Annotated in this window: 49 protein-coding genes and 1 pseudogene (1 of these 50 running past the window's edge); 8 read left to right on the top strand and 42 right to left on the bottom strand. The window is 35.8% G+C overall.

All coding sequences use genetic code 11. The annotated features are described in order from the left end of the window. Together BLS14_RS31645 and BLS14_RS31640 are read left to right on the top strand one after the other, a co-directional pair. Positions 1-82, top strand: the end of a protein-coding gene (locus BLS14_RS31645) for a hypothetical protein (RefSeq protein ID WP_090955810.1). It extends 173 nt beyond the left edge of the window; only the last 82 of its 255 coding nucleotides appear in the window; its start codon lies beyond the left edge, outside the window; the stop codon is at positions 80-82. 133 nt (positions 83-215) lie between these two features. Next, on the top strand, positions 216-773 hold the full coding sequence (locus BLS14_RS31640; RefSeq protein ID WP_090955808.1) for a hypothetical protein: 558 nt from the start codon (positions 216-218) through the stop codon (positions 771-773). 314 nt (positions 774-1,087) lie between these two features. Here BLS14_RS31640 and BLS14_RS31635 read toward each other — a convergent pair whose 3' ends face one another. The 26 genes from BLS14_RS31635 to BLS14_RS31515 form a co-directional block, all read right to left on the bottom strand. Then, positions 1,088-1,819 carry a DUF2290 domain-containing protein gene (locus tag BLS14_RS31635; protein WP_090955806.1) on the bottom strand — a complete coding sequence of 244 codons (732 nt, stop codon included), beginning with the start codon at positions 1,817-1,819 and terminating at the stop codon, positions 1,088-1,090. Next, positions 1,812-3,959, bottom strand: a complete 2,148-nt coding sequence (locus BLS14_RS31630; protein ID WP_090955804.1) for a DEAD/DEAH box helicase — start codon at positions 3,957-3,959, stop codon at positions 1,812-1,814. Before BLS14_RS31630 ends, BLS14_RS31635 begins: the two co-directional genes overlap by 8 nt. Positions 3,960-4,745: 786 nt before the next feature. Next, a complete protein-coding gene (locus BLS14_RS31625; RefSeq protein ID WP_090955801.1) occupies positions 4,746-5,165 on the bottom strand; it encodes a hypothetical protein in 420 nt (139 codons plus the stop codon). 317 nt (positions 5,166-5,482) lie between these two features. After that, positions 5,483-6,214, bottom strand: coding sequence for a restriction endonuclease (locus tag BLS14_RS31620; protein ID WP_090955799.1), 732 nt, complete (start codon positions 6,212-6,214; stop codon positions 5,483-5,485). Positions 6,215-6,277: 63 nt separating this feature from the next. Then, positions 6,278-7,510 carry a hypothetical protein gene (locus BLS14_RS31615; RefSeq protein WP_090955797.1) on the bottom strand — a complete coding sequence of 411 codons (1,233 nt, stop codon included), beginning with the start codon at positions 7,508-7,510 and terminating at the stop codon, positions 6,278-6,280. A gap of 511 nt (positions 7,511-8,021) precedes the next feature. Then, positions 8,022-10,829 (bottom strand): amidohydrolase family protein, encoded by a 2,808-nt coding sequence (locus BLS14_RS31610; protein ID WP_090955795.1) that lies wholly within the window; start codon positions 10,827-10,829, stop codon positions 8,022-8,024. Between the two features lie 3 nt (positions 10,830-10,832). Next, on the bottom strand, positions 10,833-13,784 hold the full coding sequence (locus BLS14_RS31605) for a hypothetical protein (protein WP_090955793.1): 2,952 nt from the start codon (positions 13,782-13,784) through the stop codon (positions 10,833-10,835). Between the two features lie 37 nt (positions 13,785-13,821). Beyond that, entirely contained in the window at positions 13,822-14,673 is an 852-nt protein-coding gene (locus BLS14_RS31600; RefSeq protein ID WP_090955791.1) for an SIR2 family protein, read from the bottom strand. Between the two features lie 2 nt (positions 14,674-14,675). After that, positions 14,676-15,245, bottom strand: a complete 570-nt coding sequence (locus tag BLS14_RS31595) for a non-canonical purine NTP pyrophosphatase (protein ID WP_090955789.1) — start codon at positions 15,243-15,245, stop codon at positions 14,676-14,678. 562 nt (positions 15,246-15,807) lie between these two features. Beyond that, entirely contained in the window at positions 15,808-18,174 is a 2,367-nt protein-coding gene (locus BLS14_RS31590; protein WP_176854907.1) for an S-layer homology domain-containing protein, read from the bottom strand. A gap of 1,181 nt (positions 18,175-19,355) precedes the next feature. Next, complete coding sequence (locus tag BLS14_RS31585) at positions 19,356-19,643, bottom strand: transposase (protein WP_176854905.1); 288 nt, start codon at positions 19,641-19,643, stop codon at positions 19,356-19,358. Between the two features lie 693 nt (positions 19,644-20,336). Next, positions 20,337-20,729 carry a hypothetical protein gene (locus tag BLS14_RS31580; protein ID WP_090955785.1) on the bottom strand — a complete coding sequence of 131 codons (393 nt, stop codon included), beginning with the start codon at positions 20,727-20,729 and terminating at the stop codon, positions 20,337-20,339. Positions 20,730-20,898: 169 nt separating this feature from the next. After that, entirely contained in the window at positions 20,899-21,852 is a 954-nt protein-coding gene (locus BLS14_RS31575; protein ID WP_143021614.1) for a hypothetical protein, read from the bottom strand. Between the two features lie 275 nt (positions 21,853-22,127). Further along, positions 22,128-23,183, bottom strand: coding sequence for a hypothetical protein (locus BLS14_RS31570; RefSeq protein WP_090955781.1), 1,056 nt, complete (start codon positions 23,181-23,183; stop codon positions 22,128-22,130). Between the two features lie 114 nt (positions 23,184-23,297). Further along, positions 23,298-23,705 carry a hypothetical protein gene (locus tag BLS14_RS32900; RefSeq protein WP_090955779.1) on the bottom strand — a complete coding sequence of 136 codons (408 nt, stop codon included), beginning with the start codon at positions 23,703-23,705 and terminating at the stop codon, positions 23,298-23,300. A 590-nt stretch (positions 23,706-24,295) separates the two neighbouring features. Further along, positions 24,296-24,379: a sigma factor-like helix-turn-helix DNA-binding protein gene (locus tag BLS14_RS32395; RefSeq protein WP_256336783.1), complete on the bottom strand. Its 84-nt coding sequence runs from the start codon at positions 24,377-24,379 to the stop codon at positions 24,296-24,298. An 860-nt stretch (positions 24,380-25,239) separates the two neighbouring features. Further along, positions 25,240-26,352: a hypothetical protein gene (locus tag BLS14_RS31560; protein ID WP_143021613.1), complete on the bottom strand. Its 1,113-nt coding sequence runs from the start codon at positions 26,350-26,352 to the stop codon at positions 25,240-25,242. Further along, positions 26,297-26,629, bottom strand: coding sequence for a hypothetical protein (locus BLS14_RS31555; protein ID WP_090955775.1), 333 nt, complete (start codon positions 26,627-26,629; stop codon positions 26,297-26,299). The genes BLS14_RS31560 and BLS14_RS31555 overlap by 56 nt, the downstream gene beginning before the upstream one ends. A gap of 1,079 nt (positions 26,630-27,708) precedes the next feature. Then, positions 27,709-28,824 (bottom strand): hypothetical protein, encoded by a 1,116-nt coding sequence (locus tag BLS14_RS31550; RefSeq protein WP_090955773.1) that lies wholly within the window; start codon positions 28,822-28,824, stop codon positions 27,709-27,711. A gap of 1,201 nt (positions 28,825-30,025) precedes the next feature. Beyond that, positions 30,026-32,863, bottom strand: coding sequence for a tetratricopeptide repeat protein (locus BLS14_RS31545; RefSeq protein WP_090955771.1), 2,838 nt, complete (start codon positions 32,861-32,863; stop codon positions 30,026-30,028). A gap of 469 nt (positions 32,864-33,332) precedes the next feature. Next, positions 33,333-33,773, bottom strand: a complete 441-nt coding sequence (locus tag BLS14_RS31540) for a DUF6884 domain-containing protein (protein ID WP_090955769.1) — start codon at positions 33,771-33,773, stop codon at positions 33,333-33,335. Then, positions 33,763-34,395 carry a hypothetical protein gene (locus tag BLS14_RS31535; protein WP_090955767.1) on the bottom strand — a complete coding sequence of 211 codons (633 nt, stop codon included), beginning with the start codon at positions 34,393-34,395 and terminating at the stop codon, positions 33,763-33,765. Before BLS14_RS31535 ends, BLS14_RS31540 begins: the two co-directional genes overlap by 11 nt. After that, the gene (locus BLS14_RS31530; RefSeq protein WP_090955766.1) at positions 34,392-34,865 is read right to left on the bottom strand and encodes a GIY-YIG nuclease family protein; all 474 of its coding nucleotides are present in this window, start codon (positions 34,863-34,865) and stop codon (positions 34,392-34,394) included. Before BLS14_RS31530 ends, BLS14_RS31535 begins: the two co-directional genes overlap by 4 nt. Before the next feature lie 247 nt (positions 34,866-35,112). Continuing rightward, the gene (locus BLS14_RS31525) at positions 35,113-35,349 is read right to left on the bottom strand and encodes a hypothetical protein (protein WP_090955764.1); all 237 of its coding nucleotides are present in this window, start codon (positions 35,347-35,349) and stop codon (positions 35,113-35,115) included. A gap of 391 nt (positions 35,350-35,740) precedes the next feature. Further along, a complete protein-coding gene (locus BLS14_RS31520; RefSeq protein ID WP_090955762.1) occupies positions 35,741-36,352 on the bottom strand; it encodes a restriction endonuclease in 612 nt (203 codons plus the stop codon). 286 nt (positions 36,353-36,638) lie between these two features. After that, positions 36,639-36,983: a hypothetical protein gene (locus BLS14_RS31515; protein ID WP_090955760.1), complete on the bottom strand. Its 345-nt coding sequence runs from the start codon at positions 36,981-36,983 to the stop codon at positions 36,639-36,641. Positions 36,984-37,094: 111 nt separating this feature from the next. Here BLS14_RS31515 and BLS14_RS31510 point away from each other — a divergent pair, with 111 nt between their 5' ends. Further along, positions 37,095-37,916, top strand: coding sequence for a hypothetical protein (locus BLS14_RS31510; protein WP_090955758.1), 822 nt, complete (start codon positions 37,095-37,097; stop codon positions 37,914-37,916). Positions 37,917-38,809: 893 nt separating this feature from the next. Here BLS14_RS31510 and BLS14_RS31505 read toward each other — a convergent pair. From BLS14_RS31505 to BLS14_RS31490, 4 genes and pseudogenes are all read right to left on the bottom strand, one after another. Beyond that, positions 38,810-39,130: pseudogene (locus BLS14_RS31505) on the bottom strand (DUF1643 domain-containing protein); the annotation flags it as partial. Between the two features lie 4 nt (positions 39,131-39,134). After that, positions 39,135-39,302: a DUF1643 domain-containing protein gene (locus BLS14_RS33670; protein ID WP_371121730.1), complete on the bottom strand. Its 168-nt coding sequence runs from the start codon at positions 39,300-39,302 to the stop codon at positions 39,135-39,137. A 612-nt stretch (positions 39,303-39,914) separates the two neighbouring features. Continuing rightward, positions 39,915-40,493: an ankyrin repeat domain-containing protein gene (locus BLS14_RS31495; protein ID WP_176854903.1), complete on the bottom strand. Its 579-nt coding sequence runs from the start codon at positions 40,491-40,493 to the stop codon at positions 39,915-39,917. A 571-nt stretch (positions 40,494-41,064) separates the two neighbouring features. Beyond that, entirely contained in the window at positions 41,065-41,757 is a 693-nt protein-coding gene (locus BLS14_RS31490; RefSeq protein ID WP_090955750.1) for a hypothetical protein, read from the bottom strand. Positions 41,758-42,267: 510 nt separating this feature from the next. On the opposite strand from BLS14_RS31490, the gene BLS14_RS33665 reads away from it, so the two are divergent. The 4 genes from BLS14_RS33665 (at position 42,268) to BLS14_RS31475 (ending at position 45,423) form a co-directional block, all read left to right on the top strand. Then, a complete protein-coding gene (locus BLS14_RS33665) occupies positions 42,268-42,399 on the top strand; it encodes a hypothetical protein (protein WP_371121728.1) in 132 nt (43 codons plus the stop codon). 134 nt (positions 42,400-42,533) lie between these two features. Continuing rightward, the gene (locus tag BLS14_RS33445) at positions 42,534-42,665 is read left to right on the top strand and encodes an NUDIX domain-containing protein (protein ID WP_371121716.1); all 132 of its coding nucleotides are present in this window, start codon (positions 42,534-42,536) and stop codon (positions 42,663-42,665) included. 1,444 nt (positions 42,666-44,109) lie between these two features. Beyond that, positions 44,110-44,784, top strand: coding sequence for a phosphodiester glycosidase family protein (locus BLS14_RS31480; RefSeq protein WP_090955748.1), 675 nt, complete (start codon positions 44,110-44,112; stop codon positions 44,782-44,784). A gap of 129 nt (positions 44,785-44,913) precedes the next feature. Then, a complete protein-coding gene (locus tag BLS14_RS31475; RefSeq protein ID WP_090955745.1) occupies positions 44,914-45,423 on the top strand; it encodes a hypothetical protein in 510 nt (169 codons plus the stop codon). A gap of 599 nt (positions 45,424-46,022) precedes the next feature. Here BLS14_RS31475 and BLS14_RS31470 read toward each other — a convergent pair. The 9 genes from BLS14_RS31470 to BLS14_RS31430 all read right to left on the bottom strand — a co-directional run bounded on the left by BLS14_RS31470 (position 46,023) and on the right by BLS14_RS31430 (position 54,274). Then, positions 46,023-46,262, bottom strand: coding sequence for a helix-turn-helix domain-containing protein (locus BLS14_RS31470; protein WP_090955743.1), 240 nt, complete (start codon positions 46,260-46,262; stop codon positions 46,023-46,025). Then, positions 46,214-46,546: a sigma factor-like helix-turn-helix DNA-binding protein gene (locus BLS14_RS31465; protein ID WP_090955741.1), complete on the bottom strand. Its 333-nt coding sequence runs from the start codon at positions 46,544-46,546 to the stop codon at positions 46,214-46,216. Before BLS14_RS31465 ends, BLS14_RS31470 begins: the two co-directional genes overlap by 49 nt. Before the next feature lie 368 nt (positions 46,547-46,914). Then, complete coding sequence (locus tag BLS14_RS31460) at positions 46,915-47,898, bottom strand: hypothetical protein (protein ID WP_090955739.1); 984 nt, start codon at positions 47,896-47,898, stop codon at positions 46,915-46,917. A gap of 139 nt (positions 47,899-48,037) precedes the next feature. After that, positions 48,038-51,814 carry a DUF4073 domain-containing protein gene (locus tag BLS14_RS31455; RefSeq protein WP_090955737.1) on the bottom strand — a complete coding sequence of 1,259 codons (3,777 nt, stop codon included), beginning with the start codon at positions 51,812-51,814 and terminating at the stop codon, positions 48,038-48,040. Between the two features lie 244 nt (positions 51,815-52,058). Further along, positions 52,059-52,529: an AbrB/MazE/SpoVT family DNA-binding domain-containing protein gene (locus tag BLS14_RS31450; protein ID WP_090955735.1), complete on the bottom strand. Its 471-nt coding sequence runs from the start codon at positions 52,527-52,529 to the stop codon at positions 52,059-52,061. A 477-nt stretch (positions 52,530-53,006) separates the two neighbouring features. Next, on the bottom strand, positions 53,007-53,336 hold the full coding sequence (locus BLS14_RS31445; protein ID WP_090955734.1) for a YolD-like family protein: 330 nt from the start codon (positions 53,334-53,336) through the stop codon (positions 53,007-53,009). Between the two features lie 13 nt (positions 53,337-53,349). After that, on the bottom strand, positions 53,350-53,643 hold the full coding sequence (locus tag BLS14_RS31440; RefSeq protein WP_176854901.1) for a hypothetical protein: 294 nt from the start codon (positions 53,641-53,643) through the stop codon (positions 53,350-53,352). Continuing rightward, entirely contained in the window at positions 53,637-53,849 is a 213-nt protein-coding gene (locus tag BLS14_RS31435; protein WP_090955732.1) for a hypothetical protein, read from the bottom strand. Before BLS14_RS31435 ends, BLS14_RS31440 begins: the two co-directional genes overlap by 7 nt. Before the next feature lie 128 nt (positions 53,850-53,977). Continuing rightward, entirely contained in the window at positions 53,978-54,274 is a 297-nt protein-coding gene (locus tag BLS14_RS31430; RefSeq protein ID WP_090955729.1) for a DUF3139 domain-containing protein, read from the bottom strand. Between the two features lie 625 nt (positions 54,275-54,899). Between BLS14_RS31430 and BLS14_RS31425 the strand changes: the two genes are divergently transcribed. Continuing rightward, entirely contained in the window at positions 54,900-55,718 is an 819-nt protein-coding gene (locus tag BLS14_RS31425) for a hypothetical protein (protein WP_090955727.1), read from the top strand. A 35-nt stretch (positions 55,719-55,753) separates the two neighbouring features. On the opposite strand, the gene BLS14_RS31420 is transcribed toward BLS14_RS31425, so the two are convergent. The 3 genes from BLS14_RS31420 to BLS14_RS32895 all read right to left on the bottom strand — a co-directional run. Beyond that, on the bottom strand, positions 55,754-56,230 hold the full coding sequence (locus BLS14_RS31420; protein ID WP_090955723.1) for a L,D-transpeptidase family protein: 477 nt from the start codon (positions 56,228-56,230) through the stop codon (positions 55,754-55,756). A gap of 367 nt (positions 56,231-56,597) precedes the next feature. Beyond that, the gene (locus tag BLS14_RS31415; RefSeq protein ID WP_090955721.1) at positions 56,598-57,053 is read right to left on the bottom strand and encodes a hypothetical protein; all 456 of its coding nucleotides are present in this window, start codon (positions 57,051-57,053) and stop codon (positions 56,598-56,600) included. Positions 57,054-57,377: 324 nt separating this feature from the next. After that, positions 57,378-57,671, bottom strand: a 294-nt coding sequence (locus tag BLS14_RS32895; RefSeq protein ID WP_176854899.1) for a hypothetical protein, incomplete at its 5' end; no start/stop codon positions are given.

The raw sequence follows: 57,671 nt of genomic DNA, 5'->3' as shown, positions 1-57,671 counted from the left end.
TACTCCCGTTATGAAAGAACTAACTAAGGTGGGGCAATATTTTGCCCATCATATACCGAATTGGGTTAGACCGTTAAACTAACGGGAAACGTTAGTTGAGGAATAGCAAGGAGCAGTTTGCTCCTTTTTAATTAAGATAACTGGAGGTTAATGGAGCAGTTAGATAGAATAAAAGCTTTGGAAAATAGTTTTAGATCGGAGATGAGGTTGATACTGTGACACTATTTTATTATATTGCTGCAAGCTATGAGCTTCCGACAGGCTCATTTGGAAAGAAAAAAACAGTTATGACTATTAATGAATATGTTACGAATGTAAACCCTGCCGCTAAGGATCAACTCAATATGCAAATACTACTGGAGAAATACCCAAAGGGCGATAAACTTATGGAGGTTTACGATACGGAAGAGGATGCAGCAGGATTATATATAACCGGTCCCATAACCATGCAATCCTCACATCCTTTCCGTCATCCATTTGTTTACCAAGTGAACCCCGAAGGTGGTGACTTCGAGATTAATGACGAGATTAAATATTCTCACCCGATTTTATTTCAGACAAGCAAAAAGTGCTTAGTAGAGCTTTTCAAATATATACGCAGCAATCTGAGAATAGGTGAAGACTTAGAGTTGTATTGCTGCTGGGCTCACGGACAGGAAAGATTTTTGGATGCTCCAAAAAAAGAACTCGACCTCGTGATTGAACTAGCCACATTTCAATTGGGGAATGAGTTCGAGTGGAAAGAACGTCAGTATATAAGCGTTAAGAAGTGAGGTTATGAGCCAAATATATGACTTCGGTTTTCCGTGCTTATAGACATATGTACAAAATCCTGATTTTGTGTAAATGTATTAATTACTTACATGCCAAATTCCCACTGTTCCTGTTGCCTTCCTCATTTTATCGTTCGGTGTTTAACCTTGCTTCTATGGTTCCTTAAGCCTATGCATCTGTCTTCAACTGTCCTTTTTATTGTCTGACTAATTTTTCTATTATTTTTGTATTTTGTATAACGAAAGGTGGTGTGCTTATAGCACATCACCTGTTTTTTTTTTGAGCTAGAATCCTTAAAGTGATTTAACTCTTATTATTTAATAGCAAAACTAAAGCTTGTATGGATTCTCCCACCAAGTTCTTCATCTTGAACTTTCTTGGTCTTTAACCAATTTCGAGATTCATTCAGCATGTTACTTGTAATAAAATTACCATCCTTATAAATTTGGAAGTTAAGATCTGGATAAAAGTTTTCTATTACGAAAAAAAAGAATTTATACAAGCAAAAAATATCATTAAATTCAGTCCGAGTATTTTTATGTTGAAAATGTAGATGGGATGTTGGATGAAACACCTTTTTATTGCCCGTGTAATTGGCATCATAATCAATTCTAACTGGGCTTCTAAAAGTAAAATCACTATGCCTATACGTCTCTTCAATAGGTGTATAATCCAACATATATTCTATTTCTAATCTATCATTATCATAAATCTCCAGATATTCATGTGAAAATGGACAAGGAAACCACAATAAATTATAACTAGCCAACTTATTCCCCTCGAATTCATAATTAAATCTAGCGATAGAATAATCATTAAAAAGTACATGATATGATCTCTCTCTAAAGAGTGCCAAGTATTGACTACAGCTATTGAAGAATTTTTGACTCAAAGGACTGCGTTCATCTGTTGTATCAACTAGATTTTTAACAGAAAAACTTGTTTCCGCACAATTTGGTTTAATAGAATCAAGTATAAGGGTCCCTTTGTACATATCTATTAGCGTTGTGAATTGCGACTGTAAATTTAAAATTGCATCATTCATCTTCTATCTTCTCTTGTTTTAGAATGTCCCTTAAATCATTAAGCTGTGGAATACTATCTGTATTTAATTCTCCTTTTCTTATCATATCAATTAAATATTCTGCAAATTTTTCAGCATTATTAATTTGTTTTTTCTTTTCTTGATTTGCATCTTGGTTTAATAAGTTAAGTTCCTTAATTTCTTCCTCAGAGGGAATTTCAATTTCTAAACTATAGTCTTTAATAACACATTTTTGTACCTCTTGCTTAATTTCAGCCATGCCACTTCCAGTTCCAGTTATTCTAACCCACGCTCTTGAACGTGTAACAGCAGTAAATAAAGTATTTCTAACGCTAATAAGATCGACTTTTTTTGCTCCATACTCCCCATCAACTAGATAAACCATTGGACGTTCATTTCCTTTTGCACGATGAATATGAGTGCACGTAACACTTCCCTTCTCTGTAAAAACATCTCGACTGACATTTTTACCTGGCATTATACTTTTGATACCTGCCATTGATAAATACTTTTCTAATACATCATAATTTTCATAGGATTTTAAAGGTTCTGGTAAGATAACTAAAATATCGTCTGGATCTAACTCATCTTCTTCGATATTTTTTTTAATTTGTTGCGCCACCCATTTATACTCTGCGCTCTTTGTTTCAAATGCATCGTGAACAAACACAGCGTCACTATCTGTCATTAGATTTGCAAAATATTTTGGCGTAGCTGATTCTTTCCTCTGTAGTTTTACAAAAGAATTAAAACTCAATTCTCCACCAGTTTCTTCATAACCTATATCTCTCCAAACATCTAAATCGTCAAAAAATTGTACTAGTGGCTGTGTGCTATTTCTGTAAATACCAAAACCTAATGCGTGGGCGATTGTTAGTGCCCATTTTGTATTCCTATAGCAAATTGGTAGAATAATATCGGTTTGAGGCTGAGAAAGATCACTACTATTCTCAATTTGTACTAAAGGATTATTATTTTCATCTACACCGAACATTTCTATTAATGATGGCATTGAGCTTTCATTCAAAGTTTGAAGTTCATCATATGCATATACTATTCTTTTTTCCGGTGTTCTAAATAGTTTATAGACAAGTCTAAAAAATGATGAAGGCATATCCTGTGCTTCATCAATTAATACGTAATCATAAAGAGGTAAATTATCAACATTTTTCATTTGAAAGGAAGTCAGTAATTCTTGGCAAATCCCACCAAATGCATTTTTATTTCCGAAAGCACTTTGTGCTCTTTTAAATGTATAAATTTCTGCTTTGATCTTTTCAGCTGCTGTAGAGTAAATTCCTGGCTCACTTAAAGTTCCCCACGAATGCAAAATGTGGACTTTATCAAAATCGACCTTACCATCACTAAATTGTTGATAAAATTCACTTATTAGCTGTTTGAACTGTTGATAAAGTGATCTTGAATAAAAAGTAACAGCTATGTCTGCTTCAGGCTTTAAAAAGTGTATATATGCTGCTTTCAAAGCTAACACTACAGTTTTTCCTGAGCCTGCTAAGCCTCTTATTCTTTGTGGTTTGTTAGGCATTTCATAAGCTGCTGTTCTCTGCCATCTATCCATATTTGCCACTTCTAGTTCGATAGCTTTAATTATTGAACCTTTCGAATCTGGGTTCTTCAGAAAATTTCTAACCTTTTTGGGTTTAGCAGAAACTACTTTGTCTAGGGATTCATTCAGAGCCTCAAAGTATCTTTCTTCGAAGACAGTAAGTCCATCATAATAATCTTTAAAGTTAGCCTCTGTAACATAATCAACTGGTTCACCACTAGGAGGTATGTCTGTTTCAGATAGCACGTAATTTACTCTCGAGATGGTTACTGCTAAATCAGTTCTTCTTCTTAATCTACTGTTTTTTTCCAGCATAGATCTTAAAAGAAGGTAAATTCTATCTATTTCGTTAATATCACTTTCTGTATCTCCTGATGAAAAATTGATTGCTAATAAACCTTTTTCTTTTGTTACAATTAATACATCTATTATAATTTTTGAGTTATCCAGTTCTGACAATGCAAAGCCATAATATAATGTTCCATTGTATTTTTGATTTAAGTAGTCAATATTCTTTTGAAAAGATGCAATTGCTACAGAATTACTCTTTTCTCCATTTACTATATGAAGCATGCTATTCCTCCTAATCTTTACTTGTTTATATTATATAACATTATTTATAAGAAAAATCGTTAACGATATAAGTATAAACCCCTTTATTTTTTTTATTCAATGCTTCTACCCATATCAGACTGTTTCTCAGAATAATTAATTACTTATAGTACCTAATGGACGAAATGCATTAGGTACCGCTCACGATTAAGAAATTAACCAATTAATTATATCATAGTCATGCTTTATTTTTAGAACATTTTATAAATCGAATGAAATATATTACCAATTAAACAACAAGCGATCAGGAATCGTATTTGTAAGTTCGATGAACAATTATTATCTCTAATGAACCCAATATCTTACACTTTCTAACTTGACCCAAAGGAAATGGAGAGAAATTTTCCTCCAAGGAATGATCTAGGCTTATATATATATTGTATTGTTGCTTGAAATAAAATTTCCTATAAACTTTAATTAGGTTTACTGTAATGTACTCTCTAATAGTAACGTTTAGAACGGTTCCAAATGTTGGATATTTTTATCAATAAAGAACAGTGTGAGACAGTCAATTTAACTAACTATTGATTACTCTGAAGATTGAATTTGATTTGTTCGATTTCTTTAGTATTCTTAAGCTCCCACTGCTTCGTTATTTTGGTTTGAAATAATGAACTCATTTTGAGCAGGCTACAATCACTACAGTTGCTCCTCCTAGACTTGCAAAGAAGGTTATATAATATCCATGAGTAATTTCCGCTCTCTATAGACATGTAGTGTTTTTCGGTTAAGGGTTCATTCTTTAAATTAAATAATTCTACTTTCTTTGTGCTGTCTTGCGAACCAACGAATTACTTGGATTGCTACAATTTCCAGACAACTTGCAAACTCCTTAAGTTGTCCACTCGGGCACTCTTTTCCCTTTAATTTATAATTTGTTTTAGCATGGGCTATCAGGTTGCGAGTATCAGAAATTGAAGCAGCTAACTCTTCCAAACAGGAGGCTCTTAATTCTTTACTATCGCTTTTCTTTTTTACCTCACTGAATTTCTTTAAGGACTTGGGAACTGTATCAATTAAATCATTTAAATCACAGCACGTTTCAACCGTTAACTTAATTGCTTGATGATCCTTTTTATTATTACGATGTTCATCATAGAGATGTTCTAATTCTAAAACATAAGTAGCGTCTGGCTGTAGAACTTTTGGGCGATATAACTTCTTCACAACTTTTTACTTAGATATACACCTAATCGGCAATAGGACGATGTTCTTGTCCATTTCGGTAATCGGTAGAAGTTCTTGTCCTTGGCTCGGGACAAGAACTTCTACCGGCAAAACAAAAAAGCCGCTAAAATAGCGACTTTAATGGGACCATATTCTTGTCCTTCGACAAGTAGTAGGCAATTTTCTATGAGATGTCTGGTAGACAACATTCTCCATCTACAGCTGTATGCTTAAACCGAGAAAATTAATTGTTAATCATAATACCCACAGTATAAAGGAATTGGTAACAATGGACGATAGGTAAACCTGACTACTTACTAGTATGCATTGATCCATTTAATAAGTTCGTTAAAGTCAGCAAGGTTCATTAAATAACCTTGTTTTTTCGCAAAATCAACAGCATCTGTAGTGAAAGCAGATGTCGTTACTATTAGGCCAGCATTAACCTTTTCTGAAGTTTGAACGCCATATAGACCTCTTATTACATCAACACTGACTTTGTTTTCAGATCCATATTTTTTGCATTCCACATATATTACAAATGGCTTACCCATTACATTATATTTAACAATAAGATCTTTACCGCCATCACGAGTAGCGGGTGTTAACTTCACCTCATATCCTTTGGATCTAAATATTTCAGCAACAACTTCTTCAAATTCCCGTGAGGTGATATCATAAACATATTGGGGATTGTTTTTTATTTCCAAGATAATTTGATTAACTTTGGGTAGTTCATCTTCAATAGTCTCTTCATCAATAGAATACATCAGACCAACTGCTAATTCTGGAGCTTGGAGGTACCTACCTCCGGATATGTCCGCTTCCTCATAATTAAAGGCTCCCACTGGATACTCCCATCCACTGATGTTTATGCTTATTTCATTGGAGCAACCGGGGCAATCAACATTAGTATAAAATTCGTACTGTATTTCACCCCCCATACTTCTTTCATATGTTTCTGTCTCGCATTCAAATTGGTTTTTTCCTAATCTGATAATGTTATCACAACTTCCACATGTAATAATCACGTCATTAGCTAAGTTCATTTTACCCTCCTAAATTTAAGTTAGTAATAAAAGTTTTGTAATACGAGGGAAGGATCGGACAAATCAGTCAATTCGATCTGCCCAAGCATCAATCAGTTTGTCTATTTTGGCCCAAAGATTATGAAACGGTTCATATTCCCCTAAAACAACCCTTGCTACACCGTCCTCTGGATCATTTATGGAACGTGGTAGTTTAATAACTTGATATTGAATAATGGATTGCTTAGGGAACCCTGCAGGCTGTGAATTAACGTTAAACCATAAACCCGCTGGAGGCTTTAGAATTTCATTAACCATGGGAATAATTTTGCGTGCTAGATTGTCTAAATCACTCTCATGGTTTATCGCAGGAATGTAAAGAATGGTTACTTTCAAATTAACGAGAAGCGGGCGTAGGATGGAATACCTCTCTTTATATTGGTCAAGCATCGACCGAATAAGTTTCTTGAACTGGACAGTCTCTCCTTCTTTGGTAGGTAGGCCAGTAGATTTTAGTGGAGTAAACGGTACAGAAATTATTAAATCTCGACGATACTGATCTCTAAAATCATTAAAAATCGTTGAGTGTTTACCGATGTCTTCTCGGGTATCATACATTAATGGGATATGACTAGGCTTGATGTCTAATCCTCTCAAAAATGCAGATTGTGCACTACGTATATAGTGAGTTTCTAAACTTAAGTCCCTGAGAATATTAAGATCCTTTTTCAATTCTCTGTATTCTTCTAGCGACTCCAATGCGCGGTCAAGCGCATTGGGATCGTCTCGCTCAACATTCTCAATTAAATCATCTGCATCGTACAACATATAACCGTCATCTTCCGGGAAGCCAGAACCCGATCTAATATTTTCATAGAGTCTAAGGTCTTCCATAAAGTCTCGCATGGGAGCTATAGTGAGACGAATTAAGGGTTCTTCATTTTCTTCTTGGACGTGATAATTGACTATAAGCATGGAAATCTGTCGATCGTCTTTCATAGGTAGTCGAAGCGCCCTCGTTACCGTAGGATATAGTAAATCAATATAATTTTTAGCAAGCTTGTGTATGCTAGGAGGGTTTCCCCGCCTCGGAAAGAAATCTAATTGTATTACAACTGGTCCGTGAAAGGCCTTTCGATTGTTATCACGCATGTACTTATCAAGTTCTTGCTGAAATCTGCGTTTTTCTTCGAGAGGCATGCTATTTTTGCTGTATGTTTCCTGTAAAATTTGAAATTTCAACCGATTGTGATAACGATCCAAGTATCTTTTGTAATTGCCTATGCTTGTATGTAATAAATAATCCAGCTTTCTCATGGTGTCCTCCTAACTGATATGGAGGGAACATATCCCTCTCAAGTTTCTTTTAACATAATTAACATCTCAACTCTATGCTCTAAGTATAGCCTTGCGGGGGAAAGATAGCTATGCCCTCAGAATGAAGTTTATAGAGCATAAGAATTCTAAAAAACTCCCCTCACGATAAGGCGATGAGGAGTTCAGTGGTTAGATGTTCTAACAGTTGTCTGCTTTAAAAAAATCATGCAATGACGTACGAAGTCAAAAGGACTGTGCTTGTTAATTCTTACTCATTTCCTGCTACTCCCTTATTTCATAATTTACTGTCTAAGTTAACTATGGAATTTTGCTCTATCCAATTTCTCATATTACTAACTTTTCGTTTCTGATTATTTAACAAAATAATTTTATACCCCCATCCAACTATAATGTAATTTTTGTCTTTTTAAAGAATAAAAAAGACTGGCTTCTTCATGAAGAAGAAGCCAGATCTCTTATTTTAAATAGTAAATAGCCCTAACAACTAATTTTAAATGGGGGAAGAATATGTTTCTAATGCTGAAATGGTAATATCTAAGTTTTGAAGATACTGCTTACGACTGCGAGCTCCTCGGATAAAAGAAGTGTCCATTCCTGCTTTCCTCAGCTTCTCGATCCAATCAAGTGCTGCATCACGTCCCATCCCTTGTTGAAGCATTCCATAATACATATAGACAAGCTCATTGCTCACGTTTGTATTAAAGACCATCGGATCATCAGAATTAACATTGACAAGCACATTTGTTAGTTCGGCATTAACTGCAGACTGCAGTTTAAAGAGCTGATTACCAAACACAGAGTCAATTTCTCCGATCGCTTCGTTTGATGAAGGATTGACCTCGATTACAATTCCACTAGCGGAAACTTTATGAATTAAGTGATTTTGCATATCGTTCATTATGATTTGTTCAATTTCATTAGTCATGACATAGATCGGTTCTTCCATTTTTACTAGTGTTGTTTCTTGATGATAAGCTACATACAGTTTGTCCTGCAGTCTTATTGTTCGTTCGTATTCCTGTTGATTGCCTGCTCTTTCTTTAAGTTGTTGGAGTTTCATTACTTCTCTCGTGCGTCTCTTAAATCTACGTTCATAAACGGAATATAATACTGGAATTCGCAAATCACCTGCTGATACAACCTCTCCAAATAATTCTGCAGCAATTCGGTCAATCGTTCTCTCCAAATAAACCAGTGTCTCTGTTTGAAGCTTGGGTGTGTAGCTGTATACTCCCCAGATCCAAAGTAAGTTATCTAAATACTCACCACGAGGTAAGATAACCAAGGGGTTATGCCTTACCCATTCCGGTATATTTACTCCCAGTGCTATGCCGTGACCAATCCGATCACCTGCATGAAGTTTACAATAGCGTATGACTTCATCGATACGTCGAAGCCCTGAAATTAAATGTCGGAAGTCCTCTCCAGCATGAAAAGTAAAGAATAAGCTTTGCCGAGGTAGAATGTTCCCTTCCGGATCTTTAATTCGGAGTCCATCGTATATGCTATCTCGTGCTTCCTCGAATACTGGAGCGAACACCTGCACAGGCGTGTTGTTCTCTAGGCTGGCTGCATCCAAACCAACAATAAAGTTCGTAGCCATTGGAACGTCTCTACGTAGATCCTGCAAGTGCTGTACCTGCTTGATGTACTCCTCTTGCAGGTTTCCGAAGTGTAATGCCTTAAGTGTATGGATTCGTTCATCGTCATACATCCATAAGTCTTTGTTCGGGTTATCTGGTTTTTTTATGAAATGATAGACAATTCCGAGCATCGGAAATTCAACTTGAGGGTCGTCCTCAACCCCGTAATCCTCACGAATTACTTCGCGATAAGATTTTAAAATTTCGGACAGGGTCTGCTTGTTTGCTTGTAATTTATTTTTAATTGAAATTCTTAGTTCGACTTTTTTTAAGTAACGATTCTGGAATAATGTTCGTAGCATCGTTTTGTAATAATCCCCATTTTTGGCGATACCATCTGTTGCCCGATCAAAATATCCCCTAAAGAAATCTAGCCCATGCATGACTGTCGGCTGGGTGACCTGTTGATAAAATTCATTCTTGATAGACAAGTAGATAAAAAAAGTTCGGAAAAATTGTTCGAAATTCTCGATAAACATGGGCGATTCCTGAATTCGATGTTTATACAACATAACAAGATGCAAAAATATATTTTCTCCGTACGTCTTTACACCTTTATGATTCGAAAAAATACTGAAAATAAAATCTAACGCCTCAGATTCGTCGTCATCTGTAAAAGCAAGTCTGATTCGTTCAATTGCGCTTATTAATTCTTCTGATGGAGCAAATTCACAGTCTCGATCCCTAAGTAGTTTCATTAATAGTTGTAAAGTCTCCGGATCTTCCTTAGTAAAGTTATCTCTCAACCATTTAAATAGTGGATCATGTTTTTGAGCGATAAATCCCTTCTGGTAAACATCCGGATTATTGTAAAATTGATCTTTCAGATAAAGTGTCAATATTATCCGGAGAAGTCTTGCTGTCAAGATATAGGATTCCACATGCATTGAGGCAGCCAGATGATTGGGTTGAAACTTCTTTAGGTATCCTGCTTTAATTCGGCCGTTCATCACCGCTTGCCACAAAATGGAGAAATTAAACGCAGCCGAAGCGTGAATATGGTTTTCTGCTACTCCTCTACCCAAGATGTCATCAAGTGCCGCGTCAGCCAAATTCACATGTTGATAGAACTCATTCAGCTCATAAGGTTCATGCAAACCATTTTTAATAAAGTGAAGTATGATTATTAGATCAAGCGGAATAAACCTACTGATCGCATGAAAAAAATGAACTTTGTCTTGACCCTTGTAATGTTCCATGAAATCAATGAACTTCCATTCCTTATCATTGTTCACATCATTTTTCCAATATTTGAATACGACATCTCCATCGCGATATGAAATTAGTGAATCACCGAATTCTTCCAATATTCGAAAATAGTGAAGATACAACTTCTTTTCTATAGGAATTGATTTCTTAAAGGATTTATAGCGAAAGCCTGCTCTTTCGGCTTCATCGTCGTTACAAAGCATCGGATAGAACTTCTGCATGAGCAGATTAATTTCATCCATACTTTTTGGTCGCGCTTTTCGAAGGACTTCATTCTGAATTTGAGTTTGAAGATCCCATTGGGCTCTTTGCCGAGCTTTCTTACCTACTTCACTTTTCTCATCTGTATAACCTAATGCCGCTAGAATCTCAAGCTGACCAATAAAACGCAAATTCTGGAATGGGAAAAGTGAAATGTTGATAAGAAGACTGATTTTGTTAATCATTATTTAGTCCCCTGAAACTTCAATATCTGTATTTAGTTCATCAAAACTATTATCTATTATGTCTTCAATTTCTTGTTCAGAGAGTTCAGCTGTGTCCAAATCTTTCATTTCAAGATTGTAGCCCCTGATTTCTGCTAACGTTCTCATCTCTAATCGGGTTTTTGATTCGAGTAGTTTATTCTGAATTGATTTCTTAGCTCCTTCATATTCATTCAAGCCGGTTTCAATCTGATTTGCCCCGACATACTTAGCATATTGTTGTATCGTAACAAGCTCTAACTCAGAAAAATTTTCAATGGAAAATCTGGAAGCCGCTCTTAGATTGGGAAGCAAGGCAGAAGCCTCGTTTCGTCCATAGTAAACTCTATTATTTTGTGATAAGTTTTCAATTATTTGAAGACCAGAACTGAATGTTTTATAGTTTTTTGTATTACACATACGTCTGAAAGCATTTTTGGCTTGTTGATAACGAGTAAGACTTACTCCAGAGTATTTGTACAAGAAATTATCTTTGACTTTTTGGTCAATGCTGTCTAGTTCAATTTCTATTTCCCACATAGAGAATTTCACACGAATATCTTTAGCAAATATTTTCATCCTATTCTCTAAAGTAGAGTAGATTACATCCGGTACGTTAGAACCTATATTTTCTCTCTCACTATTGATAATATTTAAAGTATGTCCAATGTCTGTTGATTTTACATCAAATTTATAATTTATGTCTTCCATGTTCTTAATGAAAATAATAGAATTTAGGAATAATGACCTCTTAATTTGCAGCTCTATATAATCAGTCCAATCACCTCTTGCATTCTCAAGAGCTCTGTCCCATTCATCCATCATCAACTTGAATTGTCGTTCTGCAGTCACTACTTCTGCTGTTTCTGCAGATAAGGATTCTAAAAGGTTAAGACTGAAGTTGGCCATTTGGCTTTTATCACTGTCTTGATTACTGTATGCCTGATGACAGAGCCCCTCAAGTAAAGAGAATGTTGTACTCTCAACTTTTCCTACTACCAGCTGCCTTTGATTTCTCATTTCTTCTTCTTGAAGCAAGAGATTATGAATCGTTTTTATCACAAATTCATCCTGAACTTGTGCATTCTCCGAGTCCCATCTGTTTTTATAATATAAGTCTATGTCTGTATTTGAAATTAATTGAGCTAACAATGCGGCAATCTCAGGTTCTGCTAGTAAAGCAATTGTCTCCACGAGGAAAAATAAACGATATTCTGAATACTGATATCTTTTAATATATTTTTCTATAATATTTTTTTCTGAAATATCTCTTAATTCATGTGGTTTAATTAATAAATCACTCATTACTTTTCTCCGCCAGTTAAAGTAACCTGCATGATCATGCATTACATCTGGTAATAAATTTCTAACAATCTCACTAATAACATATAACGAGATTTTAAAATCTACCAACTCTTTTTCCAACTCAAATCTACTCTCTAAATCACTTAAAACCTCATATTGAATTGATGAACTTTTCGCTTCACTTCCCCAGATTAGAAACCTCTCATAAATGAATTCTTGATGAGGTAGCAGTTTAGTATTTGATAAAATTAAAGTATCGATAAATGCCTTAACCAATTGAAAATGTTTCTCTAACTTGTTTATGTTTTCATCTTCCTTTGCTTTTAACAATTGGTTGAGATGATAATACGCATTTACGATACCTCTCGGTCGTTCATCAAAAATTAAATAACTTCTGTTTATCGGTTTATTAGTAGCTTCACTCTCTTTGTAACTAAATATTGACCATCTTCCCATTAGTTTCACCAGTTGGTCTAGGAGTGTCTCATCCCCAAAACCAAAATTTGGAATCGTTGTTTCGTTCCATTTCACCAATTGATGACGTCTCGCTGGAGGTATGATCTTTTTAAGATATTCATGAGCCAGACCAGTTTTTCGCTTCAATATGGTTAAGTTTTCCATTTTATCTTTAGAGTTTTTTTCAAATTCTCTATCTTTCCATTTACTTAATATCCCATCATTATCTCTATCTAACAATTTCAATGAATCATAGGCACCTAATCCAAGCTCTTTCAGCGGTTCATCTTGTAATAAGGCAAGTGTCAGTGATTCGGTCAAGATTTCATAGTCTCCTGACAAAACGGTGATTACATTCGGATGATTTGTATATTGCAATAGAGCATCCATCAGCTCACGAGTTTTAGATGTTTTTAAGTCAATATCGTCAATAAATATATAAATAAGCGGAACTCCGGATGTACTGTCTGATTTTACTGTGCTATTTTCGTTTTGGTCTTGAGAACCTAATGATTTTTTCAAATCTACGATCGTATCTATCAGTATCATTAGTTTCTTTTTAAATTCAATATCAGGGATCAGTAATCGTTCTGATTTACGGATATGAGTAGCGAAATCAGCATAGTTTTGTCCCAGAATGTCACGGTACTGACGCTCGGTGTACAGATGATATTCAATTGTCTCATCAATAATTTGTTTAAGTGGGTTATTCGGCCTTAAGGTATCATTGTTGAAATACATACTAAGATTCTCCGGTACGTCCGATTCATTCTTCAGTATTTGTAGAAGCTTTCTGCCCTCTTCACAGAGCAATCCGACAATTGAACCAATAATCTTTGTGTTTTCCCCGAAGTTATCAGGTTCTATCAGCGGCAGTAGAATGTTGTTATTGTACTTATCTTCGTTTAACTTGACTCGCAGTGTGTATAGGGCAGAGGATTTCCCCGTCCCCCTCGGCCCAAAAATACCAACAGTATTATTGAAATCTTGCTTATTTTGAACATTACGTCGATTCAAACTTTTCTCAATTTGTTTGGCAGCAGTTAAGCGAACTTCGTTTAACTGTTCCAGTAGAAGATCGTAAGTAGGCATAATCTTATAGATTTGGTCACCAAGTGCTCTAGCTCCGATAATTACTTCGTCTTGCTCCTCAGATGTACTTACTTTTGAACTCATAATTTAATTTCCCTTCTTTGATCAATTTAAGTTATATTTAGCACGATGATTTCAGCTTCCCGGTCCTTTCAACTAGCGACTCTAAAAATGAAATCGTACCGTCACGAGGATCCGGAATACTAGAAATAATAGGTGTGATGCCACGAGCCTGCAAAATACGTTCCTGAATTGGATTAGGGCTTGTCAAGAACATATATACAGGAGGACGAACACTAGTGGAATTGAAAGTTTTCCAAATTTGGTTCAGCTTATAAAGTAGCACTCGGAGATTAATATCGCTCAGGCTGTAGCCCAGGAAAAGTATCGATTTTCCTAGTATGTCAGAACGAAACTTTATATCCAAAGGAGACTCGAAATCTAGCCGGTCAAAGAAACTTGACTCGGTTAGAACAATAGTTGATTCATCTTTGGTTTCCATATCACCATGAAACTTTATGATTTGTGTGTCGCACCCGTTGCTTCTCGCAATATCCTTTACATCAGAAATTTTGCGACAATTAATATTAGGAGCATATTCTTCAAAAGCCATTTCTAATCCGTTATCATAATTCGTCGTGTATATGATCGGGAAATTCAGCTGTACCAACAATTCATGAACTGTTGAGGCTTTGACCATATCCGTACTGACAATCCATTTACTTTGGAATTTTTCTAAAAGTGGAGTTAATGAGCCTTTTTCTAGAACATAATATTCTGCTAGAGACAAGTAGTCATCATTGCCTAAATTCCAAAATATTTCTGGATCGAAGCCCAACTCCATACCTAATTGATCGATTAATTCTCCATAAGAAGGAAGCGAGAGATTACGGGACACTCCTGCTCCAGCAAATAAAATGGTATCGCCTTTTTGAATACTTCGAGCCAGTTTATAGATATATCCGTCACTCATACTCAGATCTCTCCTTTAGACTGCAAGTCTTTCAGGAACTTCCTTACAGCTTTTCTTCGCATAGAAATTTCATTTTTATCATCAGAAGACAATTCGGCAAGGGTTTCCCTAAGCTTCTTCGGAATGAAAACCCTATCCCAGCCAAAACCATTATCTCCACTCGCTTTTTTTGCTAGCTTTCCTTTTATCTCTCCCACATAGGTATGTATCTTCTTACCATCGATATAGGCAAGATAAGTCCGAGCAGCTATCTTCCGGTCGGTGCCAACGAGTTTTATAAACTTCTCCTCAGCCAGGTTACTCCAGATAATTTGTGTCAAGCCACCAGGCAAATCTCCCCAATCTCTTAAATGTAAGCTTGTATGTTCTACCAATAAAGGACGCTTGATCTTTTTAAAAGCCTCTAAAGCTTTAAACTTAATTAATTTTTCCATGTCCTCTGTTTGAATTTCGCTAGTTTCAACTGGATGAAATCTAAAAACAGGCTTTTTTTTACTAGGATAGCTTTGAACAATCTCGTTAAGTTCTTTAAACTTATCTTCACTGCTTGTCACAAACCATATTTCTTTCAAGCATTTTCCGCCCTTTCAAATGAGAGACATAATAATTAATATATCGGGATATTTACACCTTTATCTGAGAAAAAATGTGATTTAATCGCAGTAAATTGCAAAGCATGCATTTGTATTGCCGTATCCTATTTCGTTTAATCTCAAGTGTGAGCGCACTTAACTTCTGTTTCACGCTGTCTATGGCCCCCCCTCCTAAAACACCATTCCATGAAGAAAGGCTATAATTTCAATCCATAGTGCTGTGTCTATTTATTAGCCATAAAGTAACTACAAAACTTAGAACAAGGCCAAAAACAAATAAAATAGTTCTTCTTACAATCAATAAAAAATGAGGATAGACAAATTCCATCCCCACCTCAAACCGGAACAGCGTTAATCCCAAAAAGAAGCATTTAAAACGTAATTAAGGCTATTCCCCCAATTAGAAATTCCAACCAACCTCATCATTTTAAATATCATGCAGTCGCTTCATGCTGAAAGGACAACATAATCTCTACTGGTGCCATGCTACTTGTATATAGAGATATATTTAGTACTAATCAAAGATTAATCTTGAAAAGAACTATCGATATACATTATAAAATGTAGCTAAATAGCTCACTTTAGTTTGATAGCTGAGATCCTCTCGAATAAGAAAATCAATAATTAACTCTTCAATTGGTAAGCCATCTTGATCAATTACCTTTGAAGTTGGGATTGTAAAGTAACCTTCGCGATCAAACGTCACCAAATATTCTTGGATTACTTTTGATTTTGGTAAGAGAGTACCTATAGTAACTTTTGTTGTCTGATTAGCGTATTCTTGAAATCTGCCGCTAACGTTAAGTGTTGTATCTTCATTGTATTTGGCTTTGATAAAACGATCTTGCTTAATAAATGGGCTGACTTGTTCTGGTCTACCTTGAATACTATTCATCCCTTCTTGGACCAAGTTACGAAGAAACTGGACCGCTTCTGCTCGAGTCAAAGAGTCATTACCTTGATACCCATCTATGGTTGATGCTGTTTTCCCTGTCGAGTATCCCATATCTAAGAGAAAACGTACGGCATCCTGAGCATTGCTATAATTCTTACCATGTAGACCTGCGATAATTGATGCAACTTCATATCTTGTTAATGGCTCTTGACGAGCTGCTTTCTTTAATGCGCTTTTATCTAAATCAAGATTATATGAAAGAGCATAGTTATAGTATGGGTCACTCCATGACCCTATGGACCATTTTGTTTTAGTTTTAGATCGATTGTGAATTTCCGTCGGAATTTCTTTCTCATACAGCTTAAATAACATTTTAAGGAATTCCTCTTCACTAACTAGCCTATTGGGTTTGAAAGTATTGTCTGCGTAGCCTCCCATAATCTCCAGTTTTTTACCCCAATTCACGGCATCATTAGCCCAATGTGACGCCATATCGCTAAATGTATTTTTGACTGTAGGTAATACATCAACAGTGAAGCTTACTATTTTACCCTCATAACTAACTACAACTTTTGCAGTTCCCGCAGAGTCACCTACCAAATTACCGTTTTGAATGACAACATGACTTGAATCAGATTTATATTGAGATTCTGAACTTACGTCCCTAATGGTTCCTTGTTCTGTTGTTAAGAAGACCTTAGGTAGATTGATCGATTGACCCTCATTAAGAGATAAATTCGATTTATTTAATGTCAAGCTGTGCGCTGTCTCATTACGAGTAGTAAAACTCCACGTTTTAGTGTCCTCTTGTGGAGGTATACCATACCCTTCATAAGACTGCTTGCTTTGGCCAAAATCAATCTGGACAGTATATTTCTCATTAGGTTTCAATGGCTGCTTGGGAATCAGCAGTATAGCTTCTTCAACTCCACCATGCTCACTATCTACAAGGTAAAAATCAACTGATTGACCCTTAGAATCTGTAAATGTTGCTGAGTGGTATTTCATTTTATTAGAATAACTCGTACTAATGGAAATTGGATAACCAACTTGCTCGCCTTCTTTTTGATAGTAGGCCAGAGGATTAGGGGATTCTAGGGCTACCCATGACAAAGGAACATTTTTCTGCCCTTCCGCAGGAAACAAAACGACACTACGATCAATTAGTTTCTCACCTACCCGCTTTGTTCCTGGTGTAATAACCAAATGATTTGTGCTCACTCCTATACCCGCTTCGTCAGGTCCCGGACCTAGTAAAATAATTCGGTGTAACGGAGCTGCAATTAATCTATTCAGAGATTCAACCGGATCAGATTTCATCGGACTGACTACCTCACTTACATTGATGTTGGGATAACCAAAAGCCTGTAATCTCATAGAAGGAAAAGTACCTGAGAACAAGGGATGTGCCGGATTCTCAATATGGCCGGTTGTTCCTGTTGCTTTTAGATAATTAGCATGAGCTTGTGCACCTTTATTCAGATTTTCATTGATAGTAAGAGGCTCCAATTTTGCAAAGGAACGGTATTGATTGAGTTCCTTCAGCACTTCTTCTCTTTGTTTTGAGATAGACGATAGATCTAAGCCTGAATAAACATCTAGAGTGGACTGTTCTACATTTGGTGCATCTGTTTGAATTCTATACTTTTCTATGACACTCACAGGGATGTTTAGAGTCAGCCCTTGATATTCTATATGTAATGAAGTTCTTCCAAGTGAAACGGAGTAAACTTGGCAGTCGTTGACTACAACGGCTACACTACTGTCTTCAATTGTACAACTGGCAAGAGAATTAACTGACTTTTCGACTCCAAAATCTCCTAATGCCGAAAAAGAAGTGCTATACTCCGTATTGAGTCCAATAGTGATTTCTTGAGTTCCTGCAGATAAGCGAGTATAAGTTCCTTCAGCGGCAGATATAGAATTAGAAGAAAAAAGGAATAAAATTGAAATTCCTAAGATGAGTAATCCTATAAAAGTCTGGTTAACTAGTTTCCTAAATAAGTAGATCATTATTAATACATCCTCTCTAAGTTTCATAATTTAGATATAATTAATTACTTCCAAACTATAAGGTTTTTAAATTACGGTATCCAGCTATCAAGTTTGTCCACTCGCTGACATACACATTTAATACAACACAAAGAAAATGAAGAGCCATTACCCTCCACAAAATAAATTTAAGTTTTTTACATTTAAAGTGTTGTTGTCAATTTCAAAGATACACCCTGACCTTTATGGGCTTTTAGTGAAATGTACGTAATACTGTTATCGACTTTGGGAGCGGTATATAATGTATAAAGCTTTGCTAACTGTTGAGATTTAATGTTACCGTACTCTTATTCTTGCTAAATCAATTATCCTACTCTCGGGATCATATGTATATGAAGCACTTAGAACTTTTAAGACCTAATGAGACCAATTAAATTATTAACCCTTAAGTGGCTTATCTGTATAGTCAAATTTTTTAAGATGATTTTTTTAGCTCCTCTATTTTCCAAAGTGGTTCAACATCGCAATTATGTATTACTTATCATAAAAAAATGAGTAATACCAAAGAACTAAAAAACACCCTTTTTGTTCACTATCTAGCCCCCCCATAATGGTTCTTTTTTCCTAATTATCATAACATACAATATCTGATAAATAAATATATAGATACCATTTTCAAGAATTCGTCATCATGACTGATATAGAGCGTTTACAAATAGAAGAAACCAATTGCAATGGTACCTTCCTTTATTAGAACTCGATTCTATATGGTATACTTCTTTTTCTAATTGTTTAAATAATTGATAGCGCTTTATTTCCACTGAAAATAACAACCCTCCAAGAATGATACGGACTCCGCTGATACCTATTTGTATGTAGTTGTACGCGTCTCCTCCGACAATACGACTGTCTGACTTAGATCAGATTGTCTCAACCCTGGTTACACCTAAATAACCATACATAATGCTCATCATGTTTAGTTCTACATCATTACTTCCTTTTAAAGGAGGACCTGTTCTACTTAGTAATGATCTAACTGAAGAAAACAGTCGAATATGCAGCAATTTATCAAAGTGCAATAAACCGGACTAACACGATTGTTAGAAATGTTTCACAGATCATGTTCCTTGTATCGACGTTCTTTTGCCGCTGATCTGTTTTTCTCCACTTGTAATAGCCCAAGCGGGAAAACGTAGCTAGCTTTAAGAGCAAACCAGACCGTGGCGTGCTCGCAGGTCCTCTATGATTTGAAATCTGACTGCTTTACTCGTCATTACTTGTGTTGATTTTGGAAACCTGCCTTTTAAGTATTCAATTTCTGCCCGCAAAAATGCCATCTCATCTTCCATACTGGAAAACTTTGTTCTAAGGCGTCCCCGTTTGGATGTAGCAGTTTCTAGACTCATTCCCTGTTTCGTTTTTGCTGCCGATACTTGTACCTGATATTTATCTTGAACATCTAAATGTGTCGCTACTTCACGTATACTCATATGTTCCTCGTTGACCAGCAGGGCCGCCTCGATTTCAATTCAAGGATTACCGTCGGAATTCCTTTCCTTTTTTTGTAATGAAAAAAAATCCCCTTCACATGATTAAGTTCATCTTACCAGATGTCTTTTTTTCATATCAAGAAGGGGATAATACTATAATTTGCTATTTTAGGTTTAAATCTGTCTTGATTAATAGTTTTTTGAAGATAAGTAATGCTCAATTCAGCTACTTCAGCAATATGTGTGATCATTGGAGTATTTAATTTTTTATTTTAAGTATTCATCTTTGATATTCTTCATGTTAGCCCCTACTACAATGGCTATTCTATCTCCTACCTTTTCTTTAAGTTCAATATGATTTAAGCTTTTTTGATAAGGTGTTAATTTAGAAAGTTCATTTGGCCAATAAAATACACCTGCATTAATAAATGCCTCATATTCCTCAAACGTAATTGAAAATATTGCAAAATGTTGTTTTTTTATATTGTACCTCGCAAAATTATATATTACCTCATAGCTTAATAAGTGCTGTTCTGGCAGGATGTTACGTGTTTGATCCTATATAGGTTTGAAATAAGCCTTACGGATATTTGTGTTGTCTTTCCCAACTAAAGCTGTTCCTCTTTGTTGATGGATTCGGGGATTATCTTCAATACCCCTTTTGCCTTACCCCCGTGGATGTAAAATTTCCAATTACTTCTCGATTTTCTTGTCGCGAAGGACATAATATGCATAATCGACTGTTCGTTTAACATATGAGGAACAGTCACTTTTATGAAATGCATCAATTATTAATTGTATATGCATTCCGCTTTCGAATTGCAAGCCTGTTTGTGCATCATAATAATACATAAATGCACTCCATACCATGGCATCTTCCCAAGTACCGGTTGTGTTTAGTTCTAAGAAAGTGTCAGTGTGTTTATTGATCAATTGAGTTAAGCCATCTACTGTTTTACTTTTTGGATCGGATAAAATTCTAGTCCATTCCTCGCTTGCCTTTTCATAATCTGATACAATCTGATTTGCATAGTTAGGTATATTACGAGCGGTTCTATTTAACACTAACATCGTATTTTTGGCCATTACCAACACCATCCTCTGAAGTGTAATTTCGATTGTAGAATGTATTAAAATAAGTAGGAATTGTATTTTTTACATTTGGCAGCTTTCCGCTTTTGTAAAGTAAGCCACTGCTTTGAGAATTTATAATGAGTTTATAGTGATAAGTGTCTATCAACTTGTTCAATTCAAACTATAACGAATCTGCATCACGTTTGGCCCTTTGATATTCTCTTTCATCTCGAACTGCTCGATTCCATTCTGATTGCGAATACCTAACATTATAATTAGCTTGTTTTACAAACTTTTCTTTTGAAAAATTGGCCTGTTTCCGTTTTTCCTCAGCTGTATCATATGCCTCACTTTTTAATCGTTCTTTCTCTTTGTGTAAATTACTTTCCCCATTATTCCATCCGGTACTATGGTTTGGATTCCCAAACATTGAGACAGTCTTATCCAGTAAAAACAGCAGAGCGAATACAATAGTACCTCCGACCATAAGTAAGAAATCAATGACCTTAAGACGCAACATTCCTCCCTTCAAGGAAGATACACTTCCCTTTTTTAATAACTTCAACATTCTAGCTTTATCTTTCTGACTTAGAATTCCTCCATCATATTTTCCTGCTTCTATCTCTTCAATCAATCTTCCGTTAGTATTTGTTACACGAACCATAACTTTATTGATCAACTTTGCTGATATTATAGCAAAGACTATTGGAATAATGAATGTAATAGCTAGATGTATGAGAGCATCCCATACATCAGATACTAGCACTTGAGATGCATACGTATTAGTTAAGTTAAGTAGAAGAAACAGAATAATAAACCCGCATACAGTTCCATACATACTATGCCATTTGAAGTTTTTTTCATCATCAAAGGAGATGGGCTGCCTTTTAATCTTATTCGTAAGTAGCTTTACAACTAAAATACTGATAAACCCAGCGGGGATTACAAATATCACACCATAAATACCAAGTGAGAAATGATTTGTATGAGAAGTGTATAAACCTCCTTCAAAAATCACCTCTTGAGTCATTACTCGATTGATCAATTTATTAATTGCAATGGTCAAAATAATCGTTAGGATAATTACAGGTAAAGTCTTTCCCTTCAAAGTTTCCTTCATTGTCCATTTGTTCATCTCTTTCATTCCTTTACTCATCATCTAGGTTTCTAATCAGCAACCAACTTAAAGTACAAGCAATACGTCTTTTTCATTTTCACTTCCGAAAAATACGTTTGAAAACAAAATATACTCTGTGATCCAGTAATTCATTTACAAACAATCTTTCTACAGTTTCATTATACGAAAGATCAAGCACTTACACGTAATAGTTTCAAGTGAATCTGCTGCGTTCATCAACAACTAGATCCACTTTCTTTGAGCTTGGCCAGAATGAAATGTCTTAGCAAATGTTAATTGCCAGATAGTGTGTTCCTCAAAATCGCTTCTAATTCCTCACGTATTTCTTCTTGAGTCATGGTTTCTACCGGTTTATATTCTCCATAAATACTGTAATCTCCAGAGCCATTGTATAAAGATGCCTCATTACTCGAGTAATCGTTACCTTTTGGTTCGCTTGGTTCATTCGAAGTTGTTTGATTTTGATCTGATCTATAGTTTTCTGATGAGCTAGCATTATTCTTATAGATACCTACATAATCTTCAAAACTCATTAACGGTTCGGTTCGTCCAGCCTCATATGATTCATGACTGTATTTATAATAGGAAACCAGATCAGCATTGTGACCATTATAATTGCTTGGTATACGATATAACGATTCAAGTGATTTCTCATCTTCTCCATCTTGCCCGTAAACGTGGTACATGGAGTAATAATACATCATCTGAAGATCGTTGCTTGGTTCAGAAAGTTTATCTATTACATTTGCAACCTCCATGTATTGACCGGTTTCTAAATTATCGTTGATAGTGGACCAGATCTCTTCATCTTCAGGGGTTGACTGAACGATTGGTTCCCCACCACTAAATGCATATGAATATACTATTCTCTTCCCCCAGATTTCGTCCTTGTTCACCAGCGGCCCGGATAAGTTAGCGCCTTGTTCGCCAATCACATCTTTCACATTTCGAGGTTGAACATTGGCCGTAGGAGAAGTGATTTCGACACTATACTTACCACTTGGAACCCCCTGTCCACTTGAAGTGAACCATTCACTTTGAAACAATCCGTTCATTACATAGGCCTTTGATTGTGCGTTATATCCTTCTTCACTAGTAACTGTCAACATCAGTTCCATATCTGTCGGCAGGTTCGTTGTTCCACTAATAGCTAGATGATTATCTTTATTGAATTCCTCGTTAACAGAGATTTCAACATTAATAGGTTGTTGTTCCTGTACCTCAATTTCCTTTACTTCAGGCTTCACTTGCTCAGACTCCCCTTTTGAACACCCCACTAGGATGATGATCAATATACTCAGTAACATAAAACCACTTAGATATTTCATGTGTTGATTCTCCTTAGAAAGTTTCGTATGTTTATGTTTGATTTACTTATGTCTACAAAATGATAGATTGTAGTCCTCTTTGAACTTTCATTAAAAAATCCCCCAGATGGGGGATTATTTCACCTTAGTAAAATCAACTTTATAGGTTACAGATAATTCTTTACCTGCGTACATATAAACTAGCTCAGCTGGCTCGCTAAAATCGATCTTAGAATTATCAAAACTTACATTTAAGACTGACACATATGCTGGAGCTTCTGGCCATGATCCGCTCATTGAGACATTCTCCTTGCTGCTTATATCTTTTGCTTGGTAAACTTTACTCCCTTGTTTTAATACCACCTTTAGATTCTTCGTAAAAGTAACACTATTGCCATACGTGCGTAGCTCGAAATCTAATCTATTTAAGCCTTTATGCAGTGCTAAGAACTCTTTTTCATCCTTTAATGTATATGTATCATAATCGTTAAACTTTAGGAAAGAAGCTCTTACAATATTATAATATGGGGTCGATACCCACACATCTGGTTGCCATATTTCTAGTTTATCAATTGAGATCTTTAATTTTTGCTTATTATTGAAATCAATTACGGCATCATACCCGTTCTTCCCTATTGCAACTGCATTTTTGAGTTGCTGATCTGATAGATTGAAAATACTTGACTTTATTAGTTGCTTTTTGTTCTGCTGTGCTCGTAGTTTTAATGTTACTTGTGTTTGTATTACTAGCAGCTATGGCCCGATCCAGAAAATAGTGTTGACATAATAAGCAGAGATAAGTAACTTTTTCATCTAATCCTTCAAATATAGGTATTTAATATATACTATCCTATCCGTGGGTATAGGTAAATAGTTTTATTTTAGATAATGCTTTAGAACTATCCAGGATTCCATTAGGATACATATGAAATGTAAGTTGATTCTTTGATGCACTGCAGTATACATTGTGGTAACTAAACAAATAAATACAACTCTGTAAAAGAGTGTATTACGTTTCGTTGTGAGGTAGAGTCATATTAGTATTAATACTTAGTGTAAATATGTAAATAGTAAAGTTTGTTCCTACACCTTTTAGCGTATCTTATAACAAAGAGGATTCAGGATTGTAGTTGCTAGTTTCCATTAAGAAGTTTTTTTAATTGGGAGATGCGTCCTTGACTAATGCCTAGCTTTTCTGCAATTTGAAGTTGAGACAATGTGGGCTGTTATGCCATAAGTTCTTTCAACTATTTAAGTTTTACGGCCGTTTTGGGTCTTAATTCCGGATATTCATTGCTGGTTCCGGTTCTCTCATTGGATTGATTAGGGAGATCTTGTTTAGCAGCAGAAACGGTACGTTCCGAGGACGCAGAGGGTTTTGTTGTTTGAGGAACGAACTCTTGAGGAGTGTCGCCAGGGTGTTTTAAGTCTTGCGCACAGGTTCGGCAAATGAATTGTTCTTTTAAAATAAGTATCTGTATTCAGATCTCCGCAGAACACACATAATGTCGATGTATACCTTCGTAAAATTAATCTTATTCCCTCGGTGAAAAACTTAAGCGGATAACCGATATGAATTACCATCGTATCCCGCGTCACCTTGGAAGGACAATACGTCCAAGTCGATCCAAAGATCTCTTCATTCCAGTCCGTTTCATTCACGCATGATTATCACCACCCTAACTAACTGAAAGAGTGCTTCATGATTTATTTGCCCCAAAAGAAGCATCAAAAGGAGATCAATGATAATTTCAGAAAGAGAAATAATGTGGATTATCAAAGCAAAACTAACATCTGTTTCAAATGTCTCCACTTTCTTTGCTTTTTCGTAGCTATATCTTGTACAGTTGTGTATTAGTATTGGCTAAATTGTGTAATAAAATAAGCCATACTGTACCGATCCTCTGCTATTAGCCGATGTCTGGTGTAAGCACACACATGTATTGAGTTGACATAGAAAACAAATCAAAAAGTATGTCCGAGAACGAACAGCATTTGCTCAGGAGCTGGACGGCTATGAATTGCCGTCCTTTTTTATTACACCTTTTTGTACATTCTAGAACGATCCTATGGCTTATTAGCTTTTTAAATGTCCTTCACTTCGAATCCAAGAATAAAGCCATTGAACTGTTATTCCGTAATAATCAAAATAGCGTACAATATCCTTTATGTTTGAATATCCGTACCAATCGTTTTGATGTGCAAGCTCAACATTCTTTTTTGCACTTTCTGCTAGCTCCTCATCTTCCGAATCACACAAAAGAACAGATGCTAAAAATAATTGCCAACAATTCTCCTCATTAATAGTTAATTCTTTAATAGCTTTGGATAAAATACTTTCCAATTCTTTTACACTACACTTTTTCTGATTCTCAATAAAAAATCTTATTATAGAAAAGACTGTGATATTTTTATATTCACCATTTAACAGCCTTGAAGGGGAGACTTCAGCATGCTCTGCCTCATTTTTAATAAATTGTAAAAGTACCTCATCCGATGGGGCAAGACTCCTGTGTGTGTCCTCCCATTCTTCTTTCCAAGCATCTAAGCCAAGATGTAAAGCTATAGCTCTGGCAGTCATGGTTGAGATCTGTGAAGTGATAATGTGTGATTCATTCGTTAAATTAAAGAAAGGGGGGAGGGGCCAAATAAATTTATCTTTGTATGTTATCCTTCCATGAGCTATAGAATTGCGAATTTTTACAAGTTTGTTTATTAGAGCATAGGTTTGATCGTCAAGAAGATAGTGTCTTTTGAGAAAGTAGTTTATTTTAGTTGTAATTGAAGCCTCTTCACTTACAAGTATCTCCTTTAGTAAATTGAATTTAGAATTCACAGTATTCTCAAGGTTATTTCCTCTTTGATTGAGTATTTCAGATGCAAATGATATCAAAAATTCCTTTGTCTTTTCATGAGCTTCTCTTTTAAAGTCTTCATAGTAATATCCCACGAGTAGTTCAAAGATATGGAAGTGAGTAAGTATTGCCTCATCATGAAATGTATTCACTTCGCTCTCAAATTCCATATATAATGCTTTTCGCCATCTATCTAATAAAGTTATAATTAAAGATCTGAACTCTCTTTTCTCTAATTTTTCAAGCAGGACATTTAAATCATTGGAGTAATCATAACCTTCAAAAAAAAAACTTACCTTGTGAATCTCCTCCTTCAGGAAACTTCGACTCGTCATCTACAATGCGCTGTTCACTTCGCGAAAGTTGATAGACAGTAAATAGATGACCTGTAAAATAACTCAGTATTCCTTCTATTACCAACAAGTCTGGACGAATATACCGTTTTATCTCATGTGGGCCATCGATTTCATTGATTTCTTTAATACTTTCAATGACAAGTTGACCTTCAGAAGTGTACACATTAGCGCCGTTAAATCTAAATGCAACGTCAATGTCTATATGTTCCTCGTCGGATAATTTAAAAAAATCTCTGCAATGAATAATTCTTTCCATTTTATGTACACCACTTTTACTGATTTATTTTAAAATACGATAAGTTTTGTTGTAAGCAATGCAATTTCACCAATCTAATTATATCACCCCCAGACATTACTAAGCTTTAATTTTTATTATCCCCCACCCTGTGGCTAGTCAAAAATGGTATTGCTTATGTGCCGCAGTTAAGGCTCACAAAACCCGCCTGAAAATATCTGTACGCATAAAGGAACCCCCACCAGATCGGCGGGGCGTGACTGATATTGGAATGTAAATTTCATAATCCTAATCTCTATCAAATAATATTGTTTGAAAGAATGCCCCTATTCTTCTTACCCCTCCCGACAAAACCTTATTTCCCTAGTTACTATTGTTAAAGACCCCAAATACATTACTTGCCTTTGCCCATACTTTTCAAGATATGAACGAACATTTCTGCTTCCTTCAGAAGCTTTGAAGCCTTTTGTAGAGCGATCAGGAACTCACTATCTGTTCAATGGAAGTAGGCTTGAATATTTAAAAGCCTTAGTAGGTCGATTCATACATGCGCAATCTAAAGACAGCTTTTAGAGAAGGGATAATATTAGGTATACAATTTAATATTGTGTGTGCTTTGTTTTTAATCGCTACAATATCCTTTTCAGTCCTAAATCCCAAAGGAATATCCTCTTGTAAGTCTGAAATCCAGTAATTATGTGAATCTATGGAAAGTTCTCATATGAATTCTTGATGACCACTTTTTTCCAATACAGATATGAAAGGAATGCTTTGATATCGTAGCTTTTATCAAATGTATAAGCGAAATATTTTATGCAATCACGAAAAGCGACAACAATTTGCGATTTAATGAAGTTCAGATTAAAGAGTCAAATTTTCAGATAGAAGGGTTTATGTAATCTTTTCATCTGCTGAGACCAAGATTCATAAACTTCTATCATTGCCTAAAGTAATAAACGAGAATATCACATCGGAGATTGAGTCTAGTTAATGTAAAATGGCTCAATTCATAATTTTACATAGTCTCTGATTCAATGCTTCCAACCAAAGATTTTCTTTTTGTCTGAAATGGGTTTGCGATAATCTCTTCGTGCCCTCCATTATTCAGGAGCATTACTCCATTTATACAGCACTTTCTGAGCAACATATTTGATAAGTGCTAATTCCTTTTCTATTATTTCATCATTAAGATTAGGTATAAAATTAACATCCTTTGGTGCTTCTTTGGAGTGGATTAACGAACACCTAACTGTATAAATCCGTGTAGCTACTGATTGAACATCATCCGTAACATTTAATGGGATAAGAGCAGGATATTTCTCTGAAGGTTCTGTATAGTGGCTTCCCCTATCCGTGATTTCTTCAAGCCATGATATTACTTCTGAAGCAGTTATTGAGTTATTAGTTATATATTTTATTATTAAGAGTTCGTTTGGTTTTGGAAACATTGCTTCCTTTACGGCTCTTGTAAAGAAGAACTCAAGAACCTGATAATAAGCCAAATATTTATGTCTTGGTATCTTAGTATAGTTAGCAAAATTGAAATATCTTAAAGGAGTTTCCTCTAATTCATTACCACTTAAACATAACTGTGTTTTAGTAGCGTGCCCTTTTAAATTACTAGCACTTTCAAATCTTGACATTTTGAAGCCTAAGTCTAGATTAACATTACATTCAAATAAGATCTGTTCAATAAAATTATAGAATTGCTCAGTGTTTTTGAACAGTTTATCATTCCAAATCTGCAAGGTAATATCTTTCGCATTATTTCTTGCATGCTGGATAGTACCATAATCGTCCTCTACAATATATTGGTCATAAAAAGTATGCCAAAAAAGGTCACTCATCTGACCAATATGTCCTATCACTTCGCCATTCTTTTCTAATATTATTCCGCCCGTTTGTACATAATCATAGCCCTTAATTAACTTTTTCTTGGTTGATTCATCAGCAAATTCAATCAACACTTCATAGTAATTACCGCAATAAGCAGTTGAACTGTCATATCTAAAATAGCAATAAAACATTGCAGGACTCATATATTTCATGACATCATCGAACAGGTATCTATCCTCTGCAACAGTGATGCTTGAAGACGCTTGTTTTACTATTTCAACTTGTTTGGCCCAAGAAGCTTGACACTTAGCTATCATTCCGACTACATAATAGTTTTCAAAAAAAGAGTGTAATCTTCCGCACACCACGTATTTATCCATTCCTTTAGTCGCTCATCTTCAATATATCTGTGTCCATATAAACCGCCGCTCATGTGTATCACTCCTAACTCATTTACATCACCATAATTGCCCATATAAACGTAGAACCCTTCCACTCTGGACAAATCAGTAATATCAACATTCATGTGGCATATAACCACTTAGATCTCCCAAGCCTTTGTTTAATGTCTAATAATAATCAGCTTTATTATAAAGAACACCATACTCCTCTAACGGCGCAAAGGCTTCTTATTACAGAGATATGTTTAGTACTACGAAAAGGTTGATATTGAGATTAATATCGATATCTATTATAAAATTTAGCTGGGTAGCTCACTTTGGTTTGGTAGCTAAAATCTTTTCGAATCCGCAAATCAATGATTAAATCACAATTGGAATTACCTTTGAAGTTGGGGTTGTAAAGTAGCCTTCACAAACAAACATTGTCAAATATTCTTGGGTTATTTTTGATTTTGGTAACAGAGCAACTATAGTAACTTTGTAGTCTGATTAGCGTATTCTTGGAATCTGCCGCTAAGGTTAAGTGTAGTATCTTCATTCAACAGCTTTATTAAAACGATTTTGCTTAGTAAATGGGCTAACTTGAATAGTTTTTATAACTCTTGGACCAAATTACAAAGAAACTGGAAGGATTCCACTCGAGTCAAAGAATCATCACATTGATATCCCTCCAAGGTTGAAGCTATTTTCCCTGTCGAGTACCCCATATCTAAGAGAAAACGTAAGGCATGCTGTGTGTTGCTAAAACCTTTACTCTCAAAGAGAGTAGAGGAATATGAAAATTATCAACTGAAGTTACGAACTCGATTGTCTTTTGAAGCAATCTTAGCACATTTGACTTACAACTATTATTTTTCCCTATAATAGCGTTCAGTTCCTTATATCGTTTAGAATACTCTATTCTGTACAAAAACTGCTGTAGTTTGCTATTCTTATTCCTTTAATTCACATATAAACACACTCATTTTCAGTAGATTTATCATCTTGTTCAGTCATACTTTCGTCTATCTCCTGATTAAGTTCTTTCAATAAGTGATTTATTCTGTAAAAATCCTTCTCAGATATCGTTAATTGGTTTCTGAGGGTTAAGTGAAAATACGAGGAAAGTATTGCAGGGAAAAGCACAATTAAATTTGTGTTCCCTCAAAAATATCAGAAATATTACTCAAGCGAAATAGTTTTAAATTCTACCTTTCCGAATTTCCTTTAAAATTATTTTGAAATCTTCTAAACGAGCAATCTTTTCTTCTGAATATTTGATTTTCAATGCCCTGGTTATATATTTTTCACCTTCTTTGCACATTTTTTTTATATATTCAATGTCTCTGTTGTTCTGATCAAGAAGTTTAACTACAGTTATAATTTGGATATATGCGAGAGTTTCCAAGGCAGTTTCAAGTTCAGGATGAAAATGATCTTTGAAAAAGACTTCGTCGATTCTCAACGAACGAAAAATCCACTGTTTTCCTTCTTCGTATTTTTTTCTTTCAACTAAGACACGCCCATATTTCAAAAATAAGATTCCTATGTCTGGATGGTCCAAATCAAAATATTTCCTCCTAATTTTATAAGCAATCTTATAATTCTCAATAGCTTTATGATGAAATCCATTTACTGAATAGGCATCTGCTAAATTTTGATATCTGTAAGCGAGCACAGGATGCTTTTCACCTAAGAATTTTTTATCGATATTCAAGGATTTGTGCAATGATAAAATTGCCCATTTAGTTTTTTTTCGCTTCATTAGCACAACTGATAAGTTATTATAAAGAGCACCAGCTTTAGTTGTATCTAGTTGACCAGATAACTTTAGGATATTCAAGGCTTTAAAATAATATTTATAAGCTCCTTTTTTATTCATCTTCTCAAGAATCAATCCAAAATTGTTTAAAAAGTGAAATTTTTTCGTGTTGTCTTTAGGGTTTAGATGTTCAACTAATTCAAGAGAACGTGATAATTTGTCATAAGACTCTTCAAGCTTACCCAGATCCATGTCCAATCGTCCGGAATTCATTAAACAGATCGCATATTCCAAACTACTCGTAAGATTTTGTTGTTCAAGAATAGATAGTGCTTGATTGTAATAAAGAGAAGCCTCCAGATATTTATTTTGATGTTTTAGGGCCATTCCCATATTACTTAGCACGCAAGCCTTAGATATTTCATCAATTTCGGGTAATAACATATATTTTGCCCAGATAAATTCATTCAAGGCGAAGGATTCTGGATATCGTGCAATCTCAGTTAAGTAATTTGAAGTAATATTCAGCAACTCTAGAAAATCCACGTCTTTCATATTATCCTCGTAGTGTAATGCTAATACCTCTATATGCTTGACTAAGTCTGCTTTTTTTCGATATTCGATAGGATTAGAACCTCCTTCTTGAATTAATCGTTTAAATAACCTCGTCATTTGTCTATACCAATTTTTCTTTTCTTCTAGTGTTAATCTCTCTCGAATCGTTGACTGTAAGAGTCTATGTATACTCAAAGCATTTGTTTGAACATGTTCATTAATGAACGAGTATCCTAATAGCGCAACTCGAACATCGTAATATAATAATTCATCTTCAAACAGTGAAACAAGTTCAGTAACCTCTGTTTGTTTATCAAACCATTCGAGGGAGATATAATCTGAAGACAAAAAAGACAATAGGATCATAAAATCTAAACTTTTTGGTTGAATGCTTACCAATTCGTCAAGAATAATATTAATTAAGTTTTCAAAGCTTTTATCAGTTGAATAAACAGATCCGATCCTCTTTTTCACATCTATCGGCCTTTCTAAAAGAAGTTGATAGACTTGTTGAAATGTCTTTTTTGAGTGACGAACAAAAGAACCACTATGCATAATGGATAAAGGCAAATTACCGAAATACTCCGTTATTTTTATCGCGTACATGTCTTTCTCTCGCCCGGATGTCTGAAGGAGTAACTCTATTGAATCGTCTTCTAATAATGGTTCTAATTCTAGATGTGATTTTTCGTTTTCAACGAGTTTATCTTGACTCGTCACAAGTACATGTCCTGATTTCATACTCGGTAAAAGAAATCTTAGCTCACTTTGGGATTTTAAATTATCAAAAATAAACAAATAACCTTGGTTTTGTTCCATCCAATTACGAAGATATCCTAAAATTGAGTCATTATTAATGTTATCTAATCTGTTAATATTTTCCATTACCTCTTTCATGAATAGATACAAGTCTTCATACATTAACCCTGCGCTCTCTGACCGGACCCAACATATTGTTTGATAATCATCTTTATAAGTTGTTAGATACTGTACGGCTAACTGTGTTTTTCCAATCCCTGGCATTCCAGTTATGAATACATTTCTAGACTCTTGTAGCTTGGTGCGAATACTTTGTAATTCATTACTTCTGCCAAAAAAATTCTGAGCTATTAAAAAACGATGATTTATGATTTTTGTGGATTTCTTGTTCGTGTTATAGCTGTTTAGTTCTTGATAGTCCCTCACGCAAAATGCTTCTACCCACTGCATTCCAAAGAAATCCTCTACTAAAGTAGGATTCCCTTTTAATTTTTGCGAAAGTTTGTTGCTATCCCATATTTCAAGCTCAATATTATAGTTTCGTAAAATTACTCTTTGACTTTCTATCTCGTCAGCTCGTCCTTTTGAAATCATACTTTCAGAAGTGCATAAGACAAATGTATTGGTTTTATTTACCCATTCATTTTTTAAGAACTTCGCAACTGCTTCTTTGACCTTTTCCGGGCCAAAGTTTTTTACTTTTTTACACTGAAACACCTTATATGTAGTATAAGATTCCTCTTGTGCATAGATATCAATACCTGATTGTTCTTGGCCCCTTTCCCCATAAGATTGAGAATGTATAATTTTTGAATCCGTAAGAATTAGCTTTAAACACAATTTCTCAAAATTCTCCCAAGTAAGCTCTGAAAAAGGCAATTGTTGAATTTTTGTTTCTACTGGTGGCTCTATTAATGTTTGGGTAGTATTCTTTGATAGAATGTTATTAATTAGTTGATCCAATGATCTACACTCCTTTTAATCTTGCCACTGCCGTATCAACGTTGATAATCCGATTATATTGTGCTCCAGTTACATATGTATTCAGCAACTTGGCTTCAATCTCCTACTAGATCCAAAGTCTTCTTAGATCATGTTTTTAGAGAGAAAAGTCGTCTTTATTTACAAAACGATCCAAATTTTTCTGTGATATTGACTTGCCGCAACACCAGAATATTCTATCCATAGATTAAGCTTTTTCATCCGTTCATCTGTTGAGCCAGAAATTGATGTGTCTTCCTCTCAATAAACGTGATCACTTTGTTTTCGACGTTGCAAAATTACCCATGACTGTGGGAGTGTGCAGTCCGAACACTTTCGACCGTTTGCTAATCGATCCAATGAGGAATTGGACACTAATTAAATATGATTATTGACGCCTAGAGTAGAAATAGCCCCAACAAGCAAAATCGATATGCATTTTGTTTTACCATCAATTGGTCAAAAGGTTGTTTTCATTCAGATACTTTAATTGTTCTCCAATACCTAGTCCTTCTAAGGGTATGGCACAAATAATTCCTTTCAATTCAAGAAGCGGAATAAGATATTGACGATATTTTTGCCCTGCATAAAAATCAATGTGACTAACATCTAGAGTGAGAATGTTTTTTGCTACTTCCTTAGCCCAAGCTTTTCGTTCATCGGATTTCATGTTATTTAAAGTTATATCGTAGGGTTCAATAAGTTCATCTTTTTCGATAAGACCATATTTAGCCGATAAAATATACCAATCCGTATATTCGCATTGTCTTATCAATTGTATAACTTTTGAAAACAAAGCTGACTTATTGTACATAGTCTGGGCTTCACAAAGGAAATTCTGTTTTATCTTAGTACAACTTACTAGCGCAATTTTGCTAATTTTACACACCATCCTTGTTTAGAAGGGAGTCACTATAGTGATAAGAGGCGATCGCTATCATTTCTTTTTCAATCGCTGGTAATGAACCCGAGAGGCCAGACATACCAACTTGTCCTTCAAACCAAGGACAGATATAAAAATTTACTGATTTCTTTAGTATGGGAGGATCATAGGAGGTAAACAAGGACTCTGCCCACCTCTCATATTTTTTCGAAGGTTTCTTATAGCCTTCAAATTTAAAAAGAACGTGACTCAAGTCTCCGATATGATATGCAAGTCCATCTCCCCACCTTGCAAACATATGAGAGTTTTTACGGATGTTCTTTATGTTTGCACTGAGTTCATTTTTAACCCCTTTTTTATCTGCCTTACCTATATATAAGGGAATAAAATTATCTAAATCCCCTGTTCCCATAACGTAAATGATTCCCTCCCATCTCGGATCATTGATATTTGACTCAATCGTATCAATGATAGCATCCTCCATGAGAGTAGACCGTTTGAGTAGTCGTCTTTCAGTTTGGTTTACAATTTTCAATTTGGTTTCTACAAGTAAAGAGTCAGCATCTGTCTCAAATAACGGAACAAACGAATACCCTCTGTTTGACTTAAGCCATTCATTAAATGAAATCATCGTCTATTCCCTTCGTGATTTAAAAGAGTATTTGGATAAGTGTCGGATATCAAACTCACAAGCTGGTATTCTACTGAACCAATGGTGCAAGGAAATCCCGGGATTGGTGGTTGAGACAAAACGGAATCTGGAACAACAAATAAGCCAACTTCATATTTGAATTTACCAGTAGTATCTAGTAGCAGCGAACGCCACTTTTCATACAAGCCCTGTCCCCTCACTAGGCCTTTAAAATGAGCTTTCCAACGATTGAGAGGGTTTTTACTTCGCCCAACATAAACTGGTACGATATCTAATTCAGACACAATATATAAGATATAAATGTTATCTCGAAAGCTACCTTCGATTAATTGTTCTATTTGTTTTAGAATAACGGTCTGTTCTAGATTCACGTTTACTAAAGGAAATGAAAATGAATATTGTTGATGGTTATTTAGCCATTGTTTTAGAAGATCCTTTTTAGTTAACATTTGTGCACTCCAAGGTATGTATTATTGAGTTGAACAATTGATATTAATACAGTGGTATACGCTCTCTAACTTGATTCAAAGAGCGTGGAGAGAGAGCGCCCTCCACGGAGTGTTATAGATTTAAATATTTAATGTATTATTGCTTGAAGCGAATTTCGTGGATGCAACCAAACCTTCAAAAGTCTATACGGGTATGTAAGTAATTCCGTTAATGGCTTTTGGAGGAGTACTCAATGTAGAAGACTTGCTATTCTAGAATACCATTTTTACTGTCATACGGTATTGTTACTTTGTACTTTTCTTTTTGTTCCACTCCCAAGATCATATGTAAATGAGCACCTAGAGCTTTTGAAATGTCAAGCAATGAAACCAAATTACTTTCTTCATATCGTAGAAGTTTGTTCGTGAATTCCACTTTCTTATCATTCACAAAAACCTTTATAGACGTGTGTGAATTGAGGCTTAAAAGGACTTCCACCATCATATTGATAATCTCCGTATACTAGTCCTAATTTGGCACAATTGATCCAATATGTATGACCACCATTTTCATCAGTTCCACCCTGGATGTGCTAATACACTTCTTTTTATTTGATGTTCCTTTAAACTTTGTTTCGACCTGTACATCTCTAAAGCAATTTTCTTTTGGGTACCCTCCAATTTTAGATTCTCGATCTATCGCTTGATCGGCAGCCGTAATAGAGCTCGCTCGTAGAAAGAATGTATGTCTGTTTTCGTCTTCTGCTGATCAATTCAATTCCTCCAATAAAAAAGCCGATCCAGTGAGGGAACGACTTTAATGTGATATGTACGTTGTTAGCGTAATTCCTCAAACATAGTCGAAAATAATTCGCTCTCATTCCTAGCTAATTCTCTTATGCACTCGTCTTTACATTTCCCGTTTTCTTTGAAGCCGACAACTTTTCTTTCATTGCGAGCAACATCTCAACAAGTTCATCCCTAGCAATCAGCCTAACCCCGTTTGATTTAGCAAGCTGATATGCCTGTTCAGTATAGTTGCTATTTGTAACAACCCATGCTCCATTTGCTCTGTAGTGTGCCTTAGCTCCTTGAACCTCTTGGACAGCTTTTAAGCCAACATTTTTTTTATAACGTTTAGCTTGTACAACGATTCGTTTTCCATCTTTGGAGATAACCAGATCGGCGCCATAATCACCTGCAGCTTTTGTCACTTCTGCCCTATACCCTTGTGAACGAAACAGATGTCCAAGATAGTGTTCAAACTGCACTCCATCCATTTTATCAATCTCGGCAATCCCTGACCTCTTCAGTCGTTCAGCACGCTTTTGTTGAATGATAACCATTAAAACAATAATCCCAACAACTCCAAGAAATCCAACGACAAGTGACGCTTGCCAAGATTTTGTTAAAGAATATGTCCCTACAATACCTCCCAGCATTGCCATGCCGGCTAATCCTTGGAATAACTCTTCTTCCTGTTTTGCCTTGCTTTTCCTTCTTGCCATAACTTCTCCCCCAAGCATGTAAATTGTACTTAAACATATTTCGACACTTGGGACTAATTTCCTGCAATGAATAGAAGATAAAGAACGCCTGGTAAGCTGCATGTACAGCTTTGTATATCATTCACGCCTTTTATGCTCCAAATGCATCCCGAAAAAATGGTCTTGTGGGGTTCAACATAGTCTCAAGATAGGTCAAAGTTTGGTTCGTAATTTTACAGCGAATATACTATTTTACTAAAAGTAAAACGAGCCCTAAATTCTTTAAGGCTCGTTTTACTTTTTCAGTTTATTCGAAAGTTACACTCTCACTTTTATTGTTCCAATCAATTTTAAATATGATTGGGTCTTTGGTTTTCTCAGAATCGGTCACCAATCCAGATATCTTAAATGGTGTTTCCTGTGTCGCATAAGCCTTACCTTCTTGGTCTATATTCGTACCAGTTACACCATATACCAGATCATCTATTTGGGTCTCATCCCCAATATATGTGATGCCAAATGACCCTGTTGATCTCTGGAATGCGACATCCCAATGCTCACTTTTAACATGTTTAATATCACCATTTCCACATGCTCCTAATACAATCAAAAGAAAAGTTAAACAAATAATTAATGATAATTTTCTTCTCACATTACATCCCTCCTATCTAATAATAACCTAAAATGTGTATTTTTATTCAATATATGATAACTCGGTTAATTAAGAACCGGAATAACAAATCCAAAATTTAGGAGGAACAAGATGAAAAACAGAAAGAAGTTATTTAGTTGGTTATTAGCAACAATGATGTTATTTTGCTCCGTATCTGCTGCAGCCGCTTCACCAAACGAAGTAGTATTTCCAAATGATTCAACCGTTCCAGACGGCTTCAAAGTAATTAAGGAATATGATACCACAGACGAAAGTAATAAAGTTGATATGCAAGTAGAAGGACGTAGCTTCAACCCTGAAAATGAAATTAATACTAATAATTTTAGTACATCCCAATCTATCAACGCTACAGAAGAAGTAGATTATGATATTCTAACAAACGAAACATATATCTACAGAGATTTACAAAATATCGAAACAGGCGAAGTATTAACTCAATTTAAGACCGATATGGTAGTAGAAGCTGACCCCTTTCATTGGACAGGCGGGAACAAAAATAGCGACAATACAGTCAAATTAACAATTACATTGTACTACCATTCACAGACTAAAAATCGTTTCATATACAACTGTTTGGATAAGGCATACTATCGGTATGATAAAGGTACCAATTGGAATATCAATAATGCTATTCCGTCAGGAACAAATTCATGCCAGTTAACCCAAATTGGACCTGGGATCGACACAAAAGGTAAGAAGCAGATATCTAATTGTTCTCTAAATGCTGGTGCAATAGACTTTGGAAAAACTTTCTTAGCAACTGCTCCTTCAAGTTGGATTGATGTTCAAGATGGAGGATTGGCTACTGATGTTGGCATTAAAGTGCAAGCCGGTTTTCTAAATCAGTCAAATAACAATAAGATCTTCAACTATGGGTGGGATTTGAAGATTAGAGGTCAAAGTCCTATTTGACGTTTTTATGTGGGAAGCTAAGATCCAATTGGATCTTAGCTTCCCACATTTTTTAGGTTAGGATGAAACTTATGATTTCAATTCACCCACCTACAAACAAACTTTACTATTTCGCTTACAAAAGTGTGGAAATTGCCCGTTTCAGGTCTTTTATGAATTAAAAATCACTATAAATATCGGTTGTGGGAAGTAACACCTTCAAAATGTACAATTTGAGTTAGGAAGTTTAAACTATGGTTTAAATGAAACCATCAAAGTCAAAGAAGCCAAACATTATTACGATTGACTTCAGATGGATTTTTGAGCTATCGTTTCCCGTTTCACTTAAAAATATCACCAAAACACCAAAATTCTAAGAATTTTCTGCATACTTATTGGGTAACATCTGATCCGTTTATGGGTTAAGTCCCATCACTCCATTTCATTGATTATAGGCCACGGAATGTTGAGTTGGAAGATAACTCACGAATCTTTCACAGAGGAACTGTCACACTTGGTCTTTCAATCTGTCATAGCAAAAAAACGATCAGGTACCGAAAATACCTTGATCGTTTTATTTTTTCCGTGATCCTAACCTAACTTTGCTGCCACGTAACGTTTTACGATATTCTGCGAATTAACAGCCTTAGTCACTGTGTTTATCAGTTTAAGAGTAAATTTGGGATACCACCAACGATTCCGCACTAATCACTCTCATGAATATCAATTCCACCTTTTTGAAAGGGATTGGTTTTCTCTCCCATTCCTTCTTTCACGCGAAAATTTGCAGCTACTGATGGAAGAAAATATACCAAATTCATAAAATGATTAGTGCTCAATCGTAGAAAGCGCAAATTGTAAAAATGCTGGTGTAATAAAAAAATTGTTCCTTATAAATGTATTTCATATTAGGCTCATAGGATATCAGTCATCCACTCATATAGTTCAAGTTGATAACCACTATCCTCTCCACCCCAATTTCTTGGATGCCAAGGCTGGTTGCTAGAAGTAAACCTCATTGCAAAAATAGTTTTTTCATGTTTATTAACGATCTCAAGAACCTCAGCGATTGTATCTTTGTATTGACCTTTTAGTTTTGATTTATTAGCACCCCAAGCTATTATGACATGTTTAATGCAAGGATTCCCCTCTAGTATTTCATCAATTGTTTGCTTGTTTTTATCCATGAGCTTTTGATAATTGGATGTCTGAATATGTTGATTCAACTGCCGGGGGTCTTTAGCGTAAAACGGAGTTTGCTACAAAAACCCCTAAGTATTTTCCGTGACAAAAGTCCAATACATTATTAATTGTCATGTCAGAATTTAATTCATTAGCCTTACTAGGATTCCTCATTATTATAAGGACTTGGTTATTGTTATCTTGTATTCTAAAAGGCACATACATGGAGAATCTATGTTCGTTATCACCGTCAATTAATATATTATCCTTATCAACATAGTCTTTGTAAGTGTATGCCATATACTCACTCTTTCATTTCTCTCCATGGTCGTTCTAGGAGATTTTTTTGTTTTATTTGAATCCATGTCCATTTGTGGGATGCTTCTATAACTAAATAATAGTCCATAAAAATGAAAATGATGTTTTCTCGCCCAAATCTGAGGCTTGTTTGTTTACTTTTGAGATATAAATCAATTCACCTAGAATGATACATAGCAATTCTTCAATAAAAAGGAATTCAGATTTTGAATATTTTATATATCTCAATCCACATTTAACAGGTGAATAAGATGCAAAGCCACTTAGCAGAATATTAAGATTCATCAGCTTGTTGTTCAGTGTTTAACCATCTCTTATACGGCTGAGTCAATTGTACGCATGGATGTTGCAGCAGAAACATTAAACTATCCATGGTTAGTTAAAAAGCAGCCGATCATGTTGAGATCTGCTGCCTTGATGCTTCAAATGAACCCTCAATTCCGTTTAGCTCATATGACAAGTAAACATGATTTTAATTCATTCCAAAGATAGGGGGCCACAAAGGGTGTTCCTCCAAATTTAATAACTAGCCATGTGGTCTTCTATTTGGTGAAGTATCTCCTTTGAATCAACCATTGATTTAATCTTTGAAAGCAAGGTCTCGCCTTGATTATTCTTTATTGTCAGATCGGCCCCTGACTCAACCATGATATCCATCGTATCAAGAAACACATCGATCGGTATATTACCACGAACAGCAAATTTCATTAGAGGAGTATCCCCTTCTTGATTTATTTCATTTGGATCTGCGCCTTTACCCAAAAAGTATTTAATTGCTTTAATATTGGCTAGATCAGAGGCAAGAAAGAATGGAGTCTCGCCATATTTATCTTTTAAAGTAAAGTCAGCTCCCGCTTCTACTAAAGCTTCTATCATTTCTATATCCAAGTTATATATAGCAGCATGGAGAACTGTAGACCCCTTATACAGGTTATTTATTGATCCATCATTTGACTTGGTGAGCTCTTTTACCTTTGCTAAATCATTGTCATAGACGGCTTGAAATAATGCTGGAACCTTGTCGGTGTCACCGGTATCATTTGAACAACCCACAAGCAATAAAAGTAAGAAGATAAAACAACCTAATTTCTTATACACTAAATAGTCCCCCACTATGTTTAATTTCTATTCGGTATATCATCTATGAAAAATTAATACTCTCTCAAAATACTCCATCAACTATTCGCTTAACCAAAACAGACTCAATGCACTTGCCCCCTGATACCAGAGCTTGGTTACGTCGTAGAAGTTCAGATCGAATCCCATCGTTCTAATAGTTGTTACAGCCCATGAAATAAAAGCCGAGACAGCCGCAATATCGAATCGGAGTTCCTAGGACGGATATTATTCATGATTGAGATGGGTAATAGTTCGAGCTATTTTTGCGTTGTGATAGTGTACTTCCCAACATCCCGCGGGGTATAAACAGTCAAGGGGACCCAGCTCATCTACTATTTACTCCGTCCGTAATATCGTGCTTTGCGAGTCGATCTGCTTACAGAGGAGGTCTTTTGCTTTATGCGCCATAAAACAAATTCATGCGGCCTGCGATACTGAGGGCAGACGAAAGATGCCCCGTTTTTCAGCCTCACCCATTAGCTCCGAGAAACAAGACCGCGATGTTAGCCAACGAGCTTTTTGATCCAGAGAGAATAGATCTCCACAGGTTTCATTGGGAAATTGCTCTCTCCAACATTTCTATTAATTCATCTCTCTTTTCTTCATGCGTCATCTGATCTACTGGTTTGTATTCACCTTCATAGTTATAATCTTCTGCATTATATTTTTTGTTTTTCTGGGAAGTAAATTTACTCTCCTTATTTTCATCCGATTCTTTATTAGAATTAACTTCTTTTCTTAATTCGGAAATTTCATTCCATGTATACTCTTTCCCATTGATTTCTGTTAGGTTACCGAGGGTACTGTGGTATTCAAACTCGTTTGTCGAAGTAGCCAGAACAATAGATGGATTATGCACCCTATCCATAGCAGACATAGTATTTTCTATTTTTTTTGAATCTACTAGAAATTGTATTCTTTTAGATTTAAATTCCCTATCAATCTCAGTGATATAGTCATATTTTTCAACAATGGAAAATGAGTTGAAGTTATCCTTCACCTTCAACTTTAAATTTGTACAGTCACTCCTCGACTCGTCACATTCAAAACTTAAAAGTAAGTCAAATTTGTTTTTGGCATCAGTTTCAAACCAGCTCTCTATAGATTTCGCAAAATTTTTATCAATGGATTTTTCCTTCAGAGCTTTGTATCCTATGTATCCGAAACAAGCACCTACAATAATCAGACAAGATAAAATTATAACTATGATCTCTCGATCAAAAAATAGACGTTGCTCTTTCATTTCCTTATACCTACCAATTTTTTATTTTTTTCAGCAAACATGTCTTATAAAGTACACAGTTTTTTGTTCTCGTGCCAATAGTCCACCTTTTTCTCATAGTTTTTTTGATTATTACTCAGCATTTTTTTCTGTGACTATGCTTAAAGTTACTTCTAATGGTTCTATTTACCTACGAATCATAACATAGAATATATGAATTAGAAATATATCCCTTCTAAAGTCCTTATGTTTGGATAGCATAAGTCAAATTAACTTATATAGTCAGAGACATTTCATCTATAGTGATTGAGACATCTATGAAAGATTTGAATCTATTAGGAATAGTTAATATAATATTACTGAAGATAAAGTCACAGAAGAAACCATATTTCAAAAAATTGAGGATGAAGATTCTCTTATTCCAGAGGAACACTCAAAGAACGAATTGTCCAAACCTGTATTGGCCAAGTCAAGTTTAAACAACATCTGATGAGTCTAGAATGAAAATGTAAATTATGTGGCCTTGAGAATCTGAGTTTCCTACGGCCAAGCCATGGCAAACCCTGGAGGAATTCCGATAATGAGAGACTAGATAAATATAATGGTTTCCTCTTCTGCCCAGCACACGATTCTTTATATGATAAAGGCTATATCATTGCTTGATGAGGTTAAATGTTAATGAACATTGCTAAAGAGTGAGGGTTACGCTTTTCGATGGCCATCAGAAGTATGTGAAATATCATAGGGAGAATATTTTTATAGAGAATATCGAATTAAATGAGGTGGTCGAATGAAACTTGTCACAGCTGCCATATTCGAAAAAAGAACATACTATATTGATCACACCGAGAGGTCCACAAGATAAGCATGCAGGCAAGTGGGAGTTTCCTGGGGGAAAAGTTGAGCCTGGTGAACCGATGGAGGCATGAGTGAAACGTAAAATCCAAGAAGAACTCGGAATAGAAATCTCAGTTGATCAATTGTATCATAAATCTATTTTCTCCTATGAGCTAGGGACAATCAAGTTGGTTGCTTTCGAGTGACTTGGTTATCTGGAGAAAACTTAGATTGGTTGACCATGATTTAGTGAAATGGGTTAGTATAAAAGATTTGCTCAATTACGATTAGCTGCCTGCAGCTGTCCCTTTTATTATTCAACTTATGAAAGAATCGAATTAACAACCTTATATTAAGATGCTTTCATGGGCTGGTCGCCCAATTAAGGATATGCGATCTATGTTCAGAACGTAATGAGTTAGTTCGGCCCCTATCTCTCGTTGGCATTTGAGAGTTATTGTTCTTCGTGCAATGGACTGAGATAGACACACTGCTGGTGTATAATTTTTCGGCCAGGAGCACCGCTTAGAGCTATGTTGGACCTCGATATCGGCTCATCGCTTTAAGGTCTGAAGCAGGCTTCAAAAGAAGCTCAACATCTTGGTTCCATTTTTATTCATTAAGCTACAGTTTCCCGTAAGCTTAATGAATATATTCCTACTTATTGTACGGTACTCTTACTTGATTGTATGGTGAATTAAGCTGAAGAAAAAACTAGAAGAGTAGCTCTTTAACATCCTTCCAGTTATCAAGACGGTTTTATTAGTTTCGATAACATTGATTTAAAGCCATTCAATAATAGGAAAAAGCACCTTTATTTATATGTTACCTTATACAAGGACAAGTATTCTAAAAAAACCTGAAGCCTATTTAAATTGACTTCAGGTTTTTTAGTGTACTAGGTACTACTTAAAATCTAGCCTGTGTTTTACAGTAATCCATAGAGATATTTTAATGATTAATCTTTCTAATAATTTAGAACTATACTCTCTTATATCAGAAACAACAGATTCGAAAAGCTATATATCGTTTTTATCCCTTCGGAATTAAAGTATTTAGACTCTCGTTACACGCGACATCATTATCACTGAATCTACTGTATTTACATTTTCTATTTTATTATTCGTGGTATTTATCAGAACTCCCGTACCGAAAAGCTCATCGATTTTTTTCAAAGATAGATCTGTGCATCAGAATGCTATTGAAGACTGTATTTTCTATTTGTTTCCCATAAATCATCCATGTGGTTTCCTTGGATATAAGATCGTTGTGCTTTCTTCAATCTTCGCTTTCAGTTTACTGACTCAATGTTTCTTAACTTTTAAAAATCGAACGTAAGCGAAATCCAAAGAATGGAACAAAGGAGCACAAGAACAGAAGTTCTAAAAATATCGTAAAGGTTTGGTTGTTAATTGATAATAATAATTACCTTTATTAATGAGAGCAGCAAAGGCAATAAGTTCTCAGCTAGGGAAAGCTGGAACACTTTTGATTCCCCCTTTGCTTCTCAAAACTAATAATAAGGGAGCAATTATAATGGCATATACATTCTCGACTGTTACAGCATCAAACGGAGTAAAACTGTACGCAATTAAGACAAGTCCCAAAGAGGTATACATTAAATGGATCGGAGCATCTTCTGTACCAGCTCAATCAACTTATGGTGTTAACGGCGGTTTCTTCGAAGGATCGCGTTTGCTTCAGATTGCCGTGAATAATGGTAACTCTGTTGCACCTACAGGCCAAGGTACTGGCGGTTCAGAGAACGTAAGTCATGCACGAGGTACACTGGTGTGGGATGCTAAATACGAAGAACTCTCTGTACAAGTCGTTAAAACAACGAGTGAACTTGCACTCGGTAATCGAAATAGCTACTGGGCCCAAGGCGGGATCAGTTTGAAATTATCAAGTAGCGAATCAGTATGGAGAACTCAAGCCAATAAAGAGAACATACAGAATCCAGATGGTGGTGCCTGTCGTACTGCAGCAGTATACAATAACACTAAGAATCTCTGGCTGGTGGTTACAGATACTAAAACAACTGCTGCCAAATTCCGGGCCGCTATTCTAGAGAAAATTGGATCTGGGACTCTGGTGGATGGTATCATGCTGGACGGAAGTGGATCTTCGCAATACAAAGTAGCAGAGGGCTCTTATAGTGGTTCTGATTCAACACCACGCCCGGTTTATCAAATGATGGCACTACGCTAAAACAAAGTTCAAAAGAAGCCGACGATTCCAATTCGGCTTCTTTTTTATTTATCTGTAACATTTTCTGACTAGTATCGTTATTTACTTATATATACAATTTCAACATAACACAGAAATGAGTGATATAACATGAAAAAGAAAACATCAACTATCTTACTATCGCTGGCACTCGTAGTGGCACTTTCTGCTTGTGGAAACGCAACAGAGAATAGTTCGGAAACTTCCAAACAAGAGAACGGAGCAACTGAGGAACAAGCAGCCACTGAGAAACCAGCCGAAACAAAGGTTGAATTTGAAAAAGGTGTCTTCATAGACTTGGAAAAAGAAAATAATCCTTTGTTAAACGAACAAATTAAGGCAGTTTTGAAGAAGAATCTTGATGCTCAAGTTAACTTAGATGAAGAGGCCTTCCGCAGTACTTTTAAAGACTTAAAGACCTCAGATGCATACATGGGAACCTTTGGAGGGGAATATAAATTCACTAAGATTTATAATATTTCAGAAGATAAAACCAAAGATCAAATCTTAGTTAACGTAACCGGGGAAATGTTAAGAGATAATGCAATTGAAGATGCAGCTATAACCTATTATTTTGCGGCTGATGCAGATGGAAAATGGAGCATTGTGGCCATAGACTGAATCTATAATTGATAAAAGCTAATCTAGCGAAATCTAGCGTAGTTAATAGCCTAATCAGACAGGTTTTCGTTTAACGATATTGTACAAAGGATCATCTGCACTCTAAACAAGCAGTAGATGATCCTTTGCGTTAAGATTTGAACCATAATTAAACTTAGTAATTCCTTAAGAATCATGAAATAGAAGGATAATAGAATGCCGGTTCTCAGAACAATTTGGAGCGACAAACAGATCCATTATAGGTAACCCCAGTTGTTTGAGTGCCACCGGATAGTGCCGCGGAACTCAAGCCATTGGAGGTTCTAGCTACAGCAATCCAGTCAGATTAGTTGCACTTGTGAAAAAGGTTCCGTTTACTCTGTATTTTGCGGATTCTGATACGTTTTTACCCGAGATGGATTCTACATTAATTGTACTTAGATCCGCTTGGATGAACTGCGTTGCTCGCATGCTTCGTAGTTACATACTTAGCTTGTGACATATAAACGCCTCCTACAATAGATAGACCTTTCGAAATTCATTACCATAGTTGAGCATATTTTTATAGAATTTAAAAGTGTATTCCACATTTCTTATTATAATCTATCAGCCTTTTTGATTTAACTCTGCTCCTTCCTCTCCTCTTGTAAAGGATCTACAATTAGCTCCAATAAACCTAACTTCAAGCTTTGAAGGACATCTTCTTTTGGCATTTTAATGTACTTGGCTAGTTCTATCATCTCTTCTTCAAATAAATCAACTATTTGCAAAAATGCTTCATGGTCACCTTCTTTAGAACGTTGTACCAATTTTACGAAGTCAGTTTCGCTGATATCAATTTTAACGATTTTCTTTTCCATTTGTTCACCGCCTGCTGACTTATATTTAGCTCAAGTGCGATTTCTTTCTCTGATTTCCCTTCTATATAAATGGAACGTATAATTTTCCTGCCGATATCTGTGGAAATGAGATTTAAAATATCCTGTACATAAAATTTAGATATTGAATGACCTTCGAATGATTCAATGGAGTTACAATCATACAATGAACCAAACTCCTTGTTAGACGTAATTTTAGTTCGATATTGTAACCTCCATGCTAATCTTCTTAATTCTAAACTGTATCTTTCCTTTGTGGTTTGCATTCTAATCACCCCTGAATTTTTAGAAACAATAGTCTTTGGTTGAATATGAAGACAGTATGAATTACTAAATACACGATGTTTCGGGTGGGATAGGGAGAGTTAGGATCCATACGAATCCTAAAATTTAAATGTATACTCTAACTTATGTAAGACCTAACTATATTATATAATATAACGTAACGTTACGCAATATAATTTATATCGTTTATGTATTATATTAGTATATTTGTAACTTCGATTGTATAGAGCGTTATTAGTGGACTAATGATTAATTGTACAGAGAATTCTTGTACTAACAAGCAGAAATGGACAAACCCCCCCCCCCTAATTTAAGGGGGAACCATTATAAATAGAGGTAACAAACTAAATCATGCAGGTGGAAAATAAGAAAACGGCTTTAGTCGTTCTCGCATATTTTGTGCCCAGAAGGAATCTAAAGTATCACAATGTTCTAAATAGACAGTACTTAACTCATCTAAATTATTGGCGTTACTGTACTCATCTGCATCAAAGCCCAGTGCATGATGATTATATAAATTCAAATATTGCTCGATGTTAGGAACAACTTCTCTCAAAAAATGGATATCAAATGCCAAAGGCTCATTAGAATTCATAGTCTGATGAGCATTGATTGCACATCTGAGATAATAGTCTTGGCGTGTTCTTAGAGGCAAATATTTTAGTTGTTGCAAATCGAGTTTATCACGTTTTCTTCCTAATCCTTGGATAGAAAAAACAATTACAGCAGCTACTACGGTTAGGAGAAAAGCATGAGACTTATTTTTAATTAAATTAGGAATGATCTCGTTATACTTAGCTATATTGGATTCATAAGTCATTACACCAATGCTTCTTGTGGCTGCGAAGGCATCTGCATTTAGTTCTAGTGCTTGACTTACAAGTGGAGACAAATCATTTTGATCCTCGTTCATATACATGATAGGAGATTGACCATGATGTTTTTTAAATTTTAGATGCCCATTAAATATATGCCCTAATTCGTGATTAATAATGAGTCTACAAGCAAGATCAAATAAAATGTCTAAATATAGCTGTGCTTTGTTTTCCTCATAAGCCTCATTACCGAACGAAATTATTTGATAAAACGTAATATTTTCTCGATATAAGAGTGTGTTAAATGCATTGTATATTCTATCAAAAAACTCTGAATAAAAGATTAATGAGTATTGGTCTTGATGAAAAACACTCCGGGCATTGAACTTGATTGCATTTTGTATCTCGTACTGTATAGGAATTTTTTGATTGGTTAACGATTTTAAATCATTGTTAACATAATGTATCGATGCTTCTATTAGTTCATTGCAGCTATTTAGAAGAAAAGTACGTAACATAATAAACTCCTTACCTTTTTAAAATAATAAATTTTGCGTAGTATGTTAGATTTATGGAATAACGATACTGAATTCTTTAAACCTATAAATCAAACTCCATTCGCTTATACAGCGAATGGAGTTTAATAGTGGCTCTCAATTAAAAGATAATTGTGGTCGCTGTCCCTGCTGGAAATGGACCTCGAGCTGCCTCACGAACCTCGACAGTATCACCTACTTGAAAGGATAAAACTAGACCACGACTAAATTCGCTCCAATCTACACCATCCATGGAATACTCAAGGGTTGAAGTCAGTGGTGTAAGCGAATTAACCGTTTTTTTCACATTTACATTAGAGGTAAATGTAAAACTTTTAGCAGGTCCTGCCGGAAGATATCTTCCACCTTTTTCACGAAGCAATATGGTAAGATCACCTGGAAATTGGGGTGGGTTCACTTCATCGTATGATGTCCAACTTGCTCCGTCATCGAATGAATATTCCATAGTTGATGATATATACATGGTATCAAATGTGTTGGTACTATCATTGTGATAAATAAGTATTGCTACTTGATCCGTAAAGGAAAGAGATGCAGTTTTACCAGCTGGTATTTGATTTACTGGATCAGCTTGTAAACGAACTTGTACTCTTGCATTACCTGGGAAAACTGGTGGATCCAGCTCATCATAAGGTATCCATGTCGTCCCATTATCTACCGAGAACTCCATTGAAGCATCAGCACCAATTATGGTGTTTTTTGTTTCATCTTTAGTCAAATTAGGTTTTTCTGGAGCTGAAGGTAATTTATCTTTTACTGTGATAAAGATTGATGGTGTGTAGGTCCCATCCTGCAGTAGAGCTCGAATAAACAACTGAGTAGTATCTGCACTTATAGGTGTTCCTGGTAATATGCTGTACCCGTAACCTGCGTTCTTGTCTACGGTTGCGATTGATGATGTGCTTCGTCCGTTAGTTCCCCAAAGGAGTTCATAAGATACCACAGAGCTCTCGTCTTTGCCTGGTGACCATGTAATATCCCCTCCGACAGAACCGGCTTTTGAGTCAGTATCCACAAAGTTTAAATTTACAGGAGTAGCAGAAGCTCCCGAAAACGCCTCTTCGTATGCTGCCTTAATTTCTTGAATGCTAGAAAATTTACTCTCAGGAAGGTGGTTTCTTTGATCAAGAATTGATTGAGCAACCTCATTACGTGCGATACTATGAAGCTGATCAAATCCAGTAACATCAATATTTAGAATGGTTGCATATCTTTTTATATTGGCTTCCATATTTGCTGCATTAACAGCGCTATTAAACGTTCTAATTGCAGTCGCTTCATTCGTTGATGGGGCAGGATATTTTGCATTTACAGCAGAAATAATTTGCTTTACATCAGCAAATGTGGAGTATGTTCCAGCTTCCACAAGGGCTTTCTGATAGTATTGAGCGTTAAATTCAATGAGTCCTAATTCTTGGTTCAACGGTGATGGATACACCCCAAGAACATGCAAAACATCTTCCGCTCTGGATGGATCGACTGAGGTTCCAGCTTCAATAGCGAGTTGTGTCGTAATTAGCGAGACAACATCTTGTCCGGAATAGCTTCCGAATTTCCCAAATGAATGTCTTGAGGACCCTACTTGGATAGACAGTGCATCTTTAACATAAGACCAGTCTAATCTGTATGATGTATCAGTTCCAAGATTAACAGGATCGAAGTTCAATTCCAAAATAGGCATATCTGGAAGATCTAAATCCCAGCTGATTGAAGTAATGGGGATGTACCCAAAACCATAGTTTCTTAACCGTCCATCTTGTATCAAAGCGAAAGGATTTAATGTACTCGTCATTGCGGGAGTCAGTTCCCCTGAGAATTGAATTCTTATCTGACTAAGATTTTTACGCTCATATGGTAAGACATTTGCTGTATTGGGAACATAATTTGAAATTGTAATAAGAAAATAAGGACGTGATTCTTCTCCCGTTTCTGTATTTTTAAAATATGCCCAGATGCCGTACGCATTGCTTGGATCAAGCTCATTTAAAGTGTACACCGTTGGTTGATTAGATACCGCAGAAACACTCCCGCTTACATATGAAAGATTCCCAGGGAGAGTTCCACTTTTGATTTGCTCTGCCGTAGGTTGAACATTATCGTCTAATCGAACAGCCATATAATAAATTGTACCCGTAGCGTTCACCGTGGAAGTTACATCCACCGAGTCCGGTTTTCTATTCTCATAGTTGTTGGATACGAATGGATTTCTACTAACTGGGTTAGGATTAGACGGTGTCGGTGATGTACCTGGATTGGATGTATTCCCACCTCCTGTTCCACCGCTACTTGTGCCACCAGCCGAAGGATTACTGGAGCCGACAGATGGAACAGTATAGCCAGGATTAGACGCTCCATTAATATTTACTATCTGTGATTTAACTGCATTATAGTTTTCAATCACTTGCTCTGGAGAAACACCTTGTGGCAATACCACAGATTGGATAGCAACATTAGAAGGTAGTGTCACTTTGGCTGTTTTATCAGTAATCGTAATAGAACCAATTGGACCTGTGCTAAGAACAGAAACGTCTCCTGCACCTTTAATAATTAAAGAATCGAATTTTCCATTTCCAGTTAACGTAATAGCTTCACTTCCTGAAACGATTTCTAAGTTGGCTATATGAGCATATAGAGATACACGCGTTACACTCGGATCAATGGTTACGTTATTATACGTAATCGACTCGTCTCCCCATAAACCAGAAAGGGTAGACTCAATGTAAACCTTATCGATTACAGTCTTATTGATCGCTTCAACGCGCACATCTTCTTTTGCGATATTCATTCCTTTTAATGTGGATTGATCGAAAACTACCGTATTGTCATCTCCACCATTCACAAATGTCGTACCTTTTACTTGAATACGCTCAGCATAGAAATCGTTGTTCAGTTCCTTACCGATTTCAAGATCCCCGTTAATACTTATATTTTTAATCGTTATGTAGTCAGCAGCTACTTTTACATTACTTTGAATGATAGTATCTCCACCATCTAGTACCAGATTTCCTGAAAACTCAGATTGACCTAAAGCTGCAGGTTTTCCTGGTGTAACCAATTCTAATTGTAGTAGTTGAGAGATTTGCCCATCTACCGCTTCAAAGCGAATCACAGCGTTGGTAAGTACAGGAGTATTTTTTGCAGAGAAGAACGGTTTTAAGGAATCGCTCACACTGTATGTCTTGTCTCCAATTATTACTTTATTATCTTCAATCTTATCAATCGTTTGGAGATGACTGCTCTTTGTTTCTTGATCTAATCTTAGCAAAATGGCTGCTAGTTCCTGACGAAGCACAGAATTCTGAGGATAGAAGCTTCCGTTACTTCCAGTCATTAATCCAGAGGTTACCATAGTGGAAACTGATTCTTTAGCCCAATTAGAAATCTTTTGGTTATCCTTAAGAGTAGAAAGATCCCCCTCAGTGTCATCAGTTGTGTTAGATTGTGTAGCACGTGCCAAAATAGTGGCTAATTCTTCACGGGAAAGGACGTCTTTTGGACGGAAGTTTCCTTGGCTATCTCCCTTCATCCAGCCTGCTTGTCTCACCGCTTCAATAGCACTGGCGCTCCATAAGTCGGCAGAAACATCAGAGAATGAAATTTTGGTGACGGGCATTTGTTGAAGTCCCATGGCTTTTGCAAGAGCTGCAGCAGCCTCCTGGCGAGTCACTGCTGTTAAAGGATGAAAATAGCCCTGATGATCTCCACTCAATAGGTTCTTCTCCTGTGCCTCTTGTATGAGGACTTTAGCCCAAGGAGCTGCCTTTTCCAAATCTTTGAATGGGGCTACAGATGCGTTTGCATTTGAATGCATTGCTGAGCTTAGTGTAAGCGCTATGGTTGCAATGGTTGCAACGCCGATTTTTTTTGATGTTCCCATAATTCCTCCTATTGATTTAATTCTATTTTCCTACTTTAGGTATTTTGTTGGATCTAAAGTCCTATTAATAATAATATGTAATTTACTTTCTCACAATATAAAAATTACAGAAATATCCTTCGGATTATAGAATATTGTTACTTTTACTAACTCACACAGCTCAATCTTTTTTTAGAAATAAAAAAAAGAGACTGGGAAAGGAACATCTATATCCCATCAGCCTCCTTGACATTCTCTACAACGTTTAGAGAAGATTTTGTTCTTTGATCAGCTTTATTAATTGACTTATACGTCCTTGAGACAAGTCTAAAAGCGTTGATAATTCATTTTGAGTAGCTTCAGGATTGTCCTTCAATACAATAAGTAAACGCTCCATGGAATCCTTTTTTCTTCTCTTTACATCTGTTTTAGAAGTGGGAGTAAGGATGAGTTCTTCCTTTGAGGCAGCAGCTTGTACTTGCACATCCGCACTTTCTAAAGAGGAAATACAGGAAACACATATTAATTTCTCTTTGAAGTAAACTAAGTCATCTGGTGACTGACAAAACAGACAAGTACGACCTTGATATTTACGAAGAACCATTAGACCCTTATCCTCCGCTATTAGAAATTCAATAGGGTCTTTAATTTCGATTTCCATAGTCGTTCGTAATTCTTTAGGGAGTACAATACGGCCTAACTGATCCAGTTTCCGAACAATGCCTGTACTTTTCATAACTGTTTACTCCTTTTTTTGTTGCATATAATATCATAAAAAAACTTAGGAAGATACATTTAATAGAAAATATTAGTATTTTTACACGATATAGGATTATATTATGGTTTCATCAGAAGTGTTTATATATCTTCATAAGATAATTCTCTTTTGATAGCGTCCAAATTAATTTGCATCAATTATTTACCCATGCAAGCTTTTTTGGAATAATGAGGATTTCCTATCTTAATTACTAATAAGATAATAAAATGTAGAATTAGATTTTAAATAGTGGTAGTATGCACCTAAAAAAATGGTAGATGGAGGAAAGAAAGTAGATAAAAAGTCTCACAAACGTAAGTGGTATCTAGGTGTTGCGGTGTTACTATGGAGATTTTGACTTAGCGTATAAAGCCATTTCTGAATGCCTACTGCATCTATTATGAACAGCAAAACCCACCGCAGGCGGTCAACCTTTAGCGGTGGGTATTTCGTTTTTTATATGCTTGCCGAAGTGATTTCTTCTATTTTGATAAAGCTGTAGTCCTCTTCTCCCTGGACAAGTGTGATTTCCCTTCTAGGCTTGTCGATTGATGTGACAACCCCACGCATAACCTCATCATCGAACGGATTGAATACGGTCAATGTGACAGTTCGGAGTTCTTGGTATGATTCGAGAATTACCTGTTCGATCAGTTTCACTTCCTGTTCGTCTAGGCTAGGCTTTCCTCGTCTCTCCTGTTCACTCATGGCCTTTACGTACGCTTCACGATGTTCCGGAATCCGTGATCCCTCGTATACACCGTTCGCCGTCAATATGCTAGCCATAATAAACGCCTCCTTAATATTGAGTCCAATAACTTAATTCGTTTGGCAGAGCTGGTGGCGGTGCCTTTGGAAGCTTAGGCTTCTCCGACTCTCTTTCCCATCCTTCCAGGATCACAATATTGGCCGTGTTAGACTTATCCTCCCAGAGTATGTATTCAGTTGTAATAAGGGTCTCCAAGGCGGCCATAACTACTTTATCCCCCTTACCCGTTTTAACAGTCAATTCATGGATAGTAGGCAGCCGTCGCCGCCCACTACTGTAGTTGTATAAGATCCTCAGTACCTTCCGTTCATAATCCGTCAACATGTTTGAACCCCCTGTGCTGTCGTCCTGATCGGATAGCATGCCAGTAAACCGGATTCCTTAAAAGTCCGTGGCTGCCCTGACAACAAATCATCTGCTTTAAACATTCCGGATCGGATACTTTTGACCTGGATACGACGTTTCGTGATCTTTCCGCTTCGGTCCTCGTAAATGATCTCCACTAACCAACCCAAATATTTTACTGGCATGCTCATTCCTCCAATAATTAGAACACATGTTTGCTTTTTGCTATTATATACGAATATACGTTCGTTATTCAACAAGAAAAAACCCCCATTGAAGTTAATACTCAAATGAGGCTAATGTAATGACATATTCATTTAGGATCAGGGTATACTTGAACCCATTCCTTTCCTCCTCTATCTGTATATACATACTCTTCCGGGTCATCTTTAAATTGAACAGTAACAGGATACATCGGCATCTTACTTCTTCGAGCATGTATACTTAAAATTTCGGGACTTTCGATTCCTTTCTCATTTATCAAATAATTGCGAAGGCTTTCCTCTAAATTATGCATCCTCGACTTATAATTTAAATACCAACCGCCAGAGAGAAGTACAATAATAATAATAACAAAAGAAATTATCCATTGAGTCCTATACTTTTTCATTTTACCTCCTGATTGCTATAAGTAATATCAAAAGGATTAGCTCAGCCATCATTTGTCCATATTGCGTGGAGAATTATGGCAAAATCAATGGATATGCAGATTCAATAATTATTTGTTTTTTACTGGGATTTGGATTGATCGGTCTAGCATTCAATAGTTTGTCAGAATTCTTTGAAATGTTTAAAGGCTTTAGCATTTTAAAATAACTATACATAGTAAAGAACGGAGCCACTAAAGATGGCTCCTATTTTGTCCCCCTAAACTTAAACGTATCGCGAAAGTATCTCTTCCCCATAATCTTAATGGATACTGGGCTATACTCTCCTCCACCGGACCGCCATAGTCAAGTTCATTTACACATTAATCTTGACGCTGCCTACATAGATTGAATCCCCCTAATCACAGTTTGTTTTTCATAAGAACCTTACTTCATTAATTGTTATACAAGTTGTATTGAAACTAAGCAATAATTGTTTGAAGAAAATTTATCAAGAGTATTACTAAAAAAGAAATAAAAAAAGAAACATTTTACATTTTTCTTCGTTTATATTATACAGACGGCGATTACAGGAGAGATAAGATACCATCTAGAAATCGCTTCTCAAACTGAAGGAGTTGTAAACAAATGAAATACACAACTGTTTTACTAACAGCTACAATTGTTTTAGGAAGTTTTAGTACTCTATCGGTGACAGCAGATTCAAATCAAATGGGCAGACAAGTAAGCCAAATATCTGCCAAATCAACAGTAGTCAATAAATCAACGTATCAAAGTGTCAGTAAGTTTAAAAAAAATGTCAGCTCGACTACAATTACCTGGTCCGGTAAGAATGTAACTTTAACTGCCAACACATCTGAGAGAGAAAATGTCCCAACTTTCGAACGTACCGTGATTGATTCAATTGTATTAACACAGGGAGAGAAGACGTACACCTTAGAAACTGATAACTATGAAGATAAATTGCTGGATATTACCAGCGTTGCAGCATCTGAATCAAACAGTTGGCTTGCTATACAAGCACATCGCAGTTCAGGAAACACACTGATCTTAATGGATCTTAAAACGGGTAAAACAACAAATTTAAATGATCGTCTATTAGAAGAAGGAAAAAAGAATATAGAAACAGTTTCTTCTTATAATTGGTCACCAAAATCAGAACAAATCGCTTTTGCTTTCGGAGACACCGAGAAAAGTTCGTTAGCCATTTACAACCCCAATGATGATACTTTTGTATATCTTCCTCGAGCAACAAATTATATAAGCACTGGAATTATACTCTGGCAGAAAAATGGAACAATTTTGGACTATATTTGCGAGTATCCTTCAGATAATATGATTCTTTATCGCTACAACCTGGAAAGTAAAAAAGTAAAACCAGTAAAAAAAATAAGCAAGAACGAGTTTAAGGAATGGTTCAAGCTAGATAAATACCCAACCAAGTAAATTAAACAAGGGCGGGATATACCCGCCCTTGTTAATTAGATTTCATTTATTGTGATTTTCCCAGAACCTCCGTTTTTAACGAGTACGTCAATTAAAGCTTTTTGATCATCATTTGATAGTCTAATGCAACCTAAAGTTGGACGAAGTGGATACCAGGTTAAGGATGTATCTGTAGCTGGATCACCGCTATGGATCATTATCTCGCTACGTCCATTTTTTTCTGCGATGAGGAAATTCCCACTAACCGCTTTATTTAACCATACGCGCTTGTGTGGGCCGTATGATGAAACAGATCCCCCCACATTATGTATGACTGTATTTGCCACGCCTGTAGGTATATCTGCATTCTGAAGCTTCCAGTTGGTATGATCTTTACCGTTTGCTTCATCATTTGATCCACGACCTAATGCATCTTTTGGCCCAAAAATCAACTTACCACTATCGTCGTAAACTTTTAGTGTACCTTTGTAATTTCTGTTGGATGGGAAATTTGCAATAATGTGATAACCCATTGTTAAACGCCTCCATAAGTAGTTTTTTTTAAGCAGATTTGATGGAGTTTTTAAAACACTGAATGGCTCCACATTCTTAGAGTTTATGTATCATCTCTGCTTCACTTATAAGGAGTTTCTAAACACAAAATAACAACCAGACCTCTAATTTTCTTTATGTTTTCTGTTAATTCTTCATCATGGTTCTTTCTGTGATTACTATATAGGTCAAAGCTTTAGAATGATTTAGTCTTGATGCAAAAGAAGAATTTCTTACAATGGACGAATTGGGTATAGACTATGGTCTATTGAGAGATCTACAAAATAGACCTCGTTATAGCTTTTTTAACAATAATTCAATGGGATATACTAGAATCGACTGCGATATTTAAGTCTTAAAGTCGTCCAAAACAAGTACTAAGTTGTTAGATTTAAAATATTGAATAACTTTATCTTTGTGAAATCGAAATGATTCTGTGATAGTTGTGGATTTTCCCTCCGTTAGTTCAGAGGTAAATCCACCTTCGATCTTAGTATATTCAAAATGACTACTTTGTAATGATATTCCTACTTTTGAAGCTACTACAGCCCCAAAATCATTGTTTTCCTTAAAATCATTTCCACTTAAATTAACGATATTATCGAGCCCGATTACTTTCTCACAAAGAACTGATTTTCCAGTTTTAGATGTGCCAATAATAGATGTTAAATATCTAATAGTTAAAATGGATTGTTCAAGCCTAGTTTCATAAGAAAAATTCTCTTTCGGTTGCCTTGTAACATATGTATAAGTCGAGAATGCGCCTGGGTAAACACTTGGTACGATTTCAACATGAATATACAACCTCCTATCCCCTGTTCTATGCACCTAAAAGAAGAGGTATTAAAATGAAAATTAAGCAATCTCACTAAAATTAATTTAGAAGTATAATAAATAAATAATATAGTTATCGGTGAGTGACAATGCCCCACGATTCAGACAAGTTCGATAGTGTGCATGATTGTAAACACAGCGACCTTGTTTTAGACGCATTCCAGAACTTACAGGAAAAATACAAAAAAGCCGCCATAATGGCGGCTAAATTTGTACAAATGTTTTCGTGACACATGAAAAAAGTTGGATGTGTATGCCACGAGGACTAAATGGTGCTCTCTCTGTGATTAATGACTATAGGGACTCATCATCAATTTCAAATTCAGGGTCCTGTTCTTGATCGGGTTCAACCTCAGGTTCAGATACCTGCTCCTGCTCGGGTTCAACCTCAGGTTCAGATACCTGCTCCTGCTCGGGTTCAACCTCAGGTTCAGATACCTGCTCCGGTTCGGGTTCAACCTCAGGTTCAGATACCTGCTCCTGCTCGGGTTCAACCTCAGGTTCAGATACCTGCTCCTGCTCGGGTTCAACCTCAGGTTCAGATACCTGCTCCTGCTCGGGTTCGACCTCAGGTTCGGATACCTGCTC

Source organism: Paenibacillus sp. OK060 (genome assembly GCF_900101205.1).
In the GTDB taxonomy this organism is placed as follows: domain Bacteria; phylum Bacillota; class Bacilli; order Paenibacillales; family Paenibacillaceae; genus Paenibacillus; species Paenibacillus marchantiae.
This window is presented reverse-complemented; position numbering and strand designations above follow the sequence as displayed.

Bases quoted from the DNA above. Each gene is read 5' to 3' on its own strand.
- BLS14_RS31635 (WP_090955806.1), bottom strand. From the start codon at position 1,819: ATGAATGATGCAATTTTAAATTTACAGTCGCAATTCACAACGCTAATA.
- BLS14_RS31630 (WP_090955804.1), bottom strand. From the start codon at position 3,959: ATGCTTCATATAGTAAATGGAGAAAAGAGTAATTCTGTAGCAATTGCA.
- BLS14_RS31620 (WP_090955799.1), bottom strand. From the start codon at position 6,214: ATGAACTTAGCTAATGACGTGATTATTACATGTGGAAGTTGTGATAAC.
- BLS14_RS31615 (WP_090955797.1), bottom strand. From the start codon at position 7,510: ATGAGAAAGCTGGATTATTTATTACATACAAGCATAGGCAATTACAAA.
- BLS14_RS31610 (WP_090955795.1), bottom strand. From the start codon at position 10,829: ATGATTAACAAAATCAGTCTTCTTATCAACATTTCACTTTTCCCATTC.
- BLS14_RS31605 (WP_090955793.1), bottom strand. From the start codon at position 13,784: ATGAGTTCAAAAGTAAGTACATCTGAGGAGCAAGACGAAGTAATTATC.
- BLS14_RS31600 (WP_090955791.1), bottom strand. From the start codon at position 14,673: ATGAGTGACGGATATATCTATAAACTGGCTCGAAGTATTCAAAAAGGC.
- BLS14_RS31590 (WP_176854907.1), bottom strand. From the start codon at position 18,174: ATGATCTACTTATTTAGGAAACTAGTTAACCAGACTTTTATAGGATTA.
- BLS14_RS31585 (WP_176854905.1), bottom strand. From the start codon at position 19,643: ATGAGTATACGTGAAGTAGCGACACATTTAGATGTTCAAGATAAATAT.
- BLS14_RS31580 (WP_090955785.1), bottom strand. From the start codon at position 20,729: ATGGCCAAAAATACGATGTTAGTGTTAAATAGAACCGCTCGTAATATA.
- BLS14_RS31575 (WP_143021614.1), bottom strand. From the start codon at position 21,852: ATGAACAAATGGACAATGAAGGAAACTTTGAAGGGAAAGACTTTACCT.
- BLS14_RS31570 (WP_090955781.1), bottom strand. From the start codon at position 23,183: ATGAAATATCTAAGTGGTTTTATGTTACTGAGTATATTGATCATCATC.
- BLS14_RS31560 (WP_143021613.1), bottom strand. From the start codon at position 26,352: ATGACGAGTCGAAGTTTCCTGAAGGAGGAGATTCACAAGGTAAGTTTT.
- BLS14_RS31555 (WP_090955775.1), bottom strand. From the start codon at position 26,629: ATGGAAAGAATTATTCATTGCAGAGATTTTTTTAAATTATCCGACGAG.
- BLS14_RS31550 (WP_090955773.1), bottom strand. From the start codon at position 28,824: ATGGATAAATACGTGGTGTGCGGAAGATTACACTCTTTTTTTGAAAAC.
- BLS14_RS31540 (WP_090955769.1), bottom strand. From the start codon at position 33,773: ATGGTGTGTAAAATTAGCAAAATTGCGCTAGTAAGTTGTACTAAGATA.
- BLS14_RS31535 (WP_090955767.1), bottom strand. From the start codon at position 34,395: ATGATTTCATTTAATGAATGGCTTAAGTCAAACAGAGGGTATTCGTTT.
- BLS14_RS31530 (WP_090955766.1), bottom strand. From the start codon at position 34,865: ATGTTAACTAAAAAGGATCTTCTAAAACAATGGCTAAATAACCATCAA.
- BLS14_RS31525 (WP_090955764.1), bottom strand. From the start codon at position 35,349: ATGATGGTGGAAGTCCTTTTAAGCCTCAATTCACACACGTCTATAAAG.
- BLS14_RS31520 (WP_090955762.1), bottom strand. From the start codon at position 36,352: ATGGCAAGAAGGAAAAGCAAGGCAAAACAGGAAGAAGAGTTATTCCAA.
- BLS14_RS31510 (WP_090955758.1), top strand. From the start codon at position 37,095: ATGAAAAACAGAAAGAAGTTATTTAGTTGGTTATTAGCAACAATGATG.
- BLS14_RS33670 (WP_371121730.1), bottom strand. From the start codon at position 39,302: ATGTATGTGCCTTTTAGAATACAAGATAACAATAACCAAGTCCTTATA.
- BLS14_RS31490 (WP_090955750.1), bottom strand. From the start codon at position 41,757: ATGAAAGAGCAACGTCTATTTTTTGATCGAGAGATCATAGTTATAATT.
- BLS14_RS31480 (WP_090955748.1), top strand. From the start codon at position 44,110: ATGGCATATACATTCTCGACTGTTACAGCATCAAACGGAGTAAAACTG.
- BLS14_RS31475 (WP_090955745.1), top strand. From the start codon at position 44,914: ATGAAAAAGAAAACATCAACTATCTTACTATCGCTGGCACTCGTAGTG.
- BLS14_RS31470 (WP_090955743.1), bottom strand. From the start codon at position 46,262: ATGGAAAAGAAAATCGTTAAAATTGATATCAGCGAAACTGACTTCGTA.
- BLS14_RS31465 (WP_090955741.1), bottom strand. From the start codon at position 46,546: ATGCAAACCACAAAGGAAAGATACAGTTTAGAATTAAGAAGATTAGCA.
- BLS14_RS31460 (WP_090955739.1), bottom strand. From the start codon at position 47,898: ATGTTACGTACTTTTCTTCTAAATAGCTGCAATGAACTAATAGAAGCA.
- BLS14_RS31455 (WP_090955737.1), bottom strand. From the start codon at position 51,814: ATGGGAACATCAAAAAAAATCGGCGTTGCAACCATTGCAACCATAGCG.
- BLS14_RS31450 (WP_090955735.1), bottom strand. From the start codon at position 52,529: ATGAAAAGTACAGGCATTGTTCGGAAACTGGATCAGTTAGGCCGTATT.
- BLS14_RS31445 (WP_090955734.1), bottom strand. From the start codon at position 53,336: ATGGCTAGCATATTGACGGCGAACGGTGTATACGAGGGATCACGGATT.
- BLS14_RS31440 (WP_176854901.1), bottom strand. From the start codon at position 53,643: ATGTTGACGGATTATGAACGGAAGGTACTGAGGATCTTATACAACTAC.
- BLS14_RS31435 (WP_090955732.1), bottom strand. From the start codon at position 53,849: ATGCCAGTAAAATATTTGGGTTGGTTAGTGGAGATCATTTACGAGGAC.
- BLS14_RS31430 (WP_090955729.1), bottom strand. From the start codon at position 54,274: ATGAAAAAGTATAGGACTCAATGGATAATTTCTTTTGTTATTATTATT.
- BLS14_RS31425 (WP_090955727.1), top strand. From the start codon at position 54,900: ATGAAATACACAACTGTTTTACTAACAGCTACAATTGTTTTAGGAAGT.
- BLS14_RS31420 (WP_090955723.1), bottom strand. From the start codon at position 56,230: ATGGGTTATCACATTATTGCAAATTTCCCATCCAACAGAAATTACAAA.